The organism is Pantoea sp. JK (genome assembly GCF_026130245.1).
Classification (GTDB): Bacteria; Pseudomonadota; Gammaproteobacteria; order Enterobacterales; family Enterobacteriaceae; genus Pantoea; species Pantoea trifolii.
Genome location: NZ_JAINFN010000002.1, coordinates 170020 through 227454, shown reverse-complemented (window position 1 = coordinate 227454; position 57435 = coordinate 170020). Strand labels below are relative to the sequence as shown.

Genomic DNA, 57435 nt, shown 5'->3' with positions numbered 1-57435 from the left:
ACGCAGTTTTCTTCATGACTTCTTCCCTTTTAAATACGGCAAACCACCGTAAACGTGGCAGCAGGATACGCCGCCGACCCAAAGCTGTCGAGACTTGCGGTGCGATCCAATTCCCTTGATCCTAGGGTCCGAAACCATTACTTTTGCCCCTGTTTATCAGGAGAAAAGCATGAGCCAAAACCTTGCCCTGCTCTCGCAGGAAGAGAAAGACAAAGTGAATGTCGATCTGGCCGCCGCAGGCGTTGCATTTAAAGAGCGTTACAATATGCCGGTGATTGCCGAAATGGTGGAACGCGAGCAACCCGAAGCGCTGCGTGACTGGTTTCGTCAGCGCTTAATGAACTATCGCCAGGCCTCGCTTAGCCTGTCGCGCCTGCCTTACGAACCTAAGCAGAAGTAATTTATGTTACGTGTTATTGATACCGAAACCTGCGGCCTGCAGGGCGGCGTGGTGGAAGTGGCGTCGGTAGATGTCATTGATGGTCAGATCGTTAATCCAATGAGCGACTTAATCTGCCCGGATCGCCCCATCAGCCGTCAGGCGATGGCGGTACATCGTATTACCGAAGCGATGGTGGTGGGCAAACCCACCATTGAAGAAGCGATTGGCCGCTACCACGGCAGTCCGCATTACGTGGCGCACAACGCCAGCTTTGATCGCCGCATGTTGCCCACCATGCCCGGCGAATGGATCTGCACCATGACGCTGGCGCGTCAGTTGTGGCCTGGCATTAAATACGGCAATCAGGCGCTGCGTCATAGCCTGAAGCTGGATGTCACACCACCGGCCGAACTGCATGCGCACCGCGCATTGTATGACTGCTACGTCACCGCTGCGCTGCTGATCCGCATTATGGAAACCTCAGGCTGGAACGCCGAGCAAATGGCGAATTTATGCCAGCCCGCGCCGGTGAGCGGCGATGTGTTCCCGTTCGGCAAATATCGCGGTCAGAGCATTGGCAGCATCGCGCGCAAAGATCCCGGCTATCTGCGTTGGGTGCTGGAAAATGTGCGCGATTTGCGCCCACCGTTGCGGCAGGCGCTGCGCAAGTATGTGAAGAGCGATCAGTAATCGACGCGGTCTGGCAGGCTGCCCTGCGCCAGGCCGATCAGGAAAGTGAACTCCTGTGCCACACCTTCATACGCTTTGAAACGACCCGATTTGCCGCCGTGACCAGAATCCATCTCAGTACAGAGTAACAGCAGCGAATCGTTGGTTTTCAGCTCGCGCAGTTTCGCCACCCACTTAGCCGGTTCCCAATACTGCACCTGTGAATCGTGCAGGCCGGTGGTGACCAGCAAATGCGGATAGGCTTTGGCTTCGATGTTGTCATACGGGCTGTATTGACGGATGAGGTGATAGAACTCCGCCTGTTCAGGATTGCCCCACTCATCGTATTCGCCGGTGGTCAGCGGAATCGTTGGATCGAGCATGGTAGTGACCACATCCACAAATGGTACCTGCGCCACCACGCCGTGGAACAGATCTGGTGCCATGTTCACCACTCCGCCCATCAGTAATCCTCCGGCGCTGCCGCCCATCGCGTAGAGCTGCTGACGATTGCCATACCCTTTCGCCACCAGCGCTTCGGTGACATCAATAAAATCAGTGAAGCTGTTGATTTTATTCTTCAGGCGGCCACCGTCATACCATTGCTGGCCGAGTTCGCCGCCGCCGCGCACATGAATAATGGCGTAGACGAAGCCGCGCTCGAGCAAGCTGATGCGGCTGGTGCCAAAGCTGGCATCCATGCTGCTGCCGTAAGCACCGTAACCGTACACCAGCAACGGATTGTTGCCGCGCTGGAAATGCTTGCGGTGATAGACCAGCGAAACCGGCACTTCCGTGCCATCGCGCACCGTGATCCACAGATGCTCGCTTTTATAATCCTCAGATTTAAAGCCCGGCACCGGCGTGCGCTTTAGCACACGGCGATCGCCGGTTTCCATGTTCAGTTCGAACAGGGTGGTTGGCATGGTCATTGAAGAGTAGCCATAGCGCAAGGTGTCGCTTTCCGGCGAAGGATTGTAGGCAAGCCAGGTGACATAGGCCGGGTCGTCAAAGGCGATACCGAAGCTTTCGCCGCACTCCCAGTTAATCTGCCGCAAGGTGTTCACGCCGTGCTGACGCTCTTCCACCACCAGCCAATGGCGGAACAGCTGGAAATCCTCCAGCACCACGTTGTGACGCGCCGGGATCAGCGATTGCCAGCGCGCTTCCGCCAGCCACGCGCTGCGATAGAGACCGAAGTTTTTACCGTCGCGATTCGAGCGGATGTAGAACTGATGATTGTAGTGATCGATGCTGTATTCGTGGTCACGGCGACGTGGGCAAAATGTTTGCGGCTGCGCATCCGGATATTCAGCATCGATCAGCAGAATTTCGCTGGTGTTGGTGCTATATAGCGCAATCAGAATGAAGTGCTCGGAGGTGGTTTTGTGCACGCTCACGTGGAAGGAATCATCCTTCTCTTCATACACTAGCTGATCGTCAGATTGCGGATGTCCCAGCTCATGGCGCCAAACCTGATACGCCAGCAGCGTTTTCGGATGCTTACGCACGTAATAGAGCGTACGGGAATCGTTGGCCCAGGCAACGCTGGAGGATGCATTGGTCAGCAGTTCCGGATACCAGCTGCCGCTCTGCAGATTACGGAAGCGAATGCCGTATTGACGGCGCGACAGGAAATCTTCCGCTAACGCCATCACCTGATTGTCTGGCGTAATCGCCAGCGCGCCCATGGTGTAAAAATCACTGTGCGCGGCGCGTTGGTTACCATCGAGCAACAGCTGCCACGGCTCCTCAGCCGGCGCGTCTAGCGGCTGGCGGAAATAGGCGGGATATTCGTTGCCCACTTCATAACGGCTTTGATAGCGATAACCATTTTTCACATAGGGCACCGAGTGATCCTGCGGCGGAATACGGTCGACGATCTCTTTCAGCACCCGTTCCTGCAGCGGATTCTGCGACGCCATCATGGCGCGGCCATAATCATTTTCGGCATGCAGATGGGCCAGCACTTCTGGATTCTCGCGGTCGTCATCACGCAACCAGTGATAATTGTCGATGCGCGTTTCACCGTGCAGATTCATGGCATGGGGAATTTTTTTCGCGTGTGGCTGATTCATTAGGCTCTTCTCACTGAAGGACAACATTCAGCAAGCGTGGCACTAATCGCGCGTGATGCCAAGCTGCACGCAGCATCACTTTGCGCAGGGCAAATCAGACAGGGAAAACGAAGGCTGCAGATGCAACCTTCGTAGGGGATTACGCGGCTTTTTCCGCGTCGATATCACGCTGAATACCGTCGCGCACATCCTGGGGAATTTTCAGCGCATCGCCGAGCGCGGAGAGATAGCTGCGCTCCATAAAGTGGTCGACATCAATGGCGGCACAGCTGAGGAAATAGAGCTCCAGCGCCTCTTCTTCGTTTTTAACATCAGCGGCCAGCCAGTTGGGATCGAGCGGGCGATTCATTGCCTGCTGAATCAACGCTTCGGCTTGCGCGCCGTAGCCCGCCTGCTGAATGTTTTGCTCAATCGCGGCGCGCTCCTGATCGTCAATATGACCGTCACTTTTCGCCGCGAACACCAGCGCCGTGACTAATCGCTCTGCACGTTGATCCATCGGCGTTTGCAGCTGACCAAAGCCCGCATCGTCCTGATGGGTTTCACGTATGCGCTGTTTGTACTTATTCCGCAGTAGCGCGCCCGCCGCCGCGCCGCCGCCCAACAACAAGGCTTTGCCGCCATATTTGGTCAGCAGCTTACGCGTGGATTTACTGCCCACCAGCAATCCCGCCAGCCCGCCCAATGCGCCGGGTGCCAGCATGTCACTTAAGCCGCCCGATTTTCCGTCACCGCCCTTCTTCGCCAGCACCGATTGAATTTGCTGTAGCCAATTACTCATCGTTTAACTCCCGTTTAATTTTCCGTTCTCCATGCTGCCGCAGGCTATGTCAGTTAACGTCAGAGCGGGAAAAGTATGGCAAACCTGATCGTGGCGAAAGCGTGAGTACGCAAACGTTTTCGTTTATACTGCGCGCGCATTTTGACTGCTAAGGTGAAATTATGACGACTCTCGGAACCGCGCTGCGCCCTGCCGCTACGCGTGTCATGCTGTTAGGTTCAGGCGAATTAGGCAAAGAAGTGGCACTAGAGTGCCAGCGTCTGGGTGTGGAAGTGATTGCGGTGGATCGTTACGCCGATGCCCCAGCGATGCACATGGCGCATCGCAGCTATGTGATCAACATGCTGGACGGTGACGCGCTGGCCGCATTGATTGCCCAGGAAAAGCCGCACTTCGTGGTGCCTGAAATTGAAGCCATCGCCACCGAAAAACTGCTGGAGCTGGAAGCCCAAGGTCAGAAAGTGGTGCCAACCGCACGCGCCGCACGTCTGACCATGAACCGCGAAGGCATTCGTCGTCTGGCAGCGGAAGAGTTGTCGTTACCGACCTCGACTTACCAGTTTGCTGACAGCAAAGAGAATTTTGTGGCCGCCGCTGAAGCGATTGGATTCCCGTGCATCGTTAAGCCGGTGATGAGCTCATCCGGTAAAGGCCAGAGCTTTATCCGCGAAGCCAGCCAGCTGGACAAAGCCTGGGATTATGCGCAGCAAGGCGGACGTGCCGGTGCGGGCCGCGTGATCGTTGAAGGCGTGGTGAAGTTTGATTTCGAGATCACTTTGCTGACCATCAGCGCGGTGGATGGCATCCACTTCTGCGCGCCGATTGGTCATCGTCAGGAAGATGGCGATTATCGTGAATCATGGCAGCCGCAGCAGATGAGTGAACTGGCGCTGCAACGCGCGCAGGATATCGCCGCCAATGTGGTGAAAGCGCTGGGCGGATACGGCCTGTTTGGCGTGGAGCTGTTCGTCTGTGGTGATGACGTGGTGTTCAGCGAAGTGTCACCGCGTCCGCACGATACCGGTATGGTTACGCTGATTTCGCAGGATCTGTCTGAGTTCGCGCTGCATGTGCGCGCCTTCCTCGGTCTGCCAATTGGCGGTATCCGTCAATACGGCCCTGCGGCGTCGGCAGTGATTTTGCCTGAGCTGAACAGCCAGAACGTGCAATTCGGGAATATCGAAGCGGCGCTGGGTGCCGGGTTGCAGCTGCGCCTGTTTGGTAAGCCGGAGATTGCCGGTCAGCGCCGTTTGGGTGTGGCGTTGGCGACCGGTGAAAACACCGATGACGCTATCGCGCGCGCCGTTGCCAGTGCGGCAGCGGTGAAAGTGGAAGGTTAAGTGTAAGTTGAAAGGTCGCCATGAATGGCGACCCTACCAATTTATGCACGCGCCCCTTCAACCGCTTCACGCGCCAGACGCGTAATACGATCCCAGTCACCGCTTTCCAGCGCATCATTCGGTACCAGCCACGAACCGCCGATACACAGCACGCTTTTCAGCGCCAGATAATCACGATAGTTCGCTGGCGAGATGCCACCGGTTGGGCAGAAACGCACCTGCGGGAACGGACCACCAATCGCTGATAATGCTTTCACGCCACCATTGGCTTCCGCCGGGAAGAATTTGAACTCACGCAGGCCGTAATCCATGCCGGTCATCAGTTCTGAAACCGTGCAGATACCTGGTATCAATGGCACCGGGCCTTCAACCGCCGCTTTCAGCAGCGATTCCGTCAATCCTGGGCTGATAACAAACTGCGCACCGGCATCAGTGACTTCTTTCAGTTGCTGCGTGTTGATCACCGTGCCCGCACCAACAATCGCTTCCGGTACTTCTTTAATCATGGCGCGCAGTGCGTCCATCGCCACCGGGGTACGCAGCGTAACTTCCAGCACGCGCACTCCGCCCGCAACCAGCGCTTTCGCCATCGGCACGGCGTGTTCCAACTTGTTCACCACGATGACCGGCACGACCGGGCCAGTTTTCAGGATCTGTTCAGCACTTGTTTTCCAGTTCTTCATCACGTTTCCTTAGTTGCATCAGCCCGGCGTTTAGCCACGCTGTCAATAATTGGGGTCTACCATACAAGATCGGCTGGAGCGGCGTCCATCGGATATCAAAATTTTTTGAAACTCAGGTTCACTTTTAAGAAAAATGAATTTTGGCCGAAAAAAAGCCCGCACATTGGCGGGCTCAGCATTAGGTCTTTATTCAAACTCGTTCCAGGAACGGCCATCGCGGGTAATCATCGCGACTGAGGCAACCGGTCCCCACGTTCCCGCCTGATACGGCTTCGGCGCTTCGGCATCGGCATTCCAGGCATCGATGATCGAATCCACCCAACCCCACGCCGCTTCCACTTCATCACGACGCACAAACAGCGCCTGAATACCGCGCATGGTTTCCAGCAGCAAACGCTCGTAAGCATCAGCCAGATGTGACTGGTTAAAGGTTTCGGAGTAACTCAGATCCAGCTTAGTGGTCTGCAGTTTATGCTTGTGGTCGAGTCCCGGCACTTTGTTGAGGATTTCGATATCCACACCTTCGTCCGGCTGCAGACGAATGGTCAACTTGTTCTGCGGCAGTTCAGCGTACGAATCTTTGAATAGGTTCATCTCAGGATTCTTGAAGTACACCACCACTTCAGAGCATTTGGTTGGCAAGCGCTTGCCGGTGCGAAGATAGAACGGCACGCCAGCCCAACGCCAGTTGTCGATATCCACGCGGATAGCCACGAAGCTTTCAGTGGCGCTCTGCTTGTTCGCGCCCTCTTCTTCCAGATAGCCTGGCACTTTCTTGCCCTGCACAAAGCCGGCGGTGTACTGACCACGCACGGTTTTCTCGCGCACGTTGGTTTGATCAATACGACGCAGTGAGCGCAGCACTTTTACTTTTTCATCACGAATCGCATCCGCGCTCAAATCAGACGGCGGCGACATGGCAATCATGGTAAGGATCTGCAACAGGTGGTTCTGGATCATGTCACGCATCTGGCCAGCTTTGTCGAAGTAGCCCCAACGGCCTTCGATACCGACCTCTTCCGCCACGGTGATCTGCACGTGATCGATGGTGCGATTGTCCCAGTTGTTGACGAAGATGGAGTTGGCAAAACGCAGCGCCAGCAGGTTGAGCACCGTCTCTTTACCCAGATAGTGGTCAATACGGAACACCTGACCTTCTTCAAAGTATTTGCCAACGCTGTCATTGATCTCTTGCGAGGTTTCCAATGAGGTGCCGAGCGGCTTTTCCATCACCACGCGCGCCGGTTTGGCGTTCAGCTTGGCGGCGCCCAAACCGTCACAGATCGCGCCAAAGGTGCTTGGCGGCATGGCGAAGTAGTTGATGGTGACGCGGTTTTTCTGGTCAAGCATTTTGCCCAGTTTGGTGAAATGCGAGGTGTCATTTACGTCGAGGTTACAGAAGTCGAGACGGCTACTGAGTGTGTCCCACAGCGCTTCATCGATCTTCTCTTTCATGAAGGTTTCCAGCGCTTCACGTACCACTTTGGTGTACGCGGCTTTGTCCCAATCCGCGCGACCCACGCCAATAATGCGAGTGGTTTCATGAATCTGACCGGCTTTTTCCAACTGATACAGTGATGGCAACAGTTTACGGCGCGCTAAATCGCCTTTGGCACCGAAAATCACCAGATCGCATGCCTGGGCTGTTTGTGTAACCGCCATTTTCCTCTCCTCGTTGCAGGATATACCCGGTTTGAGCGTTCTCATCACGCCGGGTCCTTATTGTAATTTTCTTACAGCACAATGTACGTTTTTCGCCGGTTCAGGACAACCCGAACACCGCGTTTTGCTGGCGTTAACTGTGAACGTAATAAAGGTGTTAAGTGTGTTGTAGCGTGCCATTTGAGCACATTTTCTGTTTCGATATTTGTCGTGGCAAAACACGTCAGCGATCAAAGTATCGCAAAAAATTCGCGTTTACATTTGTCCTCCGCTGCGTGCGAGGTGCTATTACACGGTATATTCTTGGGAATTGGCAGCGATTTCATTGATTGATGAACGCGGAAAAGTTATTGACGCTCATTAGGTTAAACCATGCTGGAACAAATTCAGGCGCAACTCGATGCGTTAAGTAAATCAGAACGTAAAGTCGCAGAACAAATTCTCGCTGCGCCGCAGCAGGCGATGCACTCCAGCATCGCCACGCTGGCACGCGCCGCTGACGTCAGCGAACCGACGGTGAATCGCTTCTGCCATCGTATGGGGTCGCGCGGCTTTCCTGACTTCAAATTGCAGCTCGCACAGAGCCTGGTGAAAAGCCCGAACTGGGTGAGCCGCGATGTGGAAGAAAATGACAGTGTGGAAAGTTATAGCCACAAAATTTTTGATTCCGCATTAGCGGGCCTTAGCCGCGTTCGCCAGCAGCTCGATTCTCAGGTCACTCGCCAGGCCGTTCAGGCCTTATCAAACGCCCATAAAATTGCCTTCTTTGGTCTTGGCGCCTCCGCCGTCGTCGCGCATGACGCCACCAATAAATTTTTGCGTTTTAATCTGCCGGTCATCTGGTCAGAGGATATTGTGATCCAGCGCATGAGTTGCATAAATAGTGGTCCAAATGATGTGTTTGTTCTCATCTCGCATACTGGTCGCACCAAAAATATGGTAGAACTGGCTCGCCTGGCGCGTGTAAACGCTTCCACTGTGCTGGCTATCACTTCTCCGGGTTCCCCGCTGGCGGCAGAAGCCACACTGGCTTTGGCGCTCGACGTGCCCGAAGATACCGATATCTACCTGCCAATGGTTTCCCGCCTCGCACAATTAACCGTGATTGATGTTCTGGCGACAGGGTTTACCCTTGAGCGCGGCGCCGCTTTCCGTGAAAATTTGAAACGGGTGAAAGAAGCGCTGAAAGATTCACGCCTGGAGAAACAGGCGCAGGAAAATAATTAACATCACATTCACAATGTGAGTCGAATCACAGCCCATCGATCATATAGAATAGATGAACACTACGTGTCACTTGAGAGCGACACGATACTTTGCTAACGGAGTCCTTCATGTCCAGACGTCTCAGAAGAACCAAGATCGTTACAACCCTCGGTCCAGCCACCGATCGCGACAACAACCTCGAAAAAATCATCGCGGCGGGTGCTAACGTTGTACGACTTAACTTCTCCCACGGCACACCGGAAGATCATCATCAGCGCGCCAACAAAGTCCGTGAAATCGCGGCGAAGCTGGGACGTCATGTGGCGATCCTTGGCGACCTGCAAGGTCCAAAAATTCGCGTCTCCACCTTCAAAGAAGGCAAAGTGTTCCTTAACGTCGGCGATCGTTTCCTGCTGGACGCTGACTTAAGTAAAGGCGAAGGCGATAAAGAAAAAGTCGGTATCGACTATAAAGGACTGCCAGAAGATGTGGTGCCAGGCGACATCCTGCTGCTGGACGACGGTCGCGTACAGCTGAAAGTGTTGGAAGTTCAGGGCGTAAAAGTGTTCACCGAAGTCACCGTCGGCGGCCCGCTGTCTAACAATAAAGGTATTAATAAACTCGGCGGCGGCCTCTCTGCCGACGCGCTGACCGAAAAAGATAAGGTTGATATCGTTACCGCCGCGAAAATCGGCGTGGATTATCTGGCCGTCTCCTTCCCACGTAACGGCGAAGATATGAATTACGCCCGCCGTCTGGCGCGCGACGCCGGTTGCGATGCCAAACTGGTGGCGAAAGTGGAACGTGCTGAAGCCGTTGCCTCACAGGAAGCGATGGATGACATCATCCTCGCCTCTGACGTGGTGATGGTTGCGCGCGGCGATTTGGGTGTCGAGATTGGCGATCCTGAACTGGTGGGTATTCAGAAAGCGTTGATTCGTCGCGCGCGTCAGCTGAACCGCACCATCATCACTGCCACGCAGATGATGGAATCGATGATCACCAATCCAATGCCAACGCGTGCCGAAGTCATGGACGTGGCGAACGCCGTTCTGGATGGTACCGATGCAGTGATGCTGTCGGCGGAAACCGCTGCAGGCCAGTATCCGGCTGAAACCGTATCAGCGATGGCGAAAGTGTGCCTCGGCGCAGAGAAAATCCCGAGCGTTAACGTTTCTAAGCACCGTCTGGAAGTGCAGTTCGATAACGTTGAAGAAGCGATTGCCATGTCGGCGATGTATGCTGCCAACCATCTGCAAGGGGTTTCAGCCATCATCACCATGACTGAATCGGGCCGTACCGCGCTGATGACTTCACGTATCACTTCCGGTTTGCCGATCTTCGCCATGTCACGTCATGAACGTACGCTGAACCTGACCGCGCTGTATCGTGGCGTTACGCCGGTGTTCTTCGACAGCAATAATGATGGTGTTGCCGCCGCACACGATGCAGTAAACCTGCTGCGCGAAAAAGGTTTCCTGGTTTCAGGCGACCTGGTGATTGTTACCCAGGGCGATGTGATGTCGACCACGGGCACCACCAATACCAGCCGTGTACTGCGCGTAGATTAATACGCACCACCCACAGCGGCTGTAACAACATGGACAAACGCGACTGCCTGGCAGTCGCGTTTTTATTTTTTTGACAAGGAGGCCAGATGGCCCTCTATCAACCTATTACTCAACTCACCGGGCGCGTGCTGCTGTTTCCACTCGCGCTGGTGCTATTTGAGTTCGCCACCTATATCGCGCATGACATGATCCAGCCCGGCATGCTGCTGGTGACGTCTGAATTCAGTGTCGGCCCGGAATGGGTATCTACCTCGCTAACCGCGTATCTAATGGGTGGCGTGGTGCTGCAATGGCTGCTTGGTCCGCTCTCGGACAAATATGGCCGCCGTCCAGTATTGCTGTTTGGCATTCTGTTCTTTGCCGCCGCCTGTATTTTGACGACGTGGGTCAGCAGTATTGAAGAGTTTGTCGCGCTGCGTTTTGTGCAGGGCATTAGCCTGTGCTTTATTGGCGCAGTCAGCTATGCGGCGGTGCAGGAAGCCTTTGACGAAGCGCTGGCGGTGCGCATGATGGCGCTAATGGCCAACGTCGCGCTGCTGGCACCGTTAGCCGGCCCGCTGGCCGGTGCGGCATGGCTTACCGTTGGCGAGTGGCGCAGCATGTTCTGGCTGTTTGCGATTTGCAGCGTGATTGCGTTTGCCCTGCTGTGGCGCGTAATGCCGGAAACGGCAGGCGATCGCAGTCACTCTATCGCCCTGCCAACGCTGGCGCGCGGCTATGCGCGTTTGGCGCGCGATCGTCAGGTGATGTACGGATCCTTTGCGATTGGTTTGGTGTTTATCCCGATCCTGACATGGGTGGCGCTGTCGCCCGTGATTCTGATGCACGATGAAGGCTTGTCGCGCATGCAATATGCGCTGCTGCAGTTGCCGGTATTTCTGGCGATGATTGCCGGCAATATCACGCTCGGAAAACTGGCGGGACGCGTGCCGATTGAACAGCCGGTGAAGTTTGCTGCGTGGCCAATCCTGACTGGTCTGAGCATTTCGCTGCTGGCGAACTTGCTGGATAGCCACACCTATCTGCTACTGACTGCCGGTTTAAGTCTGTACGCTTTCGGCGCGGGCATGGTGAATGCCGGTCTGTACCGTCTGACGCTTTATTCTAGCAACGAAGGCAAAGGCAGCGTGGCGGCGATGCTCGGCATGATCAGCATTCTGACCTTAGCAGTCGGGATTGAGCTGGCGAAAAGCGGCTACTTCAGCGGCGGCACACCATGGTTTAGCGGAATTAACTTCGTGGCTGGCGTATTGTGGTTTGGGCTGGTGACGCTGTTCCTGCGCGAACGTAAGCGTCGTAGTCATGTGGCAGCAATAGAATGACAAAGGGGCCAAACGGCCCCTTAATTATTTTTTACGTGGATAAAGATCTTTGCGCGCGTAAGGTTCAATATCACCTTCCTTACGCGTTTTTAGCAGCTTCAAAATCCAGGTGTACTGTTCTGGATGTGGGCGCACAAACACCTCTACTTCTTCATTCATGCGGCGCGCCAACGTATTGTCATCGGCATCCAGTAAGTCATCCATAGGCGGACGCACATAGATTTCCAGACGATGGGTTTCGCTGTTATACACCGGGAACAGCGGCACCACCCGTGCACGGCACACTTTCATCAAGCGGCCGACTGCCGGCAAAGTTGCTTTATAAGTGGCAAAGAAATCCACAAACTCGCTGTGCTCCGGGCCGTGATCCTGGTCCGGCAGATAATAGCCGTAATAACCCTGACGCACCGATGCGATAAACGGCTTAATGCCGTCATTACGCGCATGCATGCGGCCGCCAAAACGGCGTCGCACGGTATTCCACAAATAATCCATTAACGGATCACTTTGATTGTGGAACATCGCCGCCATCATCTGGCCTTCAGACGCCAGCAGCATCGCCGGAATATCCACGCCCCAACCATGCGGCACAAGGAAAATAACGTTCTCTTTGTTTGCCCGCAGTTGCTCGATGATTTCCCGGCCGTGCCAGTCAACACGCTTACGCACATGTTCGGGATTGCGCAATCCAAGTTCAACCATCATCGCCATCGCCTGCGGTGCGGTGGCAAACATACGATCAGCAATCTCTTCGCGCTGCGCTTCACTCAATTCCGGCAGGCAATAATAGAGATTGATCAGCGCACGGCGGCGCGCACTTTTCGCCAGTTTACCGGCGAACTTGCCCAATCCGCCCAGAATCGGATCGCGCACTTTGGCCGGAAGTAATGCCATGCCGGCCAGCGCACCAATCGCCAACCAACTTCCCCAGTATTTAGGCATTAAAAAAGAACGTTGAAAAACGGGAATAAACTCACTGTTATTTTTCTTTCGGGTTTCCATGCACTCGCCTCTGACAATGACCGGTCAATAATAGTGACGATGGTTAATTTTGCAATCTTCATGCGCCAGATAGCAAAAAACCGACGAAGAATCCGTCGGTTTTTTAGTGTTACGCGCAATAATGCGTTATTTCAACGTCAACTGCGGCAACCAGGTTTTGACTTGCGCCATGTAAGTGCTGCGATCTTTACCCGTCAGCCCTTCCATGCGCGGCAGTTTTGCCGTCAATGGATTCACTGCCTGATTGTTGATCCATACTTCATAGTGCAGATGCGGGCCGGTTGAACGTCCGGTGTTACCCGAAAGCGCAATACGATCGCCGCGTTTCACTTTTTGTCCTGGTTTCACCAGCGCTTTACTCAAGTGCATATAACGCGTCATGTACTGACGACCGTGACGAATTGCCACGTAATTTCCGGCAGCACCGCCGTTTTTCGCCATCACCACTTCACCATCACCCACGGCTAACACGGGCGTACCAATCGGCAGCGCGAAGTCGACACCTTTATGCGGTGCAATGCGGCCGGTTACTGGGTTAAGGCGACGCGGATTGAAGTTAGAAGAGACACGATACTGCTTAACCGTTGGGAAACGCATAAAGCCACGCGCTAAACCTGATGCGTTGCGATCGTAGAACTTACCGTCTTCCGCGCGGAAAGCGTAATAATCTTTGCCGCCGGTGCGTAAACGCACGCCCAGAAGTTGGCTTTGAGCACTTTTGCCATCGAGCATTTCACGTGACATCAATACACTGAAATCATCACCGGCCCGCAGTTTGCGAAAGTCCATTTGCCACTGCATTGCTTTAATGACGTTGCTGGTTTCTGCGCTGGTCAAACCCGCACGTTGCGCGCTGGCGGCAAAGCTACCGCGCACTTCACCTTTCAAGACGCTGTTACGCCACTCACCCTTTTGCAGCTCCTGCTGCATCTTAAAGCTGCCGTTGTCGGCGCGCTGATAAGTACGGGTTTCACGACGATCGATTTCCCAGCTGAAGGTTTGCAGTTGACCATCGGCATCCAGCGTCCAGCTAAGCTGCTGACCAACGCGCATGTTACGCAAATCTTTATCGCTGCTGACCAGTGCATTGATGTCGCCCATCTCAATACCGTATTGATTTAACGCGCTGCTCAGCGTATCGCCTGAAGAGACGGTGTAATCATGTACGTTGGGATTGTCCGGAACGTCTTTATCGATGTCGTCAGCAGGAATATCGTCCGCTGGCTCTTCCGTCGTCTGATCAATCGGCTCGCTGGCTTCGGGCAACAGCGTACGCAGTTCGTCTTTATCCAACGCGATGGTTTTCACGATGGGCGCAACATCACGCGGATGGTAAACGTAAGGCCGCCATACGGCGACGGCCAACGTAACAACGGTTAATGAACCCAGCATAACGCGGTGGGGGCGCGGCAAATTATTAAATGCGAGGGCGACAGAGCGGGCTATCTGCTGCACTTTTACCTATTCCTCATGCTCCATTCAGGCAGCTCGCATACTGGCTCGACAACTGTGAAAGGAATTTCACGTAGCTGTCTTTGGATAAGCTGATGTCCATTCCCAATGGATCTAACGTGCCTTTACGCACGGAAGTTCCACGGGACACGGCATCGATGACGGCCGGTCTGAATTGTGGTTCAGCGAAAACGCAAACGGCTTTCTGCTCAACCAACTGTGTTCGTATTTGATGTAAACGCTGGGCGCCCGGCTGGATCTCAGGATTGACGGTAAAATGACCTAAAGGCGACAAACCGTAATGTTTTTCAAAGTAGCTGTAAGCGTCGTGAAAAACGAAATAACCCTTGTTCCGCACAGGCGCGAGTTGCGCGCCGATGTGTTTGTCTGCATCGGCTAATTCTGCCTTAAATTCCTGCAGATTAGCGTCAAGTTTGGCTTTGCTTTGCGGCATAAGTTCCAATAATTTTCCATGGATTGCAACCGCAGTTTGTAAGGCCATGTCAGGAGACATCCACAGGTGCATATTAAACTGTCCGTGGTGATGATGCGCATGAGACACGTCCTGGTGTTCGGGGTTTTCTGAGTCATGATCGTGATCGTGACCGTGCTCATGTTCATCATCGTCATCGTCGCCGCTAATCAAAAGCGGTTTTATACCCGGCAAAGCGGCAATTTCGAGGTTTTTATTGGCGGGTAATTCGGCCGCGGACTTCGTTAGAAAGGCTTCCATTTCTGGCCCGGTCCATACAACTAAGTCTGCGTTTTTAATACGTTTTACATCGGAAGGACGTAAGGCATAATCATGCTCTGATGCGCCATCAGGCAGCAATACTTCAACCGGCGTAATGCCATCTGCGATAGCCGCTGCGATAAATCCGAGAGGTTTGATTGAAGCGACAACTGCAGAGTGCGCGGGTAACGCGCTTGTGGCGGCAATTGCCGCAGCAGTAAGGGTGAAAATAAGGCGCTTTTTATTGTGTAACATAATACGTCATTCCATCGTGACCCGTTGATGGAATGTGATATTATAACATTCGAAATTCAATGCAACCCGTAAATAACATGCCGCCACTTGTTACCCTTGAAAACATTTCTGTGAAATTCTCCCAGCGTCCAGTGCTTGCAGGCATTAGCCTTATACTTGAGCCGGGAAAAATTCTCACGCTGCTCGGCCCGAATGGCGCCGGCAAATCCACGCTGGTGCGCGCGGTGCTGGGGCTGCTCAAACCCACCAGCGGCAGCGTCAAGCGTGCCACTGATTTGCGTATCGGTTATGTGCCGCAAAAATTGCACATTGACCCGACATTACCGATCACCGTAGAACGCTTTATGCGTTTGTCCCGTGGCACCAAACGCGATGCCATTTTGCCGGCGCTGAAGCGCGTTCAGGCTGGACATCTGCTGCACGCGACGCTGCAAAAACTCTCCGGCGGTGAAACCCAGCGAGTGCTGCTGGCGCGCGCATTGCTTAATGAGCCGCAGTTGCTAGTACTCGATGAACCAACTCAAGGCGTTGACGTCAACGGCCAGGTTGCGCTGTACGATTTGATCGATCAATTGCGCCGCGAACTGAACTGTGGCGTGCTGATGGTTTCACACGACCTGCATCTGGTGATGGCGAAAACCGACGAAGTGTTGTGTCTCAACCATCACATCTGCTGTTCCGGCACGCCAGAAGCGGTGTCACAACATCCCGAATTTATTGCGATGTTTGGCCCACGCGGCGCGCAGCAGCTGGCGATTTATCGTCATCATCATAATCACCGTCACGATTTACAGGGACGCATTGTTCTGCGCAAAGGAAATGGCCCGTCATGATTGAACTGTTATTACCTGGCTGGCTTGGCGGCGTTTTGCTGGCGCTGGCAGCCGGTCCACTTGGCTCGTTTGTGGTTTGGCGCCGTATGTCCTACTTTGGCGATACGCTTGCGCATGCATCCTTGCTGGGTGTGGCGTTTGGTTTGCTGCTTAACGTGAATCCCTACTATGCGGTGATTTTGGTGACCGTGTGTCTGGCGTTGGGATTAGTATGGCTGGAGCGTCGCCCGCATCTGGCCATCGACACTCTGCTCGGTATTATGGCGCACAGCGCGCTGTCGTTGGGTCTAGTGGTTGTCAGTCTGATGCAAGGCGTGCGTGTTGACCTGATGGCTTATCTGTTTGGCGATCTGCTGGCGGTGACGCCCGATGACTTATGGATGATGGGCGGCGGCGTGGCGATTGTACTGGCGGTGATGGCGTGGCAGTGGAATTCACTGTTGTCGATGACCATCAGCCCGGAGCTGGCGCAGGTCGATGGCGTCAACATTCAGCGCACGCGTTTGATGCTGATGCTGGTGACGGCATTAACCATCGGCGTGGCAATGAAGTTTGTGGGTGCCTTGATCATTACATCGCTGCTGATTATCCCGGCGGCGACGGCACGTCGCTTCTCGCGCTCACCGGAACAGATGGCCGGTTTTGCGGTGATTGCCGGTATTATCGCGGTGACCGGCGGACTCACCTTCTCCGCCACCTATGATACGCCAGCCGGTCCTTCGGTAGTGTTATGCGCCGCGGTGTTGTTCATCATCAGCATGGCAAAAAAACCGGCGGCATAACGCCGGTTACTCTTCGCGACTGATGCTAAAGTGTTTATAAGCATGCTGCGTTGCCATTCGGCCGCGTGGCGTGCGTTGAATGAATCCTTGCTGGATCAGGAAGGGTTCAATCACATCTTCGATAGTTTCACGCTCTTCGCCGATTGCCGCAGCCAGATTATCTAAGCCAACCGGACCACCCGAGAACTTATCGATAATCGCCAGCAGCAATTTGCGATCCATATAATCAAAACCCTGGCTGTCGACGTTAAGCATATCCAGCGCGCTGGCTGACACTTCGCCGCTCAGATTGCCGTTGGCACGCACTTCCGCAAAGTCACGCACGCGGCGCAGCAGGCGGTTTGCGATACGCGGCGTACCGCGCGCACGACGTGCAATCTCTAACGCGCCCTCTTCACTCAACGCCAGGCCAAGACAGGCCGCGCTACGGCCAACGATGTGCTGCAGATCGGGGACGTTGTAGAACTCAAGGCGCTGCACGATGCCGAAGCGGTCACGCAGTGGCGAGGTTAAAGAACCGGCGCGCGTGGTGGCGCCAATCAGGGTAAACGGCGGCAGATCGAGCTTAATCGAACGCGCCGCGGGACCTTCACCGATCATGATATCCAGTTGATAATCTTCCATCGCCGGATACAGCACTTCTTCAACCACCGGCGACAGGCGATGGATCTCATCGATAAACAGCACATCATGCGGCTCAAGATTGGTAAGCATCGCCGCCAGATCGCCGGCTTTTTCCAGCACCGGTCCGGAGGTCGTGCGCAGATTGACGCCCATTTCGTTGGCGACAATATTAGCCAGCGTGGTTTTACCCAATCCCGGCGGGCCGAAAATCAGCAGATGATCGAGGGCATCGCCACGCAGTTTCGCCGCCTGGATGAAAATCTCCATCTGCTCGCGCACCTGCGGCTGACCAACATATTCTGTCAGCAGCTTGGGACGAATGGCACGATCGAGTGTTTCTTCTTCGTTAAAGGAACTGCCCGAGATCAGGCGATCGGCTTCAATCATGCTTTACCTCAAATAGCTGCGCGCAGGGCTTCACGAATCAGGGTTTCGCAATCCGCATCCGGTTTACCGACTTTGCTGATCATCCGGCTGGCTTCCTGCGGTTTATAGCCGAGAGCCACCAGCGCTGAAACCGCTTCGGCTTCAGCATCGTTATTGTCTTGTGCGGCGGAAGGCGTGGTCAACGTAAAGGTTGAATCACCACCAAACAGATCGCCGTGCATGCCGATAAAGCGATCTTTCATCTCCACAATCAAACGCTCAGCGGTTTTTTTACCCACGCCCGGCAGTTTGATCAGAGAGGCAATCTCTTGTCGCTCAACGGCAGTCACAAATTGCTGCGCTGACATGCCCGACAAAATCGCCAGCGCCAGTTTAGGCCCAACGCCATTCACCTTGACCAGCTCGCGGAACAGCGTGCGTTCCTGCTTGTTGTTAAAACCGAACAGCAGCTGCGCATCTTCACGCACTACGAACTGAGTGAAGATGATCGCTTCCTGATTGATCTCCGGCAGCTCGTAAAAGCAGGTCATTGGCATGTGCACTTCATAACCGACACCATGCGCCTCAATCAACACCAGCGGCGGCTGTTTTTCCAGAATGTTGCCTCGTAAACGACCAATCACCTGAGCAGTTCCTTAATCTGTAAGTAAGCCTGAGTTTATAGCATAAAAAAGGCTGGATGAATATCCAGCCTTGGCGTTTGCTAACCCGATCGCATGCGCCCGCGCGTCATCACCAATTTGGTGTCACTCATGCGCACCGCATTTTGGCTCATATGGCAATGCGTGATGGCGATGGCCAGCGCATCGGCGGCATCCGCTTGCGGATTGGCTGGCAGTTTCAGCAAGGTTCGCACCATATGCTGTACCTGACTTTTCTCTGCGCCGCCGGTGCCGGTGACGGTTTGCTTCACCTGACGCGCCGCATATTCAAACACCGGCAAATCATGATTCACCGCCGCGACAATCGCTGCACCGCGCGCCTGGCCCAGCTTGAGCGCTGAGTCCGCATTCTTCGCCATAAACACCTGCTCGATGGCGAAATAGTCGGGTGAGAACTGCGTGATGATTTCGCTAACGCCTGCGTAGATCAGTTTGAGGCGCGTCGGCAAATCGGTGACGCTGGTGCGGATACAGCCGCTGCCCAGATAGGTAAGCTGGCGGCCGGTTTGGCGGATAACACCGTAACCGGTGACGCGCGAGCCGGGATCGATCCCGAGAATTATCGCCACAGCGCGTCTCCGGTGAGTGGGGTTTTAAGCAACGCCATTACAGCGTTTCTGCGATCTCATCAGAGATTTCACCGTTATGGTAAACTTCCTGCACGTCGTCACAGTCTTCCAGCATGTCGATCAGGCGCAGCAGTTTCGGCGCAGTTTCGGCATCCATTTCGGCTTTGGTGGAAGGGATCATCGAGACTTCAGCCGAGTCAGCTTTCAGACCGCCCGCTTCCAGCGCATCACGCACTGCACCCATCTCTTCCCATGCGGTGAAGACATCAATCGCGCCGTCGTCATAGGCCACAACGTCTTCTGCACCGGCTTCCAGCGCCGCTTCCATTACTGCATCTTCGTCCTGACCTGGCGCGAAGGAGATAACACCCTTTTTGCTGAACAGGTAAGCAACAGAACCGTCAGTACCGAGGTTGCCACCGGTTTTGGTGAAGGCATGGCGCACTTCGCCCACGGTACGGTTACGGTTGTCGCTCAGGCACTCAATCATTACTGCTGAGCCGCCCGGACCGTAACCTTCATAAATGATGGTTTCCATGTTGGAATCATCTTCACCGCCCACGCCGCGTGCGATAGCACGGTTCATGGTGTCGCGCGTCATGTTGTTAGACAGCGCTTTGTCCATCGCTGCGCGCAGACGTGGGTTAGAACCCGCATCGCCACCGCCCAGCTTCGCGGCGGTGACCAGCTCGCGAATGATTTTGGTGAAGATTTTACCGCGCTTAGCGTCCTGAGCAGCCTTGCGGTGCTTGGTGTTCGCCCATTTACTGTGTCCAGCCATCTTACATTCTCTCCGATCTTTTACTGGGTGCAGGCTATCTTACTTGCGATCTTGTCCCCCGGCAGTGCTCGCAATCCTCACGTACATAAGTACGCTCCGGTTGCTGTGCGCTGGCGGTGAACAACCTCGCGGCGCCGATTACGCCTGACTGTTCGATATTGTTCGGTGCGTTGGTATCAAACACACCAGATTCATAAAACTTAATGCATTCGCCACGGGAAAAACGCGCGGCGGCGAGCATTCAGATAAATTCTTCAATTGCCTGGCGGTTACTCCAGGACTTGGTGAGGGCTGCGGCAGCGGCGGGTTCGAGCCAGCGCGCGGCGAGATGCTCGGTGAGCAGCAGCTCGCGCTCTGCGGGTATCGCCAATCTGAACCAGTGCTCGCGATTGTGCGTGGTGCCCGGTGCGTAACGATGGCGATAGTGCGGGAAGATCTCAAACTCGATTTGCTTGTGGCAATCGTCCAGCACTAACTTTTCGTGCGCAATATCGATGGCAAGTTCTTCTAACACTTCGCGCTGAGCCGCCTGGCGCGGGGTTTCGCCCGCTTCCAGGCTGCCAGTGACCGATTGCCAGAAGCTGTCGTCATCACGTCGCTGCAGCATTAACACCCGGCCGGTATCGCGGGCAAAAATCACCACCAGCACCGAAACCGGATGTTTAAAGCCCATTACTTGTTCTCTGTCTTTTCTTTCTTCGGCGCCACCAGAATGCCGAGGTCCAGCAACGCAGCTGGATTGGCTTCGCTTGGGGCTTCGGTCATCATGCACGCTGCGGCGGTGGTTTTCGGGAACGCGATCACATCACGGATGTTATCGGTGCCGGTCAACAGCATGGTCAGACGATCCAGACCGAACGCCAGGCCCGCGTGCGGCGGCGTACCGTATTTCAGTGCGTCGAGCAGGAAGCCAAACTTCTCACGCTGCTCTTCTTCGGTGATACCGAGAATACTGAATACCGTCTGCTGCATTTTTCCGCTGTGGATACGTACGGAACCGCCGCCCACTTCGTAGCCGTTAATCACCATATCGTAGGCATTGGCCACCGCTTGTACCGGATCGGTTGCCAGCTCTTCTGCGCTCAGGTCTTTCGGCGACGTGAACGGATGGTGCATCGCTGCCAGGCCGCCCTCTTCATCTTCCTCAAACATGGGGAAGTCGATTACCCACAATGGCGCCCAGGCTTTGTCATCAGTGATCTGCAGATCGCGGCCCACCTTCAGACGCAGCGCGCCCAGCGCATCTGCTACCACTTTAGCGCGGTCCGCGCCGAAGAAGATCAGATCGCCATCTTGTGCGCCCGTGCGGTCGAGAATGTCTTCAACGATTTCTGCGCTGAGGAACTTGGCAACCGGGCTTTGAACGCCTTCGAAGCCTTTGGCGCGTTCGTTGATCTTCATCCACGCCAGACCCTTGGCGCCGTAGATTTTGACAAATTCGCCGTACTCATCGATTTGCTTACGCGTCAGCGCAGCGCCGCCCGGTACGCGCAGGGCCGCCACGCGGCCTTTGGCATCGTTGGCCGGACCGGCAAACACCTGGAACTCCACGTTTTTCAGCAGATCGGCAACGTCCACCAGCTCCATCGGGTTACGCAGGTCTGGCTTATCGGAACCGTAACGGTTCATCGCTTCCGCAAAGGTCATCTGCGGGAAGTCACCGAGATCCACGCCTTTGATGTTGATCCACAGTTCACGAATCAGACGTTCCATCTTTTCACGCACCTGCTCGGCGGTCATGAAAGAGGTTTCCACGTCGATCTGGGTGAATTCTGGCTGACGATCGGCACGCAGATCCTCGTCACGGAAACACTTAACGATCTGATAGTAGCGGTCAAAACCCGACATCATCAGCAGCTGTTTGAACAGCTGTGGCGACTGCGGCAGCGCGTAGAATTTGCCTTTATGCACACGGCTTGGCACCAGATAGTCACGCGCGCCTTCAGGCGTAGCTTTGGTCAGCATTGGCGTTTCGATATCGAGGAAGCCCTGGTCGTCCATAAAGCGACGCACGAAGCTGGTAATTTTAGCGCGGGTTTTCAAACGCTGCGCCATTTCCGGACGACGCAGGTCCAGATAGCGATAGGTCAGGCGCGCTTCTTCGCTGTTCATCTGGTTAGAGTCCAGCGGCAGCGGTTCAGCACGGTTGATGATGTTGAGCTCATGAGCAAACACTTCGACTTCGCCGGTTGCCATGTCGCTGTTTTTATTCTTTTCGTCACGTGCACGCACGGTGCCGGTGATCTGGATACAGAATTCGTTACGCAGCTCAGATGCCAGCTGGAAAGCGTCCTGACGATCGGCATCGAAGAACACCTGTGCGATACCTTCACGGTCACGCATATCGATAAAAATCAGGCTACCCAGATCGCGACGGCGATTTACCCAGCCGCAGAGAGTGACTTGCTGACCCACGTGAGACAGATTGAGCTGTCCGCAATATTCTGTACGCATAACGTATCCTTTTAACTTCGCCGCTGCTGCCAGACAACATCAGGCCGCGTAACCTTCTGAGATGCTGTCGCAAAAAAGGCGGCTATTATAATGGAAAAACCCAGGCAGGATAAGTGGAGCCCGATCAAAGCGGACAAAACATTATGCTTTATCGCGCTGTTTTTCCTGCCGACATCAAAACAGGGTACATTAAGCCGCCCTTTCCCGCCCCTAAAGGATTCAGGAGTTCGCGTTGACACTTCGCATAGGATTACCGCAATGGCAGCACGCGCAATGGAAACAGTTCGGCATTGAGACCTTAGCCGACTACGCGCAGCTGTTTGGTTGTGTCGAAGGCAATACCACGCTGTATGCGTTGCCAAAGCCGGAAGTGGTGCTGCGCTGGCGCGATATGACGCACGACGATTTTCGTTTCTGCTTTAAGTTTCCCGATAGCATCAGCCATAAAGCGGCGCTGCGCGATTGCGATGAGTTGCTGACGGAGTTTTTCCGCCTGCTCGATCCGCTGAGCACACGCATTGGTCAATATTGGCTGCAGCTACCCGCCGCGTTTTCACCGGCACAGCTGGTTGATTTATGGTCCTTTCTCGACATTTTGCCACGCAATTTCCGCTATGGCGTTGAGGTGCGGCATCAGGCGTTTTTTGCCAAAGGTGAAGCCGAACGCGCGCTGAATCGCGGTTTACTGGATCGTGGCGTTAATCGGGTAATTTTAGATAGCCGTCCGGTGCATGCTTCAACCTCACAAACCGCCGCCGCCGTGGATGCGCGATCGAAAAAGCCGCGCGTACCGCCGCATGCGGTGCGCACCGGTTCGCAACCGATGGTACGTTTCATTGGTAGCGATAGCGTGGCGGAGAGCGTGCCGCTGTTTCAGCCGTGGCACAGCAAGCTGCACGCGTGGCAGCTGGATAGCGATCCCATGCTGTTTATTCATACGCCGGATATGGGCGAGGTTTTTCCGCTGATTCAGGCGTTGTGGCCACAGTTGCAGCAGCTGGAGCCATCGTTACGCGATCTGCCCGACTGGCCGCAGCAATCGAGCCTGTTTTAGACGCAACGCAAAGGGTGCAGCCTGGCCGCGTTTCTGCCAAAATAGCGCCCTTTCCGTTTTCTCTCCGGACCTTTCATTATGTCTGATCGCGATACGCTATTTTCCGCGCCCATCGATAAGCTGGGCGACTGGACCTTTGACGAGCGCGTAGCTGAAGTTTTTCCCGATATGATTCAGCGCTCGGTGCCGGGTTATTCCAACATCATTTCGATGATTGGCATGCTGGCAGAACGCTTCGTTCAGCCGAATAGCCAGGTTTACGATCTTGGCTGTTCGCTGGGTGCCGCCACATTGTCGGTGCGCCGCAATATACATGTGCCTGGCTGCCAGATTATTGCTGTAGATAATTCGCCGGCGATGGTTGAGCGTTGCCGTCGCCACATCGATGCTTTCCGCGCGGATACGCCGGTACATGTGATCGAAGCGGATATTCAGGATATCCACATTGAGAACGCCTCGTTGGTGGTGCTGAACTTTACCCTGCAATTCCTTGAGCCGCCGGCCCGTCTTGAGCTGCTGAAGAAGATCGTTAATGGATTGAATCCGGGCGGCGCGCTGGTGCTGTCGGAGAAGTTCAGCTTTGAAGATGCCGATGTCGGCGAGTTGTTGTTTAACATGCATCACGATTTCAAACGCGCTAACGGTTACAGCGAGCTGGAGATCAGCCAGAAACGCAGCATGCTCGAGAACGTGATGCTGACCGATAGCGTCGAAGCGCATAAGGCGCGACTGAAAACCGCCGGTTTCAAACATGCGGAGTTGTGGTTCCAGTGCTTTAATTTTGGTTCGTTGGTGGCGTTGAAATGATTGAGTTTGGCCGTTTTTATCAGCAGATTGCCACCGGCCCGCTGGCCAGTTGGTTGGAAGTGTTACCGGCGCAAGTTGCCGCATGGCAGCGTGAGAATTTGCACGGTAAGTTTCGCGACTGGGAGAAGTCCGTTGATTATCTGCCGCTGCTGACGCCGCAGAAGCTGGATTTGTTGCACAGCGTGAGTGCGGATGTTGAGGATCTGACCGATCGTCAGCGTCTGGGCATTGAGAATCTGCTGCGCAATTTGATGCCGTGGCGCAAAGGTCCCTATTCGCTGTACGGCACCGAGATCGATACCGAATGGCGTTCCGACTGGAAATGGGATCGCGTGTTGCCGCACATTTCGCCGTTGCAGCATCGCACGGTTTTGGATGTCGGCTGCGGCAGCGGTTATCACATGTGGCGCATGATTGGCGCGGGCGCGAAGTTGGTGGTCGGCATCGATCCGATGCAGCTGTTTTTGTGCCAGTTTGAAGCGGTGCGTAAGCTGTTGGGCGACGATCGTCGGGCGCATTTGCTGCCGCTGGGCATTGAGCAACTGCCGGCGTTACAAGCGTTTGATACCGTGTTTTCAATGGGCGTGCTTTATCACCGCCGTTCGCCGCTTGATCACCTGATGCAGCTGAAAAATCAGTTAGTCAGCGACGGTGAGTTGGTGCTAGAGACGCTGGTGATTGAAGGCGATGAGAACGCGGTGTTGGTGCCGGGTGAGCGTTATGCGCAGATGCGTAATGTGTACTTTATCCCTTCTGCGGCGGCGCTGAAGAGCTGGCTGGAGAAGTGCGGATTTGTCGATGTGCGCATCGCAGATTACGCGGTGACGTCCGTGGAAGAGCAGCGTCGCACCAGCTGGATGACCAGCGAGTCGCTGGCCGAGTTCCTTGATCCGAATGACAGCAGTAAGACCGTTGAAGGTTATCCCGCCCCGTTGCGTGCTGTGTTAGTGGCGCGCAAGCCGTAATGCTTAACGCCGCGATAGCGCCAGCTTCGCGGCAAAGCCGATAAAGACGCAGCCCGTCAGGCGATCCATCACTTTCAGCACCGCCGGACGGCGTAAATGCGTCGCAAAGTACTGGCTGCTGCCGATTAGCACCGCATTCCACACCAAACCAATCACCATGTGTGTGAGCGCCATCAGCGTACACCACAGCGGCACCGATGCGCCCGCCGGGATGAACTGCGGCAGGAAGGTGACGTAGAAGACGCCGACTTTAGGGTTTAACAAGTTGCCAAATAGCCCGCGTGTGAAGCAGGCAACATAGCTTTGCTCTTTATTCTGCGCATGCTGACCTTCTTCCGCTTGGGTACGTGGGTTAATGAGTAATTTGACGCCGAGATAGAGCAGATAGGCCGCACCGATCCATTTCAGCATGTTATACGCCATTTCCGAAGCCAGCAGCAACGCGCCCAATCCCAGCCCCACCGCAACTCCCCACACCAGGCAACCCAGCGTGACGCCAAACGCCGTTGCCGATGCACGTTTCCAGCCTTGCGCGGCGGCGGAACGCAGCACTAGTACAGTATCGAAACCGGGCGTGAGCGTGAGAATGGTGATGGCGAAGAGGAAAGATAGAATAAGTGTCATGCGATGATCTCTATTGCTCCGGTGCGTTTCAGGCTGAAAACAAGGGCCGCTGCGTAAAGGCGTCGTGGACACATCCCTGTGGACTCTGCCGCCGCATCCATGCGGCGGAAGCTTTACTTCGCGGCCCTTGTTTCCAGCCTTTATGTGGGTTTTGTGCGCTTTGCTTTAATCTTGTGCGGCTGTTTCGCTGGGTGCGTTCCAGTATTGGTATTTATAAGCGGAGCTGAGATGGCGTTCAATGGTGCCTTTGGCGAATACTTCGGTTTCATGCAGATAACTGAGCGTACAGTTGCCCACTTCATCCCACAGTTGGCACTCATCCACCGAGCGTATCGTACTGACTGGCGTGGTCGATGTGCCGTTCAGGCGCAGTTCCCGCCACTGGTTATCGTAGCTGTAAGTATCTTTGCTGCGCGCGCTGCTGGATGAAGTCACCAATCCTTGTGGATTCCAGCGCCAGCTGCTTTCGCCGTTGGTCATGCTGTCGCTGCCGCGCGCCACGCTTTTTTCTACTCTGAACTGTTTGTCATAGCGGTAAGTGGTATCGGTAAAGCCATCTTTGCCCATGCTGGTGAATTTATCGGATGAGCTGACGATGTTGCCGTGCTGGCCGATTTGCCAGCTGATGGTGCCCTGACGGTTATCAACCACTTCCTCCTGCCCCGCTTTGATCACTTTGACCATGTAGGCATATTCCGCCACCCAGCCGCGCTGTACGCGGGCGATATGCTGTTCCATCGTCAGCAAGACGTTGCCTTCATTTTTGTCGTAGGAGATATCGGCCACCATCAAATCGCCACATTGATCAAACTGGCCGAGTACGCGCTTTTGCGAGTCCACGTCTTTGCCAAATTCGCCCGCCACCACCTGACGCACCGCGCCTTTGGCATCGCCACCCAGCATGATCCAGTTGTTGCTGCTGGTGATGTTTTTGCTCATCGGTGGACACGCCGTGCTGACCGCCAGCGCGAAACCGCAGTAAGGGAGAAGCAGCAAAAAAACGGTATAAGGGATGGATTTCATGAAGGTTATCCGTACGAGACCATAGAGTAATCAAAGCATCATTTACACGATCACGCTATCTCTGCAGGAATGGCAGATAAAAAGAACCCCAGTTAGAAGAACTGGGGTTGGTACTTGCAAACATCACGTCATTTGAGCTGGCGTGCTGCGCGGCAAAATCGGGGAGAATTCAGGCTACCCGGACGGCGCTCATCTGCGTCATGCTTTTCATGGCTTCAACCACATCACCATCAACGCAATAGCGACTGAATTCATCGGTTTCCGCTTCGGAGCACATTGAAACACCGGCTTTACGGTAGCGCATCGGCGAAGCGACTAAACGGCTGGCGGAGCTGTGAACTTCCTGCAATCCACTGTCGATGAACTTCTGGATGTTGCTCAAACGGACGCCCGCACCGGCCATAATAATCGGACCTGTGCTGTGTTCATTTAGTTCCCGTAATAATGCAATTCCTGCTTCGGCGCTCTGTTGCTGGCCAGACGTCAGGATACGCGCGATGCCTAAATCAGCCAGCACCTCAAGTGAGCGTTTTGGACTGTGGCATAAATCAAAGGCGCGATGGAAAGTGACGTCCATGCCGTCACACAGCGTCATAATTTGCTGCATACGAGCGATATCGACATGCGCATCTTCATCCAGCATGCCAATCACTAAGCCGGGGAAACCGAGTTCACGCATGAGCGCCACGTCCGATTTCATCGACTCAAACTCACAGTTGGTGTAGCAGAAATCGCCGCCGCGTGGACGGACGATAGGATGTACCGGGATCGAAATTTCACGTCGTGCCGCTTCCAGCACGCCGGCTGAAGGCGTCAACCCACCTTCGCGCGGTGCGCTGCACAGCTCCACGCGATCGGCACCGGATAGCTGCGCAGTCATTGCGCAGTCGATGCCGTAGCAACAAATTTCCAGTTTCGTCATACCATGCTCCTTCTCATGACTTCTGGCTCGGGATGAATGCTTCAGTTAGTCTACTTAATTGGACAGTTTACGTGGAACTCGCACTATGGCATTCGATTTTAATCAATGGATAGACCGTCGTCACAGCGATAGTTTGAAATGGCACAAATATGGTGATCGCGATGTGCTGCCGCTCTGGGTAGCGGACAGCGATTTCCGTTCGCCGCCGAGTGTGATTGAGGCCATTAAACAGCGTGCTGAGCACGGCGTTTTTGGCTATGGCGCAACGCCAACCGGATTGATTGATATCACCCTTTCCCGTTTAGCGCAGCGCTACAACTGGCAGATTGAGCCGGACTGGATTGTGTTGTTGCCTGGCGTGGTGTGCGGTTTGAATCTTTCGGTCCGCGCATTCACGGAATCGGGCGAATCCACGGTTTCCCCAACGCCGATTTATCCGCCGTTTCGCGGTGCAGCAAGACTGGCCGATCGCGCGCAGGTGCATTTACCGCTGCGTTTACAGGACGATCGCTGGGTGATGGATCTCAATGCCAGCGCCATGCAGGGCAATGAGCGCCTGCTGATGCTGTGTAATCCGCAGAATCCAGGCGGCACGGTTTATCGTCGTGACGAGCTGGAAGCCCAGCTGGCGTTTGCGCAGCAGCATGATTTGATCGTCTGCTCGGATGAAATCCACTGCGATCTGTTGCTGTCACCCGGCGCGCAACACATTCCGTTTGCAGCATTAAGTGAAGATGCCGCACAGCGCAGCATCACGCTGATCTCGCCATCGAAAACCTTCAATATTGCCGGATTGGGCGCCTCGATGGCGATCATTCCCAATCCAGAGTTGCGCGCGCGCTTCAAACGCGTGCGCGAAGGCATTGTGCCTGGCGTGGATATTCTGGCGCTGGTGGCGGCCGAAGCGGCGTGGCGCGATGGCGATGAGTGGCTGGCGGCGCAGCTGGATTATCTGCGCGCTAATCGCGACTGGCTGGTGGCGCAGGTCAATGCGCTGCCAGAACTGCAGATGGCCGCGCCGGAAGCGACTTATCTCGGTTGGATCGACGCCAGCAAACTGGATGTCGCCAGCCCAATGGACTACTTCGAACAGCACGGCCTCGGTTTTTCACCGGGTCACGATTTTGGCGACAATAATTTCGTGCGCTTCAACTTTGGCTGTACGCGCGCCACGCTGGAACAGGCGGTGGCGCGTTTGCAGCAGGCAGTAGCAGCGCGCCGTTAAGCCTGTTCGCTGGCGACAATCTCTTCCAGTCGCCACGGATGAAACTTGATGGTGGTTTGCCCATCCGTCACCGCCAGTGTCGGATTGGGCAAACGCTCATTCTTACCTTTAGGCGCGCTGGTTTTGAACGAGATGCCCGGCTGCGTCAGCGCATCATCCGAGAGCAGCGCCATCGCGCGCACACCCAGCGTTTCCGGTTCACCGCGCAGCACAATCTCCACGTGTTCCCACCCTTCATGGCGATACAGTTTCTCACCCGGCCACGGCAGTTCAATCACATCGATTTGCCAGCCCGCGAGGTTCAATGGCTGATGCAGTTTGAACAGGCAGATCGGGCGACCATTGATCATGGCCTCAGAAAACTGCGTGCCGATTTGCAGCAGTCCGGTTTTCCATCGTTCTGCCGTCGCATACTGGTGGCAGCGCACCGCGACGTGATCGGCTTCATGTTCAGCCAGGTTAATGCCTAAACGTTTAGCAAACAGCGCCAAAGAGTGCTCAAAACGAGCCAGGTCTTGTTTTAAATCATCCAATTCCATAGGAAAGTTGGTCCGCATCACGTTTTACCTCTAATTCAGTTCAGGTTTACTAATCAATATGAAATTTGCTAGCCGTTGATTCCGCTTGACAAAATTGTCGGATTCATCCGATTTAGGCGTCAAAAAGGCTGAAAACCGCATAAATAGACCATTCATTTCGGATTTATCGTCAAAACAGGTCCAGCAGTTACTTTATGAAAGTGGCTTAACCTTCTGTTATTATTCAGGATAGTTAATACAATGAGATAACTCTTATTTAAGTTGCAAACAATTGCAGCCTGATACCCTTTCTTATAAATTTGTGTTTCACAACTACAAGGAACGGCCTTATGTCTATGCTCATTGTTGTCGCGGTCCTGATTGCATTAATGGGATTTGCAATTTCCCGCCATTGGAAGGTGCGTGAAGACAAAAGCGTTAAAAATCCTCGTCGTCACCCACGGCGCCGTTAATCGGCGCTGAGGGTCCGATGTACGTCTCACTCAATACCGAATAGCTGACTCACTTTAACATTTCACGTATACTTCCCCTCTTATTTTTCCGTCCCGCCGCGCAGTTGCGGGATGACGACATCGGCTCGCCGCCTACAGGCGGGCCTTTTCAGCATATGAAGGTAACGCGGTGAATATTCAGGCTCTTCTTTCCGACAAAGTCAGTCAGGCAATGATTGCGGCGGGTGCGCCTGCCGATTGCGAACCTCAGGTTCGTCAGTCTGCGAAGGTACAGTTCGGTGATTACCAGGCAAACGGTATGATGGCCGTGGCGAAAAAGCTCGGTCAGGCACCGCGACAACTGGCTGAGCAGGTAATTCAGCATCTGGATCTTAACGGCATCGCCAGCAAAGTCGAAATCGCCGGTCCCGGCTTTATCAATATCTTCCTCGATCGTGCATGGCTGGCGGCGCAAACCGCACAGGCGCTGCAGCTGCCGCGCCTCGGTGTGAGCAGTGTCGCGCCGCAAACTATCGTGGTGGATTACTCCGCGCCCAACGTGGCGAAGCAGATGCATGTCGGTCACGTTCGCTCCACCATCATTGGTGATGCCGCAGTGCGTACGCTGGAGTTCCTCGGCCACAAAGTCATCCGCGCCAACCACGTCGGCGACTGGGGCACGCAGTTCGGTATGCTGATTGCCTATCTGGAAAAGCAGCAGAACGAACACCACGAAGAGATTGCGCTGGCTGACCTGGAAGCCTTCTACCGCGAAGCCAAAGTGACCTATGATGCCGACGAAGCTTTCGCTGAACGCGCACGTAACTACGTGGTGAAACTGCAAGGTGGCGATGAATATTGCCGCAGCATGTGGAAGAAGCTGGTCGATATCACCATGAGCCAGAACCAACTGGTCTATGACCGCCTGAACGTGACGCTGACGCGCAACGATGTGATGGGTGAAAGCCTGTACAACGACATGCTGCCGGGCATCGTCGCCGACCTGCGTGAAAAAGGGTTGGCGGTGACCAGCGAAGGCGCCACGGTAGTTTTCCTTGATGAGTTCAAAAACAAGGAAGGCGAACCGATGGGCGTGATCATTCAGAAGAAAGATGGCGGCTATCTCTACACCACCACCGACATCGCCTGCGCCAAATACCGCTTCGAAACCCTGCATGCCGATCGTGTGCTCTATTACATCGATTCCCGTCAGCATCAGCATCTGCAGCAGGCGTGGACCATCGTGCGTAAAGCCGGTTACGTGCCGGAATCGGTACCGCTTGAGCATCACGCGTTCGGCATGATGCTGGGCAAAGATGGTCGTCCATTCAAAACCCGCAGCGGCGGCACGATTCGCCTCGCCGATTTGCTGGATGAAGCCGTCGAACGCGCGCATGCATTGGTCAGCGAGAAGAATCCAGAGATGTCAGCGCAAGAGCTGAAAGATCTGTCGGAAGTGGTGGGTATCGGCGCAGTAAAATACGCTGACCTGTCAAAAAGCCGCACCACCGATTACATCTTCGACTGGGACAACATGCTGGCATTCGAAGGTAACACCGCGCCTTACATGCAATACGCCTACACGCGCGTGCTGTCGGTGTTCCGCAAAGCCGGTATTGATGCCGATAGCCTGAGCGGTGACATCGTGCTGACCGAAGAGCGTGAAGCGCAGCTGGCTACGCGTCTGCTGCAGTTCGAAGAAGTGATTACGCAGGTCGCTCGCGACGGTACGCCACACGTGATGTGTGCTTACCTGTACGATCTGGCCGGCCAGTTCTCTGGCTTCTACGAACACTGCCCGATTCTCTCCGCCGAGGACGAGAACATCCGTCAGAGCCGCTTGCAGCTGGCCGCGTTAACCGCGAAAACGCTGAAGCAAGGTCTGGACACGCTGGGCATCAAAACCGTCGAGCGCATGTAATACCCCATAGCGGAGAGCGCCGCAAACGGCTCTCCGCTGCTTTCCATCTTCCTTCCTGTTAAACATCCCCCTTAATCTGCTCTGAACTTGGCTTTTCTCCAGCCCAATATCTGCAATTTCTCTCGCTTCATACGCTTTCTCAATTTTCCGACACAGCTCACCAAATAAACAAAACTCATACCTTCATAACCATTTTATGGCAGACAAAGTCGCATGCCATCCCTAATTTGGTAATGGAAGCAAGAAAGCTGAAACATGCAACAAGCTGTTTTAAAAGCTAAAAACTATAAAACTTACCCCTGCAATCGGGTTAAAGTGATGCCCCCGGCCCATGTCAGGGCGGAATAAAATCTCAACCCGATAACGTCATTAATAAAAAAATCAGAGCGTATCCTATGAGCAATCACGACATTATCGATGTAAAAGGCTGGATCGACGCCCGCCCGATCACCGGATACCAGTGGCTGACCCTCAGCCTGTGTTTCATCATCATCATGTTTGATGGCTACGACGCGGCAGCGATGGGTTTCATTGCGCCCGCGCTAATTGAAGACTGGGGCATCAGCCACGCGGAAATGGGGCCGATTCTCGGCGCGGCGATGTTCGGCGTGGCGATTGGCGCGCTGATCGCCGGTCCGTGGTCCGACAAATTCGGCCGCAAGCGCGTGCTGCTGTTGTCGATCGCCGTCTTCGCCTGCTTCAGCCTGATGAGCGCCTTCGCCCGTACGCCGCTGGAAATGGGCGCGTTACGTTTTCTCACCGGCCTTGGTCTCGGCGCGGTGATGCCCAACTGCGTCACGCTGGTGTCGGAATACATGCCGGAACGCCGCCGCAGCCTGATGATCACCGTGATGTACAGCGGGTTTAATATCGGTTCCGGATTGGGCGGATTCATCGCCGCCGGCATGCTGCCGCACTTTGGCTGGCAAGCGGTGCTGGGTTTGGGTGGCCTGTTGCCGTTGCTGATGTTGCCACTGCTGCTGTGGCTGCTGCCGGAATCGGCGATGTACATGGTGGTGCGCAAAGTCAGTCGCGACAAGATAGCTGCGGTGCTCAAACGTCTCGGCGGCGAATTCTCCGCCGGTACCGCCTTTGTGCTCAATGCGCCGATTATCCCGAAAAAAGCCCAGGTGCTGCAGCTGTTCAGCCGCGGCTATGCGGGCGGCACGGTGGTGTTGTGGCTCACCTACTTCATGGGTCTGTTCGTCATCTACCTGCTGAACGGCTGGCTGCCAACCATCCTGCGTTCTGGCGGCGTAACGCTGGAGCGCGCGGCGATTGTCGCGGGCTTGTTCCAGCTCGGTGGCACCTTTGGCGGCCTGATGGTCGGCGGATTGATGGACCGTTTCAAAGCGAAATACGTTATCGCCCTGTTCTATCTGCTGGGCAGCTTCTGCCTGGTGTCGCAGGGCATCTGGAGCTTTGGCCCGAATGTGCTGGCGCTGCTGGTGTTCCTCGCTGGCGTCTGTATCAACGGGGCGCAAACCGGATTGCAGGCATTTTCTCCGGCCTTTTATCCCACTGAAATGCGTGCCACCGGCGTGTGCTGGATGCACGGCATTGGTCGCAGCGGCGCCATTATCAGCTCTTCACTGGGCGGCGTGCTGCTCGGCGTGTTCCCTGGGCAAACAGCCATTTTTATCGTTTTGTCGCTCCCGGCAGTTTTAGCGGCACTTTCCATCACCCGACATCACCCTGCACAGGTGGCCCGTCAGGTTAAAGGCATCGACCTTAATGACCTGCCGTCCCTGTCGCGTACCCTCAATAATCGATGAAGTAGAGGTCAAAAAATTATGGCTAAAATCATAGGCGGTTTAGCGGTTTCTCATACTCCCACCATTGGCTTTGCGGTTGATCACAACAAGCAGCAGGAAGGCGCATGGGCTCCGATTTTCGATGGTTTTGCGCCGATGCAGCGCTGGCTGGAGGAGAAAAAACCGGACGTGCTGCTGTACGTGTTTAACGATCACGTCACCTCCTTCTTTTTCGATCACTATTCGGCCTTTGTGCTGGGCATTGATGACGAATATGCCGTGGCGGACGAAGGCGGCGGCCCGCGCGATCTGCCACCGGTAAAAGGCCATGCGGCGCTGTCACAGCACATTGGTGCCAGCCTGATGGCAGATGAGTTCGATATGTCATTCTTCCAGGACAAAGCGCTGGATCACGGCCTGTTTTCGCCGCTGTCGGCGCTGGCACCGTGGCAAGGCGGCTGGCCGATGCAGGTGGTTCCGCTGGCGGTCGGCGTTTTGCAGTTTCCGATTCCGACGGCGCGTCGCTGCTATAAACTCGGCCAGGCACTGAAGCGCGCGGTGGAGAGTTTCCCGGAAGATCTGAAAGTCGCGGTGGTGGCGACCGGCGGCGTTTCACATCAGGTTCACGGTGAGCGCTGCGGCTTTAACAATCCCGAATGGGATGCGCAGTTTATCGATCTGCTGATCAACGATCCCGAGCGCCTGACCGAAATCACTCTGGCGGAATACGCCACGCTCGGCGGCCTGGAAGGTGCGGAAGTGATTATGTGGTTGATCATGCGCGGCGCGCTGTCGGCCAACGTCGAGAAACTGCATCAGGATTACTATCTGCCTTCGATGACCGGTATCGCCACGCTGATCCTCGAAAACCAGTCTCGTGAAGCGCCAGTTGATGTGCATCAGCGTCAGCGTGACAAGATCAACCTGCAAATGAGCGGCGTGGAAAAACTGCCCGGCACCTATCCGTTCACCCAGGCGCGCAGCCTGAAAGCGCTGCGCATCAACCGCTTCCTGCACCGCATGATTCAGCCAGAGTGGCGTAAGCGTTTCCGCGAAGCTCCGCAGGCGCTGTATCAGGAAGCCGGACTGACCGCTGAAGAGCAAACGCTGATTACCCAGCTCGACTGGCGCGGCATGATCCATTACGGCGTCAGCTTCTTCCTGCTGGAAAAACTGGGTGCGGTGGTGGGCGTGTCTAACCTGCATATCTACTCGGCGATGCGCGGCGAAACGCTGGAACAATTCCAGCAGACGCGCAATCAGCAGGTGCTCTACTCGGTAGCGGGGAAAAAAGAGTGATGTTTACGCAACCGGTTATCGACTGCCATCACCACGTTTTTGATCCAGTAAACTTCCCCTGGGCGCCTGAAAGTGCCTATAACCCGGACGGACACGAGCTGGCGACGCCGGATTACTATCGCGCCGTGATGCAGGCCTACAACATCCGCCACTCGCTGATTGTCGGCCCGACGTCGGGCTATAACACCGACAATCGCTGCCTGCTGGATACCCTCAAGCGCGGCGAAGGACGCTTCAAGGGCATTGCCGTCACGCCGCGAGACGTGGATAGCGACACGCTCGCCAGCCTAAAAGATCAGGGCATCGTCGGCATTGCGCTGAACGTGGCGATGCTCGGCACCGAGCCGTTTCTCCAGCTTGATGCTCTGATGGGCAGGCTGGCGGAGCTGGATCTGTTTGCCCAGATTCAGGTGCAGAACGATCAGTTAATGGCGCTGATGCCGCTGCTGTCACGCACCCGCACGCGCCTGCTGATCGATCACTCCGGCCGACCAGACGTCAGCGCAGGCGTAGCACAGCCGGCCTTTCAGGCGCTGCTGTCGCTGGCCGGTCAGCCGCGCACCAGCGTGAAACTTTCCGGGCTGGCGAAATTCTCCCGCCAGCCGTATCCCTTCAGCGATGGACATCCCTATCTGCTGGCCTTGCTGGACGCTTTCGGCGCGGAAAATTGCATGTGGGGATCGGACTGGCCTTTCCTGCGCGCCACTGAACGCATGGATATGGGCACGCAACTGCTGCTGATCGAACAGCTGATCCCCGATGAAAACAGTCGCCGTCAGGTGCTTTGGCACACGCCACAACGGCTGTTTGGTTTTACTGATTTACAGGAGTCACGATGAGAACCATCTATGTATTGAACGGCCCGAACCTCAATCTGCTGGGCACCCGTGAGCCAGAAACCTACGGCTCCGACACGCTGCAAAGTGTGGAAGCGCTGTGCCGCGCAACGGCGGAAGAGCTGGGCGTAGCGATTGAGTTTCGCCAGACCAACCACGAAGGTGAAATGATTGAGTGGATTCAGCAGGCGCGTCTTGAAGCGCAGGCGCTGGTGATCAACCCGGCGGCGTGGACGCACACCTCGGTGGCGATCCGTGATGCGGTGACTGGCGTGGCGCTGCCGTTGTGGGAAGTGCACATCACCAACGTGCACAAGCGTGAGCCCTTCCGTCACCACTCCTATCTTTCCGATGTCGCGCAGGGCGTGATCTGCGGCTACGGTATTCGCGGTTACCGCTATGCGTTGATGGAAGCGGCGCGCGCAGGCTGATTATTCATCCTGCCCGCACACTTCACGCAGGCAGCGGATCAGCGCATCCGCTGCCGGTGAGTGCAGACAGCCCGCCCGCACCGTCAGCCCGATGGCGCGATCGGTATCCGGTAACGGCACCGGTAGCGCCACCAGCGCGCCGGACGCCAGTTCCACTTCCAGCTGGTGCGCGGAGACCGCCGCCAGCATATCCGACTGCATCAGCAAGCCGCGCACCAACGCCAAATCGCCGGTTTCCACCACCGGATCGGGTGCCGGAATGCCCATCGCCTGAAAACTGTTATTCAGCAGATATCGCGCTGGCGTGGCCGAACGCGGTAGCACCCAACGCGCAGCGCGCAGATCTTCGGTAGAAAGCTCACGCCCGACTAATGGATGATCGTGACGCGCCAGCAGCACCATGCGTTCCGAGAACAGCGTCTCGCGCGTGACGTCCAGCGCATCTTCATCGCGGCGCAGCGCGCCAAAGATAAAATCGATATCGCCGGAGCGCATCTCCGAGGCCAGCACGCCAAAGGCGCTTTCACTGGTTACCACGCGCACGCCCGGATAACGCGCCGTCAGCATCACGATCGCCTGCGGCAGGATACGCGTGCGTCCCAGCGGCAGTGCGCCCACGCGCACCGTTCCCTCGAGTATCCCGCTGCGGGCAGCGATATCGGCCGGAATGTGCCGCAATTCATTCAGCGCACGCCGCACGTTGGCTTCTATTTCACGTCCGGCCAGCGACGGCATCATGCCGTGCGGCGTGCGCTCCAGCAGCGCGATGCCCGCGCCGTTTTCCAGCACGCGCAGCGCGGCGCTCACCGCTGGCTGGCTCAGTCCGAGACGTGCCGCCACCGTCTGCATATGCCGCGTCTGACACAGGGTGATAAAAATTTGCAGCCGACGTACGTTAAACAACCACAGCGGTTCCGCATCGCTGCGCTGTGCGCCGCGTCCCTGCAATTTTGCCAGCCGCTGCGGCACCTGATGCAGCTCTTCAATCGCCCGCAACGCACGCGGCAGCACGCATTTGCCGAAGTCAGTCAGCATCATGCCACCGGCGTGACGTTCAAACAGCGTCACGCCTAAGGTGAGCTCCAGGTCGCGAATGGCGCGGGTAATGGCCGACTGGGTGCGAAATAATTCATCTGCCGCCCGCGAGACACTGCCTTGTGCCACCACCTGACTAAATGCCCTGATTTGCATCAGGTTTGTCAGCTCCTGCGTGCCCTTTTCTGCCATCTTTCCCTGCCCCTTTTCGCCACCGATCGATGTCGCAATATAAATAAAACGCATACCTGCTGCAATTAAATGAATTATCGCCGCCAGGTTGGCAGTGACAGCATGGAAAAAAACAGCGGAGGAGTATGCCATGACTAACAACACCCCCAAAAAAACCGCGCTGGTGGTCAGCGCTCACTCAGCGGATTTCGTCTGGCGCGCCGGCGGTGCCATCGCGCTGCACCATGCGCAGGGCTATGACGTTCACGTTGTCTGCCTCTCGTTTGGCGAGCGCGGCGAGTCGGCCAAGCTGTGGCGCAAAGGAGAGATGAGCGAGGCGAAAGTCAAAGCCGCCCGCCGCAGCGAGGCGCAGGCCGCCGCCGAGATTCTCGGTGCCAGCATTGAATTTTTTGACCTCGGCGATTATCCGCTGCGTGCCGATAAAGAAACCCTGTTCCGCCTTGCCGACGTCTATCGCCGGGTGCTGCCGCATTTTGTTCTGACCCATTCGTTGCAGGATCCCTACAACTACGATCACCCAATGGCCACGCATCTGGCGCAGGAAGCGCGCATTATCGCCCAGGCCGAAGGCTACCGTCCGGGCGAAAAAATTGTCGGTGCGCCGCCGGTTTACTGCTTCGAACCGCACCAGCCTGAGCAGTGCAACTGGAAGCCGGATGTGCTGCTGGATATCACCTCGGTGTGGGACAAAAAATATCAGGCGATTCAGTGCATGGCCGGGCAGGAACATCTTTGGGAATACTACACGCGCGTGGCACAGCAGCGCGGCGTGCAGGCCAAGCGCAACGTCGGGATTACCACCAGCCGCGACATCATTTATGGCGAAGGCTATCAGAGCATCTTCCCGCGCGTAACCGAGGATCTGGCATGAGCATCATCGCGAAAAAAGGCGTCGCGGTGCGCCACATTCCCCGCACGGCAACCGCGGATATCGACGCGCTGGCGCGCTTTGGCGTCGCTACCGTGCACGAAGCGCAGGGCCGCAAAGGCTTGCTTGATCCCGCTATTCGTCCGATTCAACAGGATTGCGCCATCGCGGGCAGCGCGGTCACCGTGCTCGTGGCACCAGGCGATAACTGGATGTTCCACGTCGCGGTGGAACTCTGTCAGCCGGGCGATGTGCTGGTGGTTGCGCCAACCTCGCCGTGCAGCGACGGCTTCTTCGGCGACCTGCTGGCGACCTCGCTACAAGCGCGCGGTGTGCGTGGACTGGTGGCGGATGTCGGTGTGCGTGATAGCCGCACGCTGCGCGAGATGGGCTTTGCCGTCTGGTCGCGCGCGGTGTATGCGCAAGGCACCGTCAAAGAGACGCTCGGTTCGGTGAACGTGCCGCTGGTGTGTGCCGGGCAGCTGATCTGGCCGGGTGATGTGATCGTCGCCGATGACGACGGCGTGGTGGTGGTGGCACGCGAGGAAGCCGCCAGCGTGGCAGCCAACGCGCGTCAGCGTGAAGAGCTGGAAGAGAGCAAACGCCTGCGTTTAGCGGCCGGTGAGCTGGGACTGGATATCTATCAGATGCGCCCGCGCCTGGCGGAAAAAGGACTGCGCTATCTCGACACGCTCGATCAACTGGAGGAGTAAACCATGCGCCAGCGTCGCATTCCCTGCTTACTGATGCGCGGCGGCACCTCCAAAGCCGCCTGCTTTCTGGCGCAGGAGCTGCCCGCAGATCCTGTGACACGCGATCGGGTGCTGCTGGCGGTGATGGGATCGCCCGATATCCGCCAGATTGACGGCCTCGGCGGGGCCGATCCGCTCACCAGCAAAGTGGCGATCGTCAGCGTTTCACGCCGGGACGATGCCGATGTCGATTACCTGTTTGCCCAGGTCAACGTCGATCAACCCCGCGTTGATTACGGGCAAAACTGCGGCAATATCCTCGCCGCCGTCGGGCCTTTCGCCGTGGAACGCGGGCTGGTAAAGGCAGGCAATCAACGCACCCGCGTGCGCATTTTCATGCAGAACACCGGGCAGATTGCCGAAGCAGCGTTCGCCACGCCCGACGGTGAAGTCGACTATGACGGTGACTTAAGTATTGATGGCGTACCCGGCAGCGCAGGCGAGATCGCCCTCACCTTCAAAGACATTGCCGGATCGAGCTGTGGCGCGCTGCTGCCGACCGGTCAGGTGCGCGACTGTTTTGATGGCATTGATGTCACCTGCATCGACAACGGCATGCCGGTGATTTTAATCCGTGCGGCAGATGTCAATTGCAGCGGCTATGAAAGCCGCGAAAGGTTGGATAACGACAGCGAGCTCAAGCAGCGGCTGGAGTCGATTCGCCTACAGGCCGGGCCGCGGATGAACTTAGGGGGTGTCAGCCAGCGTACGGTGCCCAAAGTCACGCTGCTGGCCGAAGCGCGTCACGGCGGCGCGATCAGCTCACGCACCTTTATTCCGCATCGCTGCCACGCCTCGATTGGTGTACTTGGCGCGGTGAGCGTTGCCAGCGCCTGCCTGATCCCCGGCAGCGTCGCCGACGGACTGGCGCGCACCAGCCAGCAACCTCAGCAGCGTCTGAGCGTGGAACATCCCAGCGGCGAATTCAGCGTATTGCTGCAGCGCGAAGGCGATAACCCGCTGGCGGGCTGTGGTCTGCTGCGCACCGCGCGCGCCATTTTTGCCGGTGACGTCATGATTCCGGCGGCGGTCTGGCCCTTCAGCAAGGAGTAAATAATGAACATCACCTTCATCGGTTTTGGCGAAGCGGGCGGCATTCTCGCCCAGGACTTACAGGCGCAGGGCAACACGGTGACGGCGTGGGACCGCAAAGCCCTCGCGGCAGAAACCCTGCCCGCGCTGCAGCAAAAAGCGCAACAAGGCGGCGTGCGATTGGCCGCTTCACTGGCGGACGCGCTGCAGGATGCCACGCTGGTGTTCTCCACCGTTACCGCGTCGCAGGCCCTCAACGTGGCGCAGCAGGCGGCCGCGCTGTTACAGGCTGGGCAGCATTTTCTCGATCTCAACTCGGTAGCACCGCACACCAAACGCGCCGCAGCTGAAGTGATTAACGCCGCAGGTGCCAGCTATATCGACGTGGCGGTAATGGCACCGGTGCCACCCAAGCGGCTGGCGACGCCGCTGCTGATTGGCGGTGCGCAGGCTGAACAGGTGCAGCCGCTGCTGCAACAGTTGGGCCTCAATAGCCGTTTGCTGGGTGGCGAAGTGGGTGAAGCCTCGGCGATTAAAATGTGCCGCAGCGTGATGATCAAAGGCCTTGAGGCGCTGACCACCGAATGCCTGAGCGCGGCGCGCCAGTACGGCGTAGAGCAAGCGGTGCTCGATTCGCTACACGCCAGTTTCCCGTCGCTGGGCTGGAACGATCAGCTGCCACACTACCTGATCAGCCGCGTGGCGGAGCACGGCCAGCGACGCGCTGAAGAGATGCAGGAAGTGGTGAAAACGCTGCAGGACGTCAAGGTACCGGCCGCCATGAGCGCAGCGATTGTTACCACCCAGCAAGGGCTGGTGGATGCGTTAAACGCCCGTGCCCTGCGTTATCAACAACTGACACCGTTCGTTTGGCAAGAGACGCTGGATAAGATCTATCCACCTCAATGAGTTATACGTCTAAAGGTATGCGTTTTGTTTATCGGCAATTGTTTACATTTTTGCAACGGCGTAGCGTAAGCGAGACGAGAAGCAGGTTTCAAAACAATAACTATCGGAAGCAAAACATGAAGATTAGAGCATCTGTCGCCCTTTCCCTGCTACTGGCAGCGGGTATTGGCCAGGCCAGCGCAGCCGCGCTGGACGCCAGCCACACCAACCAGGTTATCACCAGTGTCAAAAACAGCATCAGCGCCCAGCACAGCACCGGCTGCGTGGCGGTGGTTGATGCCAGCGGCACGCTGCTGGCCTTCCAGCGCCTTGACGGCGCGTCGCCGGGCTGTGTCGATGCCGCGATTGGCAAAGCGCGCACCTCGGCGCTGTATCACGCTCCTTCCCTGAAATTTATGCAGCGCCTGCAGAGCGGCGAAACCACCGTGCTTGCCATCCCGCACGCTGTGGCGCTCGGCGGCGGTTTCCCGCTCACGCTGCAAAATGAAGTGGTCGGCGCGGTCGGCGTCAGCACCCCTAAACAGGATCTGGATAACCAGGCTTCAGAGGCTGCCGCTCAGGCGCTGAAATAACGTTCGGGAATTTCCATGATGACTCTTTCACGCCGCCGGTTGCTGACCGGCACGGCGAGCCTGCTGGTGGCTGGCGTCCTGACGCAGGCGCTTCCCGGCAGCCGGGCTTTCGCCTCGCCGCCGCTGGCCGCCGCAGTCGCGCCTTCTGCCAGTTTCACTGCGATTTCCGCCCGATTAACCGGACTGGACCAGCCGGATGCCCTGCTGGCGCAGCGCCTCTACAGCTGGCTGCACGACCACTTCCCGCAGCTTGATAGCCAGCTCGATACCCTCAACGCGCTGCTGCAACAGCAACCCGCCGCCAACGGCAGCAGCCTGCTGGCGCTGCTGAATACGCAGCCTAAAACCCTTAACGATATTTATCAGGCGCTGGTTTCCGGCTGGTATCTCGGCGTTGTTGGCCCGCTGCCGCGCCCGCAATGCATCGCTTTTGAGAATATCGTCAGCTATCAGCTGCTGCGCGATTCCCTGTTACCGCCGAGCTACGCGCCGGGGCAACCTAACTTCTGGACGCAGCCGCCGGCAAGGAGAGCACATGTCTGATTCATTAAGCGCCGATGTGGTGGTGATTGGCGCCGGCATTGCCGGTTCACTGGCAGCGTTAAAGATGGCCAAAGCCGGCGCATCGGTATTGATGCTGGAGTCCGGCCCAGAGATTAAACGCGATCAGGCGGTGGAGTATTTCCGCAACTCGCCGTTTAAAGGCGACTTCACCGAACCTTATCCGCCGCAGCCGTGGGCACCGCAGCCGAAATTCATTCCCAGCGATAACAATTACCTGATCCAGAAAGGCCCGGATCCCTATCGCGCCCAATATCTGCGCGGCACCGGCGGCACCACATGGCACTGGGCTGGACAAGCGTTCCGCCTGTTGCCGAACGATATGCGCATTCAGTCGCTGTACGGCATTGGCCGCGACTGGCCGATCAGCTATGACGAGCTGGAACCTTATTATTGCGACGCCGAATACCAGATGGGTGTTTCCGGCGACAGCGATCTGGCTTCGCCGCGTTCACGCCCTTATCCGCTGCCGGGCATTCCGCTGCCGTACGGTTTTGATCGCCTGAAGCAGCGACTCGGTCCGCTGGGTTATGAGGTGGGCATTGGCCCGCAGGCGCGTAACAGCATCGCCTATGACGGTCGTCCGGCCTGCTGTGGCAACAATAACTGCATGCCGGTTTGCCCAATTGACGCGCAGTATCACGGCGGTATCGCCGCACGTAAAGCGCTGGATGCCGGCGTAAAAATCGTTACCAACGCGGTGGTGTTTCGCATTGAGGCCGACGACAAAGGCATCATTCAGGCGGTGCACTATCTCGATCAGAACAAAGCGCGCCATCGCGTGACCGGTAAACAGTTTGTCCTCACCGCCAACGGCATCGAAAGCCCGAAAATCCTGCTGCTCTCCACCAGCGATCGCTACCCGAACGGCATCGCCAACAGTTCCGGCATGGTGGGCCGCAACCTGATGGATCATCCAGGATCGTCAGTGGAGTTTTACGCCGATGAGCCGGTGTGGTTTGGCCGTGGACCGATGCGTCCCGGCAGCATCAACAATATGCGCGACGGCGCTTTCCGTGGCGAGCGTTCGGCGCTGCGTATCGACCTCGCCAACACCTCGCCGGTGCGCTATCTCACCGAACGTCTGGTGCGTCAGGGCTATTACGGCAAGGCGCTTAACGACAAACTGGCCTTCCAGGCCGAGCGTTTTGTTCAGCTCAAGTGTCTGCTGGAGATGCTGCCGGAACCGCAAAACCGCGTCACGCTGAGCAAAACCGAAAAGGATGCCTGGGGCATTCCCCGTCTCGAGGTTTACTACCGCTTCCCGGAATACGTGCATCGCGGCTATGACCAGTCGATGATCGACTTTCAGCGCATGGTGCAAGAGATGGGCGGAACGGAAGCGGTTTACAGCAAGCGCGGCGTTTACGACAACAACCAGCACATCACCGGCACCATGATCATGGGCAGCAATCCGCAGGATTCGGTGGTGGACGGTCACTGCCGTACTCACGATCACCCGAACCTGTTTATCGCCGGTACCGGCATTATGCCGTCGGCCTCGACGGTTAACTCAACGCTGACCGGCACCGCGCTGGCGCTGCGTATGGCCGACAGCGTTCTGGCAAGCTTGTAAGGAGCACCCGATGAAACCTGTATTTATTCAGGCCGCTATCGCGGTGGTCCTGATGCAGTGCGCCATGGCGCAGGCGGCGGACAATGCCGCCCAGATTAAGCGCGGCGAGTATCTGGCGCGCGCCGGTGACTGTACCGCCTGTCACACCGCTACCAACGGCCCGCTGTTTGGCGGCGGCTTTGCGGTCAGTACGCCTTTTGGCCAGATCTGGGGCAGCAATATCTCCTCCGATAAGCAGTACGGTATTGGCAGCTGGAGCGACGATCAGTTCGTGGCCGCAGTGCGCGACGGCATTGGCAAAAACGGCGAGCAGCTCTATCCGGCAATGCCGTATGACTCCTTCACCAAAATGAAGCGCGACGATGTGCTGGCCATCAAAGCCTATCTGCTGTCGATGCCGCCGGTGCATCAGGCTTCACCGCAAACCGACCTGCCGTTCCCGTTCAACCAGCGCTGGGGCATGCGCTTCTGGAAGTGGTTTAACTTCGATAAAGGCGAATTACAGAACGATTCACAGCAGAGCGCGCAGTGGAATAACGGCCGCTATCTGGTTGAAGCGCTGGCGCACTGCGGCACCTGTCATACGCCGCGTAATCTGACCATGGGCATGGACAACGATAAAGCGCTGGCGGGAGGCGATCTCGGCGGCTGGATGGCGTACAACATCACGCCGGATAAGCAGGCAGGCATCGGTGACTGGAGCCAGCAACAGCTGGTGACCTACCTGAAAACCGGGTTTGTCGCCAATAAAGCCAGCGCCTCCGGCCCAATGGCCGAAGCGATTGAGCACAGCCTGCAATATCTGCCGGAGAGTGATCTGCAGGACATCGCTACCTATCTGCGCAGCGTCAAGCCGCAGCCGGACGCGCAGCAAACCCGTGCGCGCGACAGTTGGGGACAACCTTCCACCGCGTTGATTGCACTGCGCGGTGCCGATGATGCGACCCGCAACGCTCAGCCCGGCGCGGTCGTGTTTGCCGGTAACTGTGCCAGCTGTCACGGCGCGGAAGGTGCGGGATCGGGCAGCGGTTTCCATGCCTATCCGTCACTGTTCCATCACACCAGCACCGGCGCGGCAGATGCGCTGAACGTGGTATCGGTGATCCTCAACGGCGTTCATCGCCATATGACCGAGGGCGAAGTCTTTATGCCGGCCTTTGCGCCGGAACTGAGTGACCAACAGGTGGCGGATGTCAGTAACTTTGTGACCCAGCAGTTTGGTAATCCGGCGGCGGCCAAGGTGGATGCGAAGCAGGTGAAAGAATTAAGAGAGGATGCAAAACTGGCTTCACCACCGATTTACGGTCAGGGAGATAAGCCTTAATTAACGTATTCGGCGGTGCAGGACGCGCCGCCGATGTAACAAGCGTTACTGGTAATTCACCGTCACTTCACTGCTCACCACGCGCAAGCCCGGCGGCAATGCGCCCTTCCCCTGAAAGCCAAACGCCAGATGCAGCGTCTCCTCCGCCGCCACGTTGGCTAAGCCACGCGTACTGCCGCTAGCACCTTCAATCTCGACACAACGATCGCCCGCGCACAAACGTACCTGCAAACCCGAAGGCGCAGGACGGCTGAGCTGATAACGCCAGTTCACCAGCGAGATGTTACCCGGCGCGCTGGAGGGCGCGCGCAGCGCTGGCGTCATCAGCCAGTTACCGCGTACGCCCATGCTCGGGCCGCTGGCGCTGGCGCTCCAGGCACCGCTGGCCGCATCGACAGCGAGCGGCAGCGCCATCATCGGCAACATCATCAATGCCCAGCACCAGCGACGCATTACTTGCCTCCAATGGTGGCGGTCATACGGATTTGACGGTTGTCGGTCAGCTCCATATTCGACAGCACAATCAGCTGCGGCAGGTTGCGGCGCAGGAAGCGCGCCAGCAGCGCACGCAGCGGATGATTGACCAGCAGCACCGGCGGCGCGCCCGCCATCTCTTGCTGCTGCAGTGCGCCTTGCGCTTGCACCAGTAAGCGATCTGCCAGACCTGGCTCGAGTCCACCGCCGCCTTGCAGCGCCTGCAGCAGCAGACGTTCCAGCGTAGCGTCGAGGCCAATCACCTGCACTTCGCCATTGCCGGGGAACCACTGTTGGGTAATCGCCCGTCCCAGCGCCACACGCACTACGCTGGTCAGCTCTTGTGGATCGTTCTGTACCGGCGCATGTTCCGCCAGGGTTTCAATAATGGTGCGCATATCGCGAATCGAGACGCGCTCGGTCAGCAGGTTTTGCAGCACTTTGTGCAGCGTGGTCAGGGTAATGACGCCTGGCACCAGATCTTCGGTCAGCTTCGGCATCTCCTGCGTGACGCGATCCAACAGCTGCTGCGCTTCCTGACGGCCAAACAGCTCGCTGGCGTATTGCCCAATCAGGTGATTGAGGTGCGTCGCCACCACGGTACTGGCTTCAACCACGGTAAAGCCCTGAATCTGCGCCTGCTCTTTCAGGGCGCTGTCGATCCAGATCGCCGCCAGACCAAAGGCCGGATCGACGGTCGGCTCGCCCGGCAGCGAACCGGCGGCGGTGCCCGGGTTGATCGCCATCCAGCGGCCAGGATAGGCATCGCCGCTGCCAATTTCCACGCCTTTCATCAGGATGCGATAACGCGCGGGCGGCAGCTCCATGTTGTCACGGATATGCACCACCGGCGGCAGGAAGCCGACCTCCTGCGCCACCTTCTTACGAATACTGCGGATACGCCCCAGCAGTTCGCCGTTTTGCAGGTGATCGACCATCGGAATCAGGCGATAACCCACTTCCATGCCGAGTGAATCTTCCAGCTGCACATCGGTCCACGACGCTTCCACGGTGGCCGGCGTTTCCTGGGTTTTCACCAGGCTTGAGGCTTCGGTTGGTTTCTTCGGCTGCATTTCGCGTCCGCGTAACCACCAGGCCAAACCCAGCAGCGCAGCGGTAAACAGCAGGAACACCAGGTTTGGCATACCCGGCACCAGGCCAAGCAAACCAATCACGCCGCCACTCAGCATCAGTACGCGCGGGTTCTTGAACAGCTGGGTCACCATCTGCTCGCCGACATCCTGATCGGTGCCCACGCGCGTCACGATGACACCCGCCGCGGTGGAGATCACCAGCGCCGGGATCTGCGCCACCAGGCCGTCACCGATGGTTAACAGCGTGTAGGTTTCGCCCGCATGGCCGAGATCCATGCCGTGCTGCACCACGCCGACCAACAGGCCGCCGATGATGTTGATCACCATGATCAGGATACCGGCGATGGCGTCACCACGAACGAACTTACTCGCACCGTCCATCGAGCCGTAGAAATCGGCTTCCTGCGTCACTTCAGTACGGCGTTGCTTGGCTTCCTGTTCGCCAATTAAACCGGCGTTGAGGTCGGCATCGATCGCCATCTGCTTACCCGGCATACCATCCAGCACAAAACGCGCGCCGACTTCAGCGATACGTCCCGCACCCTTGGTGATAACCATGAAGTTGATGATAACGAGGATGATGAACACCACGATACCGATGGCGAAGTTCCCGCCAACGAGGAAGTGACCAAAGGCTTCCACCACGCGTCCGGCGGCATCGGCACCGGTATGGCCTTCCAGCAAAATGATACGGGTTGAGGCGACGTTCAGTGCCAGACGCAGCAGCGTCGAGAACAGCAGAATGGTCGGGAATGCGGCGAACTCCAGCGTGCGCTGGGTGAACATCGCCACCAGCAGCACCATGATTGACAGCGCTATGTTGAAGGTGAACAGCAGGTCAAGAATGAATGCGGGTAACGGCAGCACCATCATCGACAGGATCAACATGATCAGTACCGGTCCCGCCAGCACCTGCCATTGCGTGTCTTTAAAGTTGCCCGGTAAACGCAGCTTCTCGGCTAAATTAGCCATCGTTAGTGTTCTCTCCTGCAAAGTCCATGTCTGCCGGAACCGGCAGGTTTTTTGGTTTGTTTGGAATCAGGCCGCCTTCGCGCTTCCAGCGTCGCAGCTGCCAAACCCAGGCCAGCACTTCTGCCACCGCGCCATACAGCGCGCCGGGGATGAACTGACCAATTTCTGTGTGTCGGTACAACGCACGCGCCAGCGGCGGTGCTTCGAGAATCGGGATACGGTGCTCTTTGGCGAGCTCACGAATCTTCAGTGCGATATCGCCGGCGCCTTTGGCAATCACTTTCGGCGCACTCATCTTGCCTTCCTGATACTTCAGCGCCACCGAGTAATGCGTTGGGTTAGTGACGATGACATCGGCTTTTGGCACATCAGCCATCATGCGACGACGGGCGGCGGCGCGCATCGCCTGACGAATGCGCCCTTTGACGTGCGGATCGCCTTCGTTCTGTTTGTGTTCGTCACGAATTTCCTGGCGCGTCATCTTCAGCTTTTTGAAGTAGCTATAAAGCTGCCAGAACACGTCAAAGCCGACCATCGGGAACAGGCCGAGCATAATTAGCCCGCAGCAGGCGGCGATCATTGATAAACCGTGATGCAGCGCGTTGATGGGCGATTCGCTCATCAAACGCAGCATCTCTTGCCAGTGGCTCCAGATGTACCAACCGGCGACGATGCCCACCAGCACCGCTTTCATGATCGATTTCACCAGCTCAGCGGCGGTTTGACCGGAGAACATGCGGCCGATACCGGTGAGCGGGTTAAGCTTTTTGAGATCGAACTTGATGGATTTACCGCTGAAGTTAAGGCCGCCCAGCGCCATTGGTCCGGCAATTGCCACCACCACTAAGCCACCCATCAGCGGCAGCAGCGCGATCACCGCCTGCTTAATCAGGCTGCCGATATGACCGATGATGACTTTGTCATCGCTGACCATGCCGTGATCAAAACGAAAACCGGTGGCGACCATGCTTGCCAGACGCTCCGCCATGCTGTTGCCGCCAATCCACAGGATCAGCAATCCAATCAACAGCATCATCACTGAAGTCAGCTCGCGCGAACGCGGAATCTGCCCCTCTTCACGCGCTTTTTCAAGTCGGTGGGGCGTGGGCGATTCTGTTTTGTCCTCGTTACTCTCTTCAGCCACGACATACCTCAGCTGGCAGGAATTCTGAGCATAGAATGCCAAAACCCCGTCAGGCTAAAGCGCGGATTAAAGGGGGGAAATGTGAGCTTATTTAGCCATAAGTGAAATTGTGGGCTGATGAGTCGCCATAAATGACGAAACGCCGCTCAGTTAAGCATTAGTTTGCATATGTATGCAGGTGCGCATGAATGCACACCCTACGAAAAGCGCGCTAATCCTTTGTAGGGTCGCCATTTATGGTGACCGAAAGATGCTTAACTGACGTGCATTACGCCATAAATGGCGCCGCGACCTTACTCGAATGTGCGTTAATGCTGACCGGATGGCGATAAAAGCGCACCACGTCACCAATCAACAATAACGCCGGTGATTGTGCTTGTTGCACCTCAACGGTATGTGCCAGCTCAGCCAGTGTAGTGATCATCACCCGCTGATCGGCGCGCGTGCCGTTCTCAATAATGGCTACCGGCGTCTGCGCGCTGCGGCCCTGCGCCTGCAGCTGTGCGCTGATGCTGGCACTCCATTTCAGCCCCATATAAAACACCAGCGTCTGGTTGTCGGCGGCGAGGCTAGCATCATCCAGCTGCGGTTCACCGCTTTTGCCGTGACCGGTAATGAACCGCAGCGACTGTGCGCAATCACGGTGCGTGAGCGGAATGCCGCTGGCTGCCGCGCATCCGGCGGCGGCGGTAATACCCGGCACGATCTGGCAGGTGATTCCCGCCTGTTGTAGATAGAGCATCTCTTCACCGCCGCGCCCGAAAATAAAGGGATCGCCACCTTTGAGCCGCACCACTTGCCGCCCGCTGCGGGCTAAATCCACCAGCAGCTGATTAATTTGCGCCTGCTTCAAACCGTGGCTGCCGGGCTTCTTGCCGACATCAATCGCCAGCGTCTCCGGCGGCACTTCCGCCATGATCGCCTCACTCACCAACCGGTCATACACCACCACATCGGCGCTGTTGATCAGCCGCCATGCTTTTAAGGTGAGCAGTTCTACGTCCCCCGGCCCGGCCCCAACCAGCCAGACGCCACCTTGCGCTTGTTCGCCGTCACGCGGATTAAACAGCTTGTCGAGGGATTCACTGGCTTGCGTCATGATGTTTTCCGTTACTGCGCCACGCGCAGAGATGAGAGCAGTTGTTTGAGCTCCGGAATACAGGAGCCGCAGTTGGTGCCGCATTTCAACACCGCGCCAAGCGCCGCCGGGGAATCACAGCCCTCGGCGATAGCCCGGCGAATCGCCACTTCTCCGACGCCAAAGCAGCTGCAAAGGGTTCGTCCGTGGCTGCCACCCTGCGTTGGTCGTCCACCTAACAGCGCATGTCGCTGCTGCGGCGAATCGGGCGGCTGGCTGAAGGCCTGCGCGATAAAGGGGTGATCGATTTCTGGCAGCCAGGGCGCGGCATAAAAGGCACATGCCAACTTGTCCTCGCGCCAGCCAAGCCAGTGCAATTGCTGTCCTGCCTGCGCCTGCTGCCATTGCAATGCGGACATGCCGGGCAGTTGCATCAGCCATTCGCCAGCATGAGCGTTGCCCGCCAGCACATAGCGCTGTACGCCGGGCTGCGGCGCACGCGACCAGTAGAGTAACGCAGGCGGCGTGATGGTGTCCGGCAGCCACAGCCAGCCTTGCCACGTCGGACGCAGGGGTTGCAAACGCACCACTGTTTGTTTCAACGCTGGCTGAGCGGAATCGGGACAACAGGTGGCCGCAACTAATCCATCGACGTTGGCCTGCCCGCTGAACTGCCTTGTCCAGTGCATCGGCACAAAGAGTTGCCCACGCTGCAGGCCGCTGTCGAGGGTCACGCGTCCGCTGTACCAGCCCAGCACCGACTGCACGCGCGTCACATCGCCGTGGCTCAAGCCGTGGGCCGCCGCATCCAGCGGGTTTAGCGCGACAAAGGGTTCATCGTAATGCTGCATCAGGCGCGACACGTTGCCGGTGCGCGTCATGGTGTGCCACTGATCGCGGATGCGGCCGGTGTTCATCAGCAGCGGATAATCATTGGTCGTGAGGGTTTTAATCGGCATCGCGGGCGGCAGCAGACGCGCTTTGCCATCGGCATGGTAAAAGCGGCGATCGGCAAACAGCCGCGCGGTGCCGTTGGGTGACGCGGCAGTGATCGGCCACTGCACCGGCGCTAACTGGTCATATTGCTCACGAGTGATGGTTGCCAGCGCGCTGATATCAAAGGCGCGCGTGCCGTGATTCTCAAAACCGGACAGCGCGGCATGCTCGGCGAAAATCTCGCATGGATGTTGCCAGGCAAAGGCCGCGCCAAAACCGAGCCGCTGCGCCACCTGCGCCAGCAGCCACCAATCTGCTTTGGCCTCACCGGCTGGCGCGGTAAAACTGCGCTGACGTGAGATACGCCGCTCCGAGTTAGTCACGGTGCCGTTTTTCTCACCCCACGCCTGCGCCGGAAGTAGCACGTCAGCAAACTGTGCCGTGTCGCTGTGGGCGCTGACTTCCGACACCACCACCAGCTCGCAATTCGCCAGCGCCTGCGCCACGCGGTTACCTTCCGGCATCGAAACGGCGGGATTGGTACCCATGATCCACACCGCCTTGACGTCGCCGCGTTCGATGGCGTTGAACAGATTTACCGCCGTCAGTCCCGGCTGCTGCGCAACACGATCGCTCCCCCAAAAGCGCGCAACACGATCAACCTCTGCTGCGCTAAAGCCCATGTGCGCCGCCAGTTGATTGGCTAAGCCGCCCACTTCACGGCCGCCCATGGCGTTGGGCTGTCCGGTAAGCGAAAACGGTCCGCAGCCCGCACGGCCGATTTTGCCGCTCAGCAGATGCGCATTGAGGATGGCGTTGTTGTTATCGCTGCCGGTTTGTGACTGATTGATGCCCATGCACCACAGCGTCAGCACGCGCGGTTGCGCGGCGAACAGCTGCCAGAACCCCACAATCTCATGCTCACTCAGCTGGCAAGCAGCGGCGACCGCCGCCACATCCCACGCCTCACAGGCCGCTAAGGTCGCCTCCACATTGGCCAGATGTGGCAACATGCTGGTATCAATACCCGCATTGCGCGCCAGCCAGTTCAGCAGCCCGGCAAACAGCGCGCTATCGGATCCCGGTTGCAGCGCCAGATGCAGGTCAGCAAGGTCACCGCTGGCCGTACGACGCGGATCGATCACCACCAGCTGCATCTCTGGGCGTTCGGCTTTGGCTTGCACCAGCCGCTGCCACGCCACCGGATGCGCCCATGCTGCATTGGAGCCGACCAACACCACGACATCAGCCTGTTCAAGATCGTCATAGCAGCACGGCACCGCATCGGCACCGAAAGCGCGTTTGTAACCCACCACCGCCGACGCCATACACAGCCGTGAATTGGTATCGATGTTGGCAGCGCCGATAAAGCCCTTCATCAGCTTATTGGCGGTGTAATAATCCTCCGTCAGCAGTTGACCGGAGCCGTAAAAGGCCACCGCCTGCGGGCCATGTTGATCGATGATGCGCCGGAAACCCGCTGCCACATGGTCCAATGCGGCATCGATACTGACGCGCTGACCATCAATCTGCGGCCAGAGCAAACGACCGTCATGCGTCAGGGTCTCGCCCAGCGCTGAACCTTTGACGCACAGCCGCCCGAAATTAGCCGGATGCTGGCGGTCGCCGCTCACCGGCGCATCCAGGGTTTTCACCTCCACGCCACAGCCAACGCCGCAGTACGGACAGGTGGTTTTCATGAGGCCGCCGCCAGCGCAATAATCGGCTGATGCCCGAGCCACACTTTGCCGCCCTCCACGCGCACCGGCCAGCAGCGCAGTTGATGGTCTGCGTTATCGAGGCTTTGTCCGTCGCGCAGCCGCACGCGCTGCTTGTAGAGCGGTGATATCACCACCGGCTCACCTGCTACGTCGCCGAGAATGCCGCGCGACAGCACGCTGGCTTGCGTGCCGGGCTCAATATCTTCCAGCGCATAAATCGCCTCGCCCAAGCGGAACAAGGCCACACGCTGGCCGCCCAGCCGCGCCCCCATACCCGCAGACGGCGGGATAGCGTCGACAGGGCAAATGGCACTCCAGGGTTCTGCCGGCAACGTGGTGACCGGAATGCTGTGTGCTGTCGCTGGCTGACGCTGACCGCGCACCTGCACATAGTTGAGCGTCTCGTCAGGCTGCTCGCTGTTGACGGTGGCGGTAAACAAGGCGCGACGCGAAGGATCCTGCAGCGTGCTGTGCCATTCGCACTGATAGCGATCCACCACGCGCTGCATCTCCTGCTCCAGTTGCGCGGCCATACCGAGTGAATCCTCGATTATCACCTGACGCAGATAGTCGAGTCCGCCTTCCATGTTATCCATCCACACGCTGGTGCGCTGCAGACGATCGGCGGTGCGCACATAGAACATCAAAATGCGGTCAACGTAGCGCAGCAGGGTTTCATCATCGAGATCGCTGGCGAACAGATCGGCATGGCGCGGTTTCATCCCGCCGTTGCCGCAGACATACAGGTTCCAGCCTTTTTCCGTGGCGATTACGCCAATGTCCTTGCTCTGCGCTTCGGCGCATTCACGCGTGCAGCCGGAAACCGCCATTTTGATTTTGTGCGGGGCGCGCAGCCCTTTGTAGCGATTCTCTAATGCGATGGCGAAGGCGGTGGAATCCTGCACGCCGTAGCGGCACCAGGTTGAGCCCACGCAGGATTTCACCGTGCGCAGCGATTTGCCATAAGCGTGACCGGTTTCAAAACCCGCCGCGATCAGGCGTTCCCAGATATCCGGTAACTGATCGAGCCGCGCACCGAACAGATCGATGCGCTGACCGCCGGTAATTTTGGTGTAGAGATCGTAACGGGCTGCTACTTCACCAATCGCAATTAACCCTTGCGGCGTAATTTCACCGGCTGGCACACGCGGTACCACCGAATAGGTGCCATCTTTCTGGATGTTGGCGAAATAGCGATCGTTAGTATCCTGCAGCGGCAGATGTTCGGGCTTCAGTAAGTAGTCATTCCAGCATGATGCCAGCAGTGATCCCACCAGCGGTTTGCACACTTCACAGCCCTGTCCGCGTCCGTTGAGCTGCAATAACTGTTCGAAGGTGGTGATGTTGCCGACTCGTATCAGGTGATACAGCTCCTGACGTGAATAGGCAAAGTGTTCGCAGATATCCTTCTTCACTTCCACGCCCTGACTGGCGAGCTGGAACTCCATCACCTGTTTGACTAATGCGCTGCACCCACCGCAGCCGGTCGCCGCTTTGGTGCAACTTTTGATCGCCGCCATGTCACCGCAGCCGCCCTGCACTGCCCCACAAATGTCCGCCTTGCTGACGTTATGGCACGAGCAGATTTGCGCGCTGTCTGGCAACGCCGCGACACCCAGCGCTTTAGCCGGTGCTCCCGCCAGCTGCGGCAATATCAGGCTTTCCGGCGCTTCCGGCAGCGGTAGCTGATTCAGCATCATCTGCAGCAGACTAGCGTAATCTGCGCTGTCGCCCACCAGCACGCCGCCAAGCAGCGTTTTGCGATCTTTGCACACCACCAGTTTTTTGTAGATGCCCTTTGGATTATCGATCCACTGATAACTTTGGCTGTCAGCGGTGCGCCCGTGCGCATCGCCAAATGACGCCACTTCCACGCCGAGCAGTTTCAGTTTCGTGCTCATGTCGGCACCGCTGAACGCCTGATCTTCCTGTGCCAACTGTGCCGCCAGGACGCGTGCCATTTGATATCCCGGCGCAACCAAACCGAAAATTTGCCCTTGCCACAGCGCACATTCGCCAATCGCATAGACATCTGCGGCGCTGGTGGCGCAAGCGTCGTTGATCAGAATGCCGCCGCGTTCGCCCAGTTGCAGTCCAGCGGCGCGGGCCAGTGCATCGCGCGGACGGATACCCGCAGAAAATACCAGCAGGTCCGTTACCAGCAGGCTGCCATCGGCAAAACGCAGTTGCAGGCTGCCATCCGGCAGGCTTTCAATCGCTTCAGTTTGCTTGCTGGTATGAACTTGTACGCCCAGCGCGCTGATTTTGCCGCGCAGCATCTGCGCGCCGCCGTCATCCAATTGCACCGCCATCAGACGCGGCGCGAACTCCACCACATGGGTTTCCAGACCGAGCTGTTTCAATGCGTTGGCGGCTTCCAGTCCGAGCAGCCCGCCACCGATCACCACCCCGCGCGTCGCATCACGGGCACAATCAGCAATCGCATCCAGATCGGCCAACGTACGATAAACAAAACAACGCGCATGATCGTGGCCGGGAACCGGCGGTACAAACGGCACCGAGCCGGTCGCCAGCACCAGTTTATCCCAGGTCAATTCTGCGCCGCTGGCATCACGCAGGCTGCGTTTTGCACCGTCAATCGCCACCACTTCACAACCGCTGCGCAGTTCGATGCCGTGTTGCTGAAAGAAGTCATCGCTGACCAGTGACAAATCGTCCGCACTTTTGCCGTTGAAGTATTCGGTAAGGTGCACGCGATCGTAGGCCATCTGCGGCTCGTCGCCGTACACCACGATGTGATAGTGCTGATGCAGTTCACGACTCACCAGCTGTTCGAGAAAATGGTGGCTGACCATGCCGTGTCCAACCACGGCGAGAAGAGGTTTGCTCATCATCTGGCTTCCTGCAGCGCTTGGCTGCGTTGTGTTGTCGTCAAGACCGAACAGCGCGTTGATTCCCACCTGCGCGGCCTGTTGAAGTTGTGGTAGCAGCGTGCCTGCCGCCTGGCTGTCGCCAAACAGCAGCACGCCGCGCAGTGCGCCATTGCGCAAAAACAGACGGCGATAGTGCTGGTGCAGCGGGTCAAAGCTGCTGATGGCGTCGCCTTCGCGGATATCGCCCGCACTGAACATCTCAATGCCGCTGACTTTCAGCCGCGTACCGTTTTCCTGATAGTGAAAGTCGGCCACGGGTTCACCCGCCAGTTGTGCTGCCAGTACGGCGGCCTGCGCCAGGCAAGGCGCAATCAAGCCAAAGGTTTCGCCGCTGATTTCGCAGCACTCGCCGAGCGCATACACATGCGGTAGTGCGGTCTGCAGTTGACGGTTAACCAGAATGCCGCGCTGGCAAGGCACGCCCGCCGCCTGCGCCAACGCGATCTCCGGCTGCACGCCGATGGCGATCACCACCTGTTCCGCCGCGATAATCGCGCCGTCGCTGAGCGTGACGCTTTCCGCGTCAATGGCCTGCAAAGAGACGCCGAGCCGACAGCGAATACCGCGCTGTGTCAGATGCTGCTGCAAAAGCGCACCCGCTTTGGCATCCAGCTGCCGATCAAGCAGCCACGGGCGATGATGCAGCAGCGTGACGTCACGTCCACGCTGACGCAGCGCTGCTGCGGCTTCCACACCAATAAATCCTCCGCCCAGCACCACCACCGGACCTTGCTGCGTTAGCATGGTTTCCACGTCTCGCACCGTGCGAAAACCCTGCACCTGTGGGCGATGGATGCCGGGCATTTCCGGCATGCGCGGCCTCGAACCGCAGGCGAACACCAGCTTGTCCCAGTGCAGTCTGCGCTGGTCGGTTTGTACTGTGCGCGCAGGGATATCCACCTGCAGCGCCTCTTCACCCATCAGCAGTTGCACTTGATGTGCCGCATACCATTCGGGCGCGTGGAGCACCGTGTCAGCAAAGGCTTTTTCGCCCGCCAGCACCGGCGACAGCAGCACCCGGTTGTAATTGCCGTGCGGCTCACGGCCAATCACCGTGATGGCGTAGCGACCCGGCGCACGTTGCAGCAAGGTTTCCACCATGCGCATCGCCGCCATGCCGTTACCGATCACTACCAGTCGCTGCACCATGGTTGTCCCCTTACGCCACAGCCGTTTGCTTTTCATACAGGAAATGCAGAATCCGTTGGCGCAGCTGGTGATAACGCGGCTCGTCGGCCAGCGCTACCCGTGAACGTGGACGCGGCAGGTCGATGTTGAGGATGTCACCGACCTGCGCGGCGGGGCCGTTGGTCATCATCAGCACGCGATCTGACAGCAACACCGCCTCATCGACATCGTGCGTAATCAGCACGACGGTGGTGTTGAGCTCCTGCTGGATGCGCATCACGCTGTCTTGCAGATGAGCGCGCGTCAGTGCATCCAGCGCGCCGAACGGTTCATCCAGCAGCAGCACACGCGGCTGCATGGCCAGCGCCCGCGCAATACCGACACGCTGCTTCATGCCGCCGGAGATCTCCGACGGACGCTTATGCAGCGCGTGACTCATCTGCACGCGATTGAGGTTGTGTTCGATCCACTCGCTCATCTCACTTTTGCTCATCTTTCCTTTGAACACTTGCTGCACCGCCAGCTCCACGTTTTGGTAGGCGGTCAGCCACGGCAACAACGAATGGTTCTGGAACACCACCGCACGCTCTGGACCGGGACCGCTGATTTCGCGGTTGTCACACAGCAACACGCCGCTACTCGGCTGTGTTAGCCCGGCGATCAGATTGAGAAGCGTGGACTTTCCGCAGCCGGAGTGACCAATCAGGCTGAGGGTTTCACCTTCATGGATATCAAAACTGACGTTATCGAGGGCGAGGAACTCGCCGCCTGCGGTATTGAAGCGCTGGCTGACCTGCTGTACGCGAATAATTGGGTTCATCATCGGCTCCTTATTTATCCCAGCTAAAGCGGCGTGCCAGTAGCATCAGCGCCTGTTCGAGCAGTAACCCGACCACGCCGATCACCACGATGGCGATCAGGATGTTTTCCACATTGAGGTTGTTCCACTCGTTCCAGATCCAGAAACCGATACCGAGCCCACCAGTGAGCATTTCCGCAGCGACAATCACCAACCACGCGATGCCCATCGACAAACGCATGCCGGTTAACACCGCGGGCAGCACCGCCGGGAACAGAATGCGGCGCATCACTGTCCACTCATTGAGCCGCAGCA

The 57435-nt window shown here is 57.1% G+C and carries 53 protein-coding genes (2 of these 53 cut by a window edge); 26 read left to right on the top strand and 27 right to left on the bottom strand.

The window, feature by feature from the left end; translation table 11 throughout:
- A protein-coding gene (gene copC / locus PanJK_RS05540; protein ID WP_256696616.1) for a copper homeostasis periplasmic binding protein CopC crosses the window boundary here: on the bottom strand, positions 1 to 16 show its start. Its footprint begins 362 nt before the window's first position; 16 of the gene's 378 nt are visible here — the first part of the coding sequence; it begins with the start codon at positions 14 to 16; its stop codon lies off the left edge, out of view.
- Positions 17 to 169: 153 nt separating this feature from the next.
- Here copC and PanJK_RS05535 point away from each other — a divergent pair, with 153 nt between their 5' ends.
- Positions 170 to 400: a DNA polymerase III subunit theta gene (locus PanJK_RS05535; RefSeq protein WP_008110458.1), complete on the top strand. Its 231-nt coding sequence runs from the start codon at positions 170 to 172 to the stop codon at positions 398 to 400.
- Between the two features lie 3 nt (positions 401 to 403).
- Positions 404 to 1072 (top strand): exodeoxyribonuclease X, encoded by a 669-nt coding sequence (gene exoX / locus PanJK_RS05530; protein ID WP_008110459.1) that lies wholly within the window; start codon positions 404 to 406, stop codon positions 1070 to 1072.
- On the opposite strand, the gene PanJK_RS05525 is transcribed toward exoX, so the two are convergent.
- Entirely contained in the window at positions 1066 to 3129 is a 2064-nt protein-coding gene (locus tag PanJK_RS05525) for a prolyl oligopeptidase family serine peptidase (RefSeq protein WP_265297876.1), read from the bottom strand. The two genes, exoX and PanJK_RS05525, sit on opposite strands and share 7 nt — an antisense overlap.
- A 139-nt stretch (positions 3130 to 3268) precedes the next feature.
- On the bottom strand, positions 3269 to 3910 hold the full coding sequence (locus tag PanJK_RS05520) for a tellurite resistance TerB family protein (protein WP_265297874.1): 642 nt from the start codon (positions 3908 to 3910) through the stop codon (positions 3269 to 3271).
- 161 nt (positions 3911 to 4071) lie between these two features.
- Here PanJK_RS05520 and purT point away from each other — a divergent pair, with 161 nt between their 5' ends.
- Complete coding sequence (purT, locus tag PanJK_RS05515) at positions 4072 to 5250, top strand: formate-dependent phosphoribosylglycinamide formyltransferase (protein ID WP_265297872.1); 1179 nt, start codon at positions 4072 to 4074, stop codon at positions 5248 to 5250.
- Between the two features lie 41 nt (positions 5251 to 5291).
- Here purT and PanJK_RS05510 read toward each other — a convergent pair whose 3' ends face one another.
- Together PanJK_RS05510 and zwf are read right to left on the bottom strand one after the other, a co-directional pair.
- On the bottom strand, positions 5292 to 5933 hold the full coding sequence (locus tag PanJK_RS05510; protein ID WP_265297870.1) for a bifunctional 4-hydroxy-2-oxoglutarate aldolase/2-dehydro-3-deoxy-phosphogluconate aldolase: 642 nt from the start codon (positions 5931 to 5933) through the stop codon (positions 5292 to 5294).
- A 186-nt stretch (positions 5934 to 6119) separates the two neighbouring features.
- Positions 6120 to 7595, bottom strand: coding sequence for a glucose-6-phosphate dehydrogenase (zwf, locus tag PanJK_RS05505; RefSeq protein ID WP_036650196.1), 1476 nt, complete (start codon positions 7593 to 7595; stop codon positions 6120 to 6122).
- Between the two features lie 372 nt (positions 7596 to 7967).
- Here zwf and hexR point away from each other — a divergent pair, with 372 nt between their 5' ends.
- The 3 genes from hexR (at position 7968) to PanJK_RS05490 (ending at position 11694) form a co-directional block, all read left to right on the top strand.
- Positions 7968 to 8822 carry a transcriptional regulator HexR gene (hexR, locus tag PanJK_RS05500; RefSeq protein ID WP_265297865.1) on the top strand — a complete coding sequence of 285 codons (855 nt, stop codon included), beginning with the start codon at positions 7968 to 7970 and terminating at the stop codon, positions 8820 to 8822.
- Positions 8823 to 8929: 107 nt separating this feature from the next.
- A complete protein-coding gene (gene pyk, locus PanJK_RS05495; protein WP_265297863.1) occupies positions 8930 to 10372 on the top strand; it encodes a pyruvate kinase in 1443 nt (480 codons plus the stop codon).
- An 86-nt stretch (positions 10373 to 10458) separates the two neighbouring features.
- Positions 10459 to 11694, top strand: coding sequence for an MFS transporter (locus tag PanJK_RS05490; protein ID WP_265297860.1), 1236 nt, complete (start codon positions 10459 to 10461; stop codon positions 11692 to 11694).
- Positions 11695 to 11718: 24 nt separating this feature from the next.
- On the opposite strand, the gene lpxM is transcribed toward PanJK_RS05490, so the two are convergent.
- The 3 genes from lpxM to znuA form a co-directional block, all read right to left on the bottom strand.
- Positions 11719 to 12696, bottom strand: coding sequence for a lauroyl-Kdo(2)-lipid IV(A) myristoyltransferase (lpxM, locus tag PanJK_RS05485; RefSeq protein ID WP_265297857.1), 978 nt, complete (start codon positions 12694 to 12696; stop codon positions 11719 to 11721).
- Positions 12697 to 12822: 126 nt separating this feature from the next.
- The gene (mepM, locus tag PanJK_RS05480; RefSeq protein ID WP_265297855.1) at positions 12823 to 14151 is read right to left on the bottom strand and encodes a murein DD-endopeptidase MepM; all 1329 of its coding nucleotides are present in this window, start codon (positions 14149 to 14151) and stop codon (positions 12823 to 12825) included.
- Between the two features lie 13 nt (positions 14152 to 14164).
- Positions 14165 to 15136 (bottom strand): zinc ABC transporter substrate-binding protein ZnuA, encoded by a 972-nt coding sequence (gene znuA / locus PanJK_RS05475; protein ID WP_265297853.1) that lies wholly within the window; start codon positions 15134 to 15136, stop codon positions 14165 to 14167.
- A gap of 77 nt (positions 15137 to 15213) precedes the next feature.
- Here znuA and znuC point away from each other — a divergent pair, with 77 nt between their 5' ends.
- Together znuC and znuB are read left to right on the top strand one after the other, a co-directional pair.
- Positions 15214 to 15969, top strand: coding sequence for a zinc ABC transporter ATP-binding protein ZnuC (znuC, locus tag PanJK_RS05470; RefSeq protein ID WP_265297852.1), 756 nt, complete (start codon positions 15214 to 15216; stop codon positions 15967 to 15969).
- Positions 15966 to 16751, top strand: coding sequence for a zinc ABC transporter permease subunit ZnuB (gene znuB / locus PanJK_RS05465; protein WP_061718584.1), 786 nt, complete (start codon positions 15966 to 15968; stop codon positions 16749 to 16751). The genes znuC and znuB overlap by 4 nt, the downstream gene beginning before the upstream one ends.
- Before the next feature lie 6 nt (positions 16752 to 16757).
- Here znuB and ruvB read toward each other — a convergent pair whose 3' ends face one another.
- The 6 genes from ruvB to aspS all read right to left on the bottom strand — a co-directional run bounded on the left by ruvB (position 16758) and on the right by aspS (position 22228).
- On the bottom strand, positions 16758 to 17762 hold the full coding sequence (gene ruvB, locus PanJK_RS05460) for a Holliday junction branch migration DNA helicase RuvB (RefSeq protein ID WP_265297848.1): 1005 nt from the start codon (positions 17760 to 17762) through the stop codon (positions 16758 to 16760).
- Between the two features lie 8 nt (positions 17763 to 17770).
- Positions 17771 to 18385 carry a Holliday junction branch migration protein RuvA gene (ruvA, locus tag PanJK_RS05455; RefSeq protein WP_007889559.1) on the bottom strand — a complete coding sequence of 205 codons (615 nt, stop codon included), beginning with the start codon at positions 18383 to 18385 and terminating at the stop codon, positions 17771 to 17773.
- Positions 18386 to 18465: 80 nt separating this feature from the next.
- Complete coding sequence (gene ruvC / locus PanJK_RS05450) at positions 18466 to 18993, bottom strand: crossover junction endodeoxyribonuclease RuvC (RefSeq protein WP_256696625.1); 528 nt, start codon at positions 18991 to 18993, stop codon at positions 18466 to 18468.
- A gap of 37 nt (positions 18994 to 19030) precedes the next feature.
- The gene (locus PanJK_RS05445; RefSeq protein WP_008110488.1) at positions 19031 to 19774 is read right to left on the bottom strand and encodes a YebC/PmpR family DNA-binding transcriptional regulator; all 744 of its coding nucleotides are present in this window, start codon (positions 19772 to 19774) and stop codon (positions 19031 to 19033) included.
- Between the two features lie 241 nt (positions 19775 to 20015).
- Entirely contained in the window at positions 20016 to 20447 is a 432-nt protein-coding gene (nudB, locus tag PanJK_RS05440) for a dihydroneopterin triphosphate diphosphatase (protein ID WP_176971744.1), read from the bottom strand.
- On the bottom strand, positions 20447 to 22228 hold the full coding sequence (gene aspS / locus PanJK_RS05435) for an aspartate--tRNA ligase (RefSeq protein ID WP_265297839.1): 1782 nt from the start codon (positions 22226 to 22228) through the stop codon (positions 20447 to 20449). The genes nudB and aspS overlap by 1 nt, the downstream gene beginning before the upstream one ends.
- 232 nt (positions 22229 to 22460) lie before the next feature.
- On the opposite strand from aspS, the gene PanJK_RS05430 reads away from it, so the two are divergent.
- From PanJK_RS05430 to cmoB, 3 genes are all read left to right on the top strand, one after another.
- Positions 22461 to 23282, top strand: coding sequence for a DUF72 domain-containing protein (locus PanJK_RS05430; protein ID WP_265297836.1), 822 nt, complete (start codon positions 22461 to 22463; stop codon positions 23280 to 23282).
- A 78-nt stretch (positions 23283 to 23360) separates the two neighbouring features.
- Positions 23361 to 24089 (top strand): carboxy-S-adenosyl-L-methionine synthase CmoA, encoded by a 729-nt coding sequence (gene cmoA / locus PanJK_RS05425; RefSeq protein ID WP_265297834.1) that lies wholly within the window; start codon positions 23361 to 23363, stop codon positions 24087 to 24089.
- A complete protein-coding gene (gene cmoB / locus PanJK_RS05420) occupies positions 24086 to 25054 on the top strand; it encodes a tRNA 5-methoxyuridine(34)/uridine 5-oxyacetic acid(34) synthase CmoB (RefSeq protein WP_008110498.1) in 969 nt (322 codons plus the stop codon). The genes cmoA and cmoB overlap by 4 nt, the downstream gene beginning before the upstream one ends.
- A 3-nt stretch (positions 25055 to 25057) precedes the next feature.
- Here the strand turns inward: cmoB and PanJK_RS05415 are convergent, their stop codons facing one another.
- From PanJK_RS05415 to cutC, 3 genes are all read right to left on the bottom strand, one after another.
- Positions 25058 to 25678 carry a LysE family translocator gene (locus PanJK_RS05415; RefSeq protein ID WP_265297830.1) on the bottom strand — a complete coding sequence of 207 codons (621 nt, stop codon included), beginning with the start codon at positions 25676 to 25678 and terminating at the stop codon, positions 25058 to 25060.
- 165 nt (positions 25679 to 25843) lie between these two features.
- The gene (locus PanJK_RS05410) at positions 25844 to 26701 is read right to left on the bottom strand and encodes a hypothetical protein (protein ID WP_265297828.1); all 858 of its coding nucleotides are present in this window, start codon (positions 26699 to 26701) and stop codon (positions 25844 to 25846) included.
- 169 nt (positions 26702 to 26870) lie between these two features.
- Positions 26871 to 27623, bottom strand: coding sequence for a copper homeostasis protein CutC (cutC, locus tag PanJK_RS05405; RefSeq protein WP_265297826.1), 753 nt, complete (start codon positions 27621 to 27623; stop codon positions 26871 to 26873).
- Positions 27624 to 27708: 85 nt separating this feature from the next.
- Here cutC and PanJK_RS05400 point away from each other — a divergent pair, with 85 nt between their 5' ends.
- On the top strand, positions 27709 to 28848 hold the full coding sequence (locus PanJK_RS05400; protein WP_265297823.1) for a MalY/PatB family protein: 1140 nt from the start codon (positions 27709 to 27711) through the stop codon (positions 28846 to 28848).
- Here the strand turns inward: PanJK_RS05400 and PanJK_RS05395 are convergent.
- On the bottom strand, positions 28845 to 29405 hold the full coding sequence (locus PanJK_RS05395) for a VOC family protein (RefSeq protein ID WP_265297821.1): 561 nt from the start codon (positions 29403 to 29405) through the stop codon (positions 28845 to 28847). The genes PanJK_RS05400 and PanJK_RS05395 overlap by 4 nt on opposite strands.
- Positions 29406 to 29716: 311 nt before the next feature.
- On the opposite strand from PanJK_RS05395, the gene PanJK_RS05390 reads away from it, so the two are divergent.
- The 6 genes from PanJK_RS05390 (at position 29717) to aroQ (ending at position 36059) form a co-directional block, all read left to right on the top strand.
- On the top strand, positions 29717 to 29839 hold the full coding sequence (locus PanJK_RS05390) for a hypothetical protein (RefSeq protein WP_007889544.1): 123 nt from the start codon (positions 29717 to 29719) through the stop codon (positions 29837 to 29839).
- A gap of 169 nt (positions 29840 to 30008) precedes the next feature.
- Entirely contained in the window at positions 30009 to 31739 is a 1731-nt protein-coding gene (gene argS, locus PanJK_RS05385; protein ID WP_256696633.1) for an arginine--tRNA ligase, read from the top strand.
- A 395-nt stretch (positions 31740 to 32134) separates the two neighbouring features.
- Entirely contained in the window at positions 32135 to 33514 is a 1380-nt protein-coding gene (locus tag PanJK_RS05380; RefSeq protein ID WP_061718574.1) for an MFS transporter, read from the top strand.
- A gap of 18 nt (positions 33515 to 33532) precedes the next feature.
- Complete coding sequence (locus PanJK_RS05375; RefSeq protein ID WP_265297808.1) at positions 33533 to 34792, top strand: gallate dioxygenase; 1260 nt, start codon at positions 33533 to 33535, stop codon at positions 34790 to 34792.
- Entirely contained in the window at positions 34792 to 35631 is an 840-nt protein-coding gene (locus PanJK_RS05370; RefSeq protein WP_265297806.1) for an amidohydrolase family protein, read from the top strand. The genes PanJK_RS05375 and PanJK_RS05370 overlap by 1 nt, the downstream gene beginning before the upstream one ends.
- A complete protein-coding gene (aroQ, locus tag PanJK_RS05365) occupies positions 35628 to 36059 on the top strand; it encodes a type II 3-dehydroquinate dehydratase (protein WP_061718571.1) in 432 nt (143 codons plus the stop codon). Before PanJK_RS05370 ends, aroQ begins: the two co-directional genes overlap by 4 nt.
- Here aroQ and PanJK_RS05360 read toward each other — a convergent pair whose 3' ends face one another.
- Positions 36060 to 37286: a LysR family transcriptional regulator gene (locus PanJK_RS05360; RefSeq protein WP_265297801.1), complete on the bottom strand. Its 1227-nt coding sequence runs from the start codon at positions 37284 to 37286 to the stop codon at positions 36060 to 36062.
- A 130-nt stretch (positions 37287 to 37416) separates the two neighbouring features.
- On the opposite strand from PanJK_RS05360, the gene galB reads away from it, so the two are divergent.
- The 8 genes from galB to PanJK_RS05320 all read left to right on the top strand — a co-directional run bounded on the left by galB (position 37417) and on the right by PanJK_RS05320 (position 44880).
- On the top strand, positions 37417 to 38157 hold the full coding sequence (gene galB / locus PanJK_RS05355) for a 4-oxalmesaconate hydratase (protein ID WP_061718569.1): 741 nt from the start codon (positions 37417 to 37419) through the stop codon (positions 38155 to 38157).
- Positions 38154 to 38867 (top strand): 4-carboxy-4-hydroxy-2-oxoadipate aldolase/oxaloacetate decarboxylase, encoded by a 714-nt coding sequence (locus PanJK_RS05350; protein ID WP_265297798.1) that lies wholly within the window; start codon positions 38154 to 38156, stop codon positions 38865 to 38867. Before galB ends, PanJK_RS05350 begins: the two co-directional genes overlap by 4 nt.
- Before the next feature lie 3 nt (positions 38868 to 38870).
- Positions 38871 to 39959, top strand: a complete 1089-nt coding sequence (locus PanJK_RS05345; protein WP_265297796.1) for a 4-oxalomesaconate tautomerase — start codon at positions 38871 to 38873, stop codon at positions 39957 to 39959.
- Between the two features lie 3 nt (positions 39960 to 39962).
- Positions 39963 to 40847, top strand: coding sequence for an NAD(P)-dependent oxidoreductase (locus PanJK_RS05340; protein WP_265297794.1), 885 nt, complete (start codon positions 39963 to 39965; stop codon positions 40845 to 40847).
- Between the two features lie 116 nt (positions 40848 to 40963).
- A complete protein-coding gene (locus PanJK_RS05335; protein WP_061718565.1) occupies positions 40964 to 41419 on the top strand; it encodes a GlcG/HbpS family heme-binding protein in 456 nt (151 codons plus the stop codon).
- Positions 41420 to 41434: 15 nt separating this feature from the next.
- On the top strand, positions 41435 to 41962 hold the full coding sequence (locus tag PanJK_RS05330; protein WP_265297791.1) for a sorbitol dehydrogenase family protein: 528 nt from the start codon (positions 41435 to 41437) through the stop codon (positions 41960 to 41962).
- A complete protein-coding gene (locus PanJK_RS05325; RefSeq protein WP_265297787.1) occupies positions 41955 to 43556 on the top strand; it encodes a GMC family oxidoreductase in 1602 nt (533 codons plus the stop codon). Before PanJK_RS05330 ends, PanJK_RS05325 begins: the two co-directional genes overlap by 8 nt.
- Positions 43557 to 43566: 10 nt before the next feature.
- A complete protein-coding gene (locus PanJK_RS05320) occupies positions 43567 to 44880 on the top strand; it encodes a c-type cytochrome (RefSeq protein ID WP_265297784.1) in 1314 nt (437 codons plus the stop codon).
- A 45-nt stretch (positions 44881 to 44925) separates the two neighbouring features.
- Here PanJK_RS05320 and flhE read toward each other — a convergent pair whose 3' ends face one another.
- From flhE to ntrB, 8 genes are all read right to left on the bottom strand, one after another.
- Positions 44926 to 45333 carry a flagellar protein FlhE gene (gene flhE / locus PanJK_RS05315; RefSeq protein WP_256696643.1) on the bottom strand — a complete coding sequence of 136 codons (408 nt, stop codon included), beginning with the start codon at positions 45331 to 45333 and terminating at the stop codon, positions 44926 to 44928.
- A complete protein-coding gene (gene flhA / locus PanJK_RS05310) occupies positions 45333 to 47420 on the bottom strand; it encodes a flagellar biosynthesis protein FlhA (protein ID WP_008110540.1) in 2088 nt (695 codons plus the stop codon). The genes flhE and flhA overlap by 1 nt, the downstream gene beginning before the upstream one ends.
- Positions 47413 to 48564, bottom strand: a complete 1152-nt coding sequence (gene flhB / locus PanJK_RS05305; RefSeq protein WP_256696644.1) for a flagellar biosynthesis protein FlhB — start codon at positions 48562 to 48564, stop codon at positions 47413 to 47415. Before flhB ends, flhA begins: the two co-directional genes overlap by 8 nt.
- Before the next feature lie 268 nt (positions 48565 to 48832).
- On the bottom strand, positions 48833 to 49663 hold the full coding sequence (gene cobA, locus PanJK_RS05300) for a uroporphyrinogen-III C-methyltransferase (protein ID WP_256696645.1): 831 nt from the start codon (positions 49661 to 49663) through the stop codon (positions 48833 to 48835).
- A gap of 11 nt (positions 49664 to 49674) precedes the next feature.
- On the bottom strand, positions 49675 to 52278 hold the full coding sequence (locus PanJK_RS05295; protein WP_265297777.1) for a nitrate reductase: 2604 nt from the start codon (positions 52276 to 52278) through the stop codon (positions 49675 to 49677).
- Positions 52275 to 56342: a nitrite reductase large subunit NirB gene (gene nirB / locus PanJK_RS05290; protein WP_265297775.1), complete on the bottom strand. Its 4068-nt coding sequence runs from the start codon at positions 56340 to 56342 to the stop codon at positions 52275 to 52277. The genes PanJK_RS05295 and nirB overlap by 4 nt, the downstream gene beginning before the upstream one ends.
- A 10-nt stretch (positions 56343 to 56352) precedes the next feature.
- Positions 56353 to 57141: an ABC transporter ATP-binding protein gene (locus tag PanJK_RS05285; RefSeq protein ID WP_265298554.1), complete on the bottom strand. Its 789-nt coding sequence runs from the start codon at positions 57139 to 57141 to the stop codon at positions 56353 to 56355.
- 10 nt (positions 57142 to 57151) lie between these two features.
- A protein-coding gene (gene ntrB, locus PanJK_RS05280; protein WP_265297772.1) for a nitrate ABC transporter permease crosses the window boundary here: on the bottom strand, positions 57152 to 57435 show its 3' portion. 589 nt of this gene lie beyond the right edge of the window; the window shows 284 of its 873 coding nt (coding positions 590-873); the start codon falls outside the window, past its right edge; it ends in the stop codon at positions 57152 to 57154.

What these genes read in the sequence shown, in the direction of transcription:
- exoX (WP_008110459.1), top strand. Translation starts at nt 404, where the DNA reads ATGTTACGTGTTATTGATACCGAAACCTGCGGCCTGCAGGGCGGCGTG.
- purT (WP_265297872.1), top strand. Translation starts at nt 4,072, where the DNA reads ATGACGACTCTCGGAACCGCGCTGCGCCCTGCCGCTACGCGTGTCATG.
- PanJK_RS05330 (WP_265297791.1), top strand. Translation starts at nt 41,435, where the DNA reads ATGATGACTCTTTCACGCCGCCGGTTGCTGACCGGCACGGCGAGCCTG.
- PanJK_RS05325 (WP_265297787.1), top strand. Translation starts at nt 41,955, where the DNA reads ATGTCTGATTCATTAAGCGCCGATGTGGTGGTGATTGGCGCCGGCATT.
- znuC (WP_265297852.1), top strand. Translation starts at nt 15,214, where the DNA reads ATGCCGCCACTTGTTACCCTTGAAAACATTTCTGTGAAATTCTCCCAG.
- PanJK_RS05370 (WP_265297806.1), top strand. Translation starts at nt 34,792, where the DNA reads ATGTTTACGCAACCGGTTATCGACTGCCATCACCACGTTTTTGATCCA.
- PanJK_RS05395 (WP_265297821.1), bottom strand. Translation starts at nt 29,405, where the DNA reads ATGCGGACCAACTTTCCTATGGAATTGGATGATTTAAAACAAGACCTG.
- PanJK_RS05510 (WP_265297870.1), bottom strand. Translation starts at nt 5,933, where the DNA reads ATGAAGAACTGGAAAACAAGTGCTGAACAGATCCTGAAAACTGGCCCG.
- zwf (WP_036650196.1), bottom strand. Translation starts at nt 7,595, where the DNA reads ATGGCGGTTACACAAACAGCCCAGGCATGCGATCTGGTGATTTTCGGT.
- PanJK_RS05390 (WP_007889544.1), top strand. Translation starts at nt 29,717, where the DNA reads ATGTCTATGCTCATTGTTGTCGCGGTCCTGATTGCATTAATGGGATTT.
- PanJK_RS05415 (WP_265297830.1), bottom strand. Translation starts at nt 25,678, where the DNA reads ATGACACTTATTCTATCTTTCCTCTTCGCCATCACCATTCTCACGCTC.
- flhE (WP_256696643.1), bottom strand. Translation starts at nt 45,333, where the DNA reads ATGCGTCGCTGGTGCTGGGCATTGATGATGTTGCCGATGATGGCGCTG.
- aroQ (WP_061718571.1), top strand. Translation starts at nt 35,628, where the DNA reads ATGAGAACCATCTATGTATTGAACGGCCCGAACCTCAATCTGCTGGGC.
- PanJK_RS05285 (WP_265298554.1), bottom strand. Translation starts at nt 57,141, where the DNA reads ATGAACCCAATTATTCGCGTACAGCAGGTCAGCCAGCGCTTCAATACC.
- cmoB (WP_008110498.1), top strand. Translation starts at nt 24,086, where the DNA reads ATGATTGAGTTTGGCCGTTTTTATCAGCAGATTGCCACCGGCCCGCTG.
- PanJK_RS05525 (WP_265297876.1), bottom strand. Translation starts at nt 3,129, where the DNA reads ATGAATCAGCCACACGCGAAAAAAATTCCCCATGCCATGAATCTGCAC.
- PanJK_RS05380 (WP_061718574.1), top strand. Translation starts at nt 32,135, where the DNA reads ATGAGCAATCACGACATTATCGATGTAAAAGGCTGGATCGACGCCCGC.
- PanJK_RS05375 (WP_265297808.1), top strand. Translation starts at nt 33,533, where the DNA reads ATGGCTAAAATCATAGGCGGTTTAGCGGTTTCTCATACTCCCACCATT.
- nirB (WP_265297775.1), bottom strand. Translation starts at nt 56,342, where the DNA reads ATGGTGCAGCGACTGGTAGTGATCGGTAACGGCATGGCGGCGATGCGC.
- pyk (WP_265297863.1), top strand. Translation starts at nt 8,930, where the DNA reads ATGTCCAGACGTCTCAGAAGAACCAAGATCGTTACAACCCTCGGTCCA.
- znuB (WP_061718584.1), top strand. Translation starts at nt 15,966, where the DNA reads ATGATTGAACTGTTATTACCTGGCTGGCTTGGCGGCGTTTTGCTGGCG.
- ruvB (WP_265297848.1), bottom strand. Translation starts at nt 17,762, where the DNA reads ATGATTGAAGCCGATCGCCTGATCTCGGGCAGTTCCTTTAACGAAGAA.
- lpxM (WP_265297857.1), bottom strand. Translation starts at nt 12,696, where the DNA reads ATGGAAACCCGAAAGAAAAATAACAGTGAGTTTATTCCCGTTTTTCAA.
- PanJK_RS05295 (WP_265297777.1), bottom strand. Translation starts at nt 52,278, where the DNA reads ATGAAAACCACCTGTCCGTACTGCGGCGTTGGCTGTGGCGTGGAGGTG.
- cmoA (WP_265297834.1), top strand. Translation starts at nt 23,361, where the DNA reads ATGTCTGATCGCGATACGCTATTTTCCGCGCCCATCGATAAGCTGGGC.
- cobA (WP_256696645.1), bottom strand. Translation starts at nt 49,663, where the DNA reads ATGACGCAAGCCAGTGAATCCCTCGACAAGCTGTTTAATCCGCGTGAC.
- PanJK_RS05400 (WP_265297823.1), top strand. Translation starts at nt 27,709, where the DNA reads ATGGCATTCGATTTTAATCAATGGATAGACCGTCGTCACAGCGATAGT.
- flhA (WP_008110540.1), bottom strand. Translation starts at nt 47,420, where the DNA reads ATGGCTAATTTAGCCGAGAAGCTGCGTTTACCGGGCAACTTTAAAGAC.
- PanJK_RS05490 (WP_265297860.1), top strand. Translation starts at nt 10,459, where the DNA reads ATGGCCCTCTATCAACCTATTACTCAACTCACCGGGCGCGTGCTGCTG.
- PanJK_RS05535 (WP_008110458.1), top strand. Translation starts at nt 170, where the DNA reads ATGAGCCAAAACCTTGCCCTGCTCTCGCAGGAAGAGAAAGACAAAGTG.
- PanJK_RS05445 (WP_008110488.1), bottom strand. Translation starts at nt 19,774, where the DNA reads ATGGCTGGACACAGTAAATGGGCGAACACCAAGCACCGCAAGGCTGCT.
- PanJK_RS05360 (WP_265297801.1), bottom strand. Translation starts at nt 37,286, where the DNA reads ATGGCAGAAAAGGGCACGCAGGAGCTGACAAACCTGATGCAAATCAGG.
- nudB (WP_176971744.1), bottom strand. Translation starts at nt 20,447, where the DNA reads ATGGGCTTTAAACATCCGGTTTCGGTGCTGGTGGTGATTTTTGCCCGC.
- galB (WP_061718569.1), top strand. Translation starts at nt 37,417, where the DNA reads ATGACTAACAACACCCCCAAAAAAACCGCGCTGGTGGTCAGCGCTCAC.
- aspS (WP_265297839.1), bottom strand. Translation starts at nt 22,228, where the DNA reads ATGCGTACAGAATATTGCGGACAGCTCAATCTGTCTCACGTGGGTCAG.
- PanJK_RS05320 (WP_265297784.1), top strand. Translation starts at nt 43,567, where the DNA reads ATGAAACCTGTATTTATTCAGGCCGCTATCGCGGTGGTCCTGATGCAG.
- cutC (WP_265297826.1), bottom strand. Translation starts at nt 27,623, where the DNA reads ATGACGAAACTGGAAATTTGTTGCTACGGCATCGACTGCGCAATGACT.
- PanJK_RS05345 (WP_265297796.1), top strand. Translation starts at nt 38,871, where the DNA reads ATGCGCCAGCGTCGCATTCCCTGCTTACTGATGCGCGGCGGCACCTCC.
- znuA (WP_265297853.1), bottom strand. Translation starts at nt 15,136, where the DNA reads ATGTTACACAATAAAAAGCGCCTTATTTTCACCCTTACTGCTGCGGCA.
- PanJK_RS05520 (WP_265297874.1), bottom strand. Translation starts at nt 3,910, where the DNA reads ATGAGTAATTGGCTACAGCAAATTCAATCGGTGCTGGCGAAGAAGGGC.
- PanJK_RS05335 (WP_061718565.1), top strand. Translation starts at nt 40,964, where the DNA reads ATGAAGATTAGAGCATCTGTCGCCCTTTCCCTGCTACTGGCAGCGGGT.
- PanJK_RS05350 (WP_265297798.1), top strand. Translation starts at nt 38,154, where the DNA reads ATGAGCATCATCGCGAAAAAAGGCGTCGCGGTGCGCCACATTCCCCGC.
- PanJK_RS05410 (WP_265297828.1), bottom strand. Translation starts at nt 26,701, where the DNA reads ATGAAATCCATCCCTTATACCGTTTTTTTGCTGCTTCTCCCTTACTGC.
- PanJK_RS05340 (WP_265297794.1), top strand. Translation starts at nt 39,963, where the DNA reads ATGAACATCACCTTCATCGGTTTTGGCGAAGCGGGCGGCATTCTCGCC.
- hexR (WP_265297865.1), top strand. Translation starts at nt 7,968, where the DNA reads ATGCTGGAACAAATTCAGGCGCAACTCGATGCGTTAAGTAAATCAGAA.